The 41,712-nt window shown below is 33.8% G+C and carries 37 protein-coding genes (1 of these 37 cut by a window edge); 22 read left to right on the plus strand and 15 right to left on the minus strand.

Annotated elements, in window-relative coordinates:
• The 5 genes from NF27_RS09670 to NF27_RS09690 all read right to left on the minus strand — a co-directional run.
• Positions 1-66, minus strand: partial view of a sodium-dependent bicarbonate transport family permease gene (locus NF27_RS09670; RefSeq protein ID WP_039458920.1) — the 5' end (the start) only. 933 nt of this gene lie to the left of the window's left edge; the window shows 66 of its 999 coding nt (coding positions 1-66); it begins with the start codon at positions 64-66; its stop codon lies beyond the left edge, outside the window.
• Positions 67-369: 303 nt separating this feature from the next.
• On the minus strand, positions 370-1,452 hold the full coding sequence (rlmN, locus tag NF27_RS09675; protein ID WP_039458921.1) for a 23S rRNA (adenine(2503)-C(2))-methyltransferase RlmN: 1,083 nt from the start codon (positions 1,450-1,452) through the stop codon (positions 370-372).
• A 12-nt stretch (positions 1,453-1,464) separates the two neighbouring features.
• Positions 1,465-2,055 carry a ribosome hibernation-promoting factor, HPF/YfiA family gene (gene hpf / locus NF27_RS09680; RefSeq protein WP_039459034.1) on the minus strand — a complete coding sequence of 197 codons (591 nt, stop codon included), beginning with the start codon at positions 2,053-2,055 and terminating at the stop codon, positions 1,465-1,467.
• Between the two features lie 88 nt (positions 2,056-2,143).
• On the minus strand, positions 2,144-2,686 hold the full coding sequence (gene thpR, locus NF27_RS09685; RefSeq protein WP_039458924.1) for an RNA 2',3'-cyclic phosphodiesterase: 543 nt from the start codon (positions 2,684-2,686) through the stop codon (positions 2,144-2,146).
• Between the two features lie 168 nt (positions 2,687-2,854).
• Positions 2,855-3,502, minus strand: coding sequence for a DUF2659 family protein (locus tag NF27_RS09690; RefSeq protein WP_039458927.1), 648 nt, complete (start codon positions 3,500-3,502; stop codon positions 2,855-2,857).
• A gap of 237 nt (positions 3,503-3,739) precedes the next feature.
• On the opposite strand from NF27_RS09690, the gene NF27_RS09695 reads away from it, so the two are divergent.
• The 4 genes from NF27_RS09695 (at position 3,740) to NF27_RS09710 (ending at position 9,131) form a co-directional block, all read left to right on the plus strand.
• Positions 3,740-4,273 (plus strand): DedA family protein, encoded by a 534-nt coding sequence (locus NF27_RS09695; protein ID WP_239647841.1) that lies wholly within the window; start codon positions 3,740-3,742, stop codon positions 4,271-4,273.
• A gap of 93 nt (positions 4,274-4,366) precedes the next feature.
• Complete coding sequence (locus NF27_RS09700) at positions 4,367-5,242, plus strand: DMT family transporter (RefSeq protein WP_084212944.1); 876 nt, start codon at positions 4,367-4,369, stop codon at positions 5,240-5,242.
• A 174-nt stretch (positions 5,243-5,416) separates the two neighbouring features.
• Positions 5,417-8,143: a sodium:solute symporter family transporter gene (locus NF27_RS09705; RefSeq protein ID WP_039458936.1), complete on the plus strand. Its 2,727-nt coding sequence runs from the start codon at positions 5,417-5,419 to the stop codon at positions 8,141-8,143.
• Between the two features lie 145 nt (positions 8,144-8,288).
• Complete coding sequence (locus tag NF27_RS09710; protein ID WP_039458939.1) at positions 8,289-9,131, plus strand: DMT family transporter; 843 nt, start codon at positions 8,289-8,291, stop codon at positions 9,129-9,131.
• A 155-nt stretch (positions 9,132-9,286) separates the two neighbouring features.
• Here the strand turns inward: NF27_RS09710 and NF27_RS09715 are convergent, their stop codons facing one another.
• Entirely contained in the window at positions 9,287-11,044 is a 1,758-nt protein-coding gene (locus NF27_RS09715) for a hypothetical protein (protein ID WP_039458942.1), read from the minus strand.
• A 168-nt stretch (positions 11,045-11,212) separates the two neighbouring features.
• On the opposite strand from NF27_RS09715, the gene folE reads away from it, so the two are divergent.
• Positions 11,213-11,797: a GTP cyclohydrolase I gene (gene folE, locus NF27_RS09720; protein WP_053332764.1), complete on the plus strand. Its 585-nt coding sequence runs from the start codon at positions 11,213-11,215 to the stop codon at positions 11,795-11,797.
• A 12-nt stretch (positions 11,798-11,809) separates the two neighbouring features.
• Here folE and NF27_RS11460 read toward each other — a convergent pair whose 3' ends face one another.
• From NF27_RS11460 to mreD, 4 genes are all read right to left on the minus strand, one after another.
• On the minus strand, positions 11,810-14,527 hold the full coding sequence (locus NF27_RS11460; protein WP_152606903.1) for a hypothetical protein: 2,718 nt from the start codon (positions 14,525-14,527) through the stop codon (positions 11,810-11,812).
• Positions 14,528-14,816: 289 nt separating this feature from the next.
• Entirely contained in the window at positions 14,817-14,996 is a 180-nt protein-coding gene (locus NF27_RS09730) for a hypothetical protein (protein WP_039458944.1), read from the minus strand.
• A 90-nt stretch (positions 14,997-15,086) separates the two neighbouring features.
• Entirely contained in the window at positions 15,087-16,844 is a 1,758-nt protein-coding gene (gene mrdA / locus NF27_RS09735; RefSeq protein ID WP_039458947.1) for a penicillin-binding protein 2, read from the minus strand.
• Complete coding sequence (mreD, locus tag NF27_RS09740; protein WP_039458949.1) at positions 16,834-17,331, minus strand: rod shape-determining protein MreD; 498 nt, start codon at positions 17,329-17,331, stop codon at positions 16,834-16,836. The genes mrdA and mreD overlap by 11 nt, the downstream gene beginning before the upstream one ends.
• Positions 17,332-17,454: 123 nt before the next feature.
• Between mreD and lon the strand changes: the two genes are divergently transcribed.
• From lon to NF27_RS11465, 5 genes are all read left to right on the plus strand, one after another.
• Positions 17,455-19,851 (plus strand): endopeptidase La, encoded by a 2,397-nt coding sequence (gene lon, locus NF27_RS09745; protein WP_053332766.1) that lies wholly within the window; start codon positions 17,455-17,457, stop codon positions 19,849-19,851.
• On the plus strand, positions 19,852-20,466 hold the full coding sequence (gene nadD / locus NF27_RS09750) for a nicotinate (nicotinamide) nucleotide adenylyltransferase (protein WP_053332767.1): 615 nt from the start codon (positions 19,852-19,854) through the stop codon (positions 20,464-20,466).
• Positions 20,450-20,836, plus strand: coding sequence for a ribosome silencing factor (gene rsfS, locus NF27_RS09755; RefSeq protein ID WP_053332768.1), 387 nt, complete (start codon positions 20,450-20,452; stop codon positions 20,834-20,836). The genes nadD and rsfS overlap by 17 nt, the downstream gene beginning before the upstream one ends.
• Before the next feature lie 268 nt (positions 20,837-21,104).
• A complete protein-coding gene (locus NF27_RS09760; RefSeq protein WP_039458951.1) occupies positions 21,105-23,501 on the plus strand; it encodes a TrbL/VirB6 family protein in 2,397 nt (798 codons plus the stop codon).
• 109 nt (positions 23,502-23,610) lie between these two features.
• On the plus strand, positions 23,611-25,014 hold the full coding sequence (locus NF27_RS11465; protein WP_053332769.1) for an ankyrin repeat domain-containing protein: 1,404 nt from the start codon (positions 23,611-23,613) through the stop codon (positions 25,012-25,014).
• Between the two features lie 80 nt (positions 25,015-25,094).
• On the opposite strand, the gene rpmE is transcribed toward NF27_RS11465, so the two are convergent.
• A complete protein-coding gene (gene rpmE / locus NF27_RS11940; protein WP_075260611.1) occupies positions 25,095-25,370 on the minus strand; it encodes a 50S ribosomal protein L31 in 276 nt (91 codons plus the stop codon).
• A gap of 150 nt (positions 25,371-25,520) precedes the next feature.
• Here rpmE and ssb point away from each other — a divergent pair, with 150 nt between their 5' ends.
• Together ssb and NF27_RS09780 are read left to right on the plus strand one after the other, a co-directional pair.
• On the plus strand, positions 25,521-26,009 hold the full coding sequence (gene ssb, locus NF27_RS09775) for a single-stranded DNA-binding protein (protein WP_039459052.1): 489 nt from the start codon (positions 25,521-25,523) through the stop codon (positions 26,007-26,009).
• A gap of 40 nt (positions 26,010-26,049) precedes the next feature.
• Positions 26,050-26,532 carry an RNA pyrophosphohydrolase gene (locus NF27_RS09780; RefSeq protein ID WP_039458954.1) on the plus strand — a complete coding sequence of 161 codons (483 nt, stop codon included), beginning with the start codon at positions 26,050-26,052 and terminating at the stop codon, positions 26,530-26,532.
• Between the two features lie 37 nt (positions 26,533-26,569).
• On the opposite strand, the gene NF27_RS09785 is transcribed toward NF27_RS09780, so the two are convergent.
• Positions 26,570-26,908 (minus strand): CCDC90 family protein, encoded by a 339-nt coding sequence (locus NF27_RS09785; RefSeq protein WP_039458957.1) that lies wholly within the window; start codon positions 26,906-26,908, stop codon positions 26,570-26,572.
• A gap of 185 nt (positions 26,909-27,093) precedes the next feature.
• On the opposite strand from NF27_RS09785, the gene NF27_RS09790 reads away from it, so the two are divergent.
• Positions 27,094-29,004, plus strand: a complete 1,911-nt coding sequence (locus NF27_RS09790; protein ID WP_161791855.1) for a DUF3857 domain-containing protein — start codon at positions 27,094-27,096, stop codon at positions 29,002-29,004.
• Positions 29,005-29,167: 163 nt separating this feature from the next.
• Here the strand turns inward: NF27_RS09790 and NF27_RS09795 are convergent, their stop codons facing one another.
• Positions 29,168-29,551, minus strand: coding sequence for a hypothetical protein (locus NF27_RS09795; protein ID WP_039458958.1), 384 nt, complete (start codon positions 29,549-29,551; stop codon positions 29,168-29,170).
• 360 nt (positions 29,552-29,911) lie between these two features.
• Here NF27_RS09795 and NF27_RS09800 point away from each other — a divergent pair, with 360 nt between their 5' ends.
• The 6 genes from NF27_RS09800 (at position 29,912) to NF27_RS11480 (ending at position 37,578) form a co-directional block, all read left to right on the plus strand.
• Positions 29,912-32,353: a penicillin-binding protein 1A gene (locus NF27_RS09800; protein ID WP_053332770.1), complete on the plus strand. Its 2,442-nt coding sequence runs from the start codon at positions 29,912-29,914 to the stop codon at positions 32,351-32,353.
• A 2-nt stretch (positions 32,354-32,355) separates the two neighbouring features.
• Positions 32,356-32,613, plus strand: a complete 258-nt coding sequence (locus tag NF27_RS09805; protein WP_039458961.1) for a hypothetical protein — start codon at positions 32,356-32,358, stop codon at positions 32,611-32,613.
• A complete protein-coding gene (gene fliP / locus NF27_RS09810; protein ID WP_039458974.1) occupies positions 32,610-33,347 on the plus strand; it encodes a flagellar type III secretion system pore protein FliP in 738 nt (245 codons plus the stop codon). The genes NF27_RS09805 and fliP overlap by 4 nt, the downstream gene beginning before the upstream one ends.
• Positions 33,348-33,449: 102 nt before the next feature.
• Positions 33,450-35,579, plus strand: a complete 2,130-nt coding sequence (locus NF27_RS09815) for a hypothetical protein (protein ID WP_039458976.1) — start codon at positions 33,450-33,452, stop codon at positions 35,577-35,579.
• A 116-nt stretch (positions 35,580-35,695) separates the two neighbouring features.
• Positions 35,696-36,490, plus strand: a complete 795-nt coding sequence (locus tag NF27_RS11475; RefSeq protein ID WP_152606904.1) for a phosphatase PAP2 family protein — start codon at positions 35,696-35,698, stop codon at positions 36,488-36,490.
• A gap of 116 nt (positions 36,491-36,606) precedes the next feature.
• Positions 36,607-37,578, plus strand: coding sequence for an ankyrin repeat domain-containing protein (locus tag NF27_RS11480; RefSeq protein ID WP_053332772.1), 972 nt, complete (start codon positions 36,607-36,609; stop codon positions 37,576-37,578).
• Between the two features lie 354 nt (positions 37,579-37,932).
• Here the strand turns inward: NF27_RS11480 and ykgO are convergent, their stop codons facing one another.
• Positions 37,933-38,058 carry a type B 50S ribosomal protein L36 gene (ykgO, locus tag NF27_RS09830; RefSeq protein WP_038539371.1) on the minus strand — a complete coding sequence of 42 codons (126 nt, stop codon included), beginning with the start codon at positions 38,056-38,058 and terminating at the stop codon, positions 37,933-37,935.
• Between the two features lie 161 nt (positions 38,059-38,219).
• Entirely contained in the window at positions 38,220-38,354 is a 135-nt protein-coding gene (locus NF27_RS13200; protein ID WP_275574624.1) for a hypothetical protein, read from the minus strand.
• 242 nt (positions 38,355-38,596) lie between these two features.
• On the opposite strand from NF27_RS13200, the gene NF27_RS09835 reads away from it, so the two are divergent.
• The 3 genes from NF27_RS09835 to NF27_RS09845 all read left to right on the plus strand — a co-directional run.
• A complete protein-coding gene (locus tag NF27_RS09835) occupies positions 38,597-40,141 on the plus strand; it encodes a nucleic acid/nucleotide deaminase domain-containing protein (RefSeq protein ID WP_039458981.1) in 1,545 nt (514 codons plus the stop codon).
• Positions 40,142-40,242: 101 nt separating this feature from the next.
• Positions 40,243-41,118, plus strand: a complete 876-nt coding sequence (locus NF27_RS09840) for an ankyrin repeat domain-containing protein (protein ID WP_039458984.1) — start codon at positions 40,243-40,245, stop codon at positions 41,116-41,118.
• A gap of 200 nt (positions 41,119-41,318) precedes the next feature.
• On the plus strand, positions 41,319-41,712 hold a 394-nt coding region (locus NF27_RS09845; protein ID WP_039458986.1), incomplete at its 3' end, for an ankyrin repeat domain-containing protein.

The following is a 41,712-nucleotide window of genomic DNA, read 5'->3' on the forward strand; positions in this document are numbered from 1 at the left end:
TCCTAAAATAAAAAACATTAATGGTATTGATAAAAGGTTAGAAGATATGGTTTCAATAAAAATCATAACGCATTGTTTCCTAAAATTTTTTACTAAATAAGTTTGCTTCAGTATTAATTTGCTTCTGCTTTGTTATTCTTAAAGCCTGAAGCATAAATAAAGGAATAAAAAAGAAAAGTCCATAAGACAGAGCTTTATTACTTTGAATTAATAAGTGAATAAATACTAGCTACTCGGCTATATACATTCTCCTATGCAGCTTTATCCAACTTATATAACCAATTTTTTATAAAATTATTACCGGGTATGATAATCGGAATAAAAATAATTTCCATTTACTCACTCTTCATTATTATTCTTTATGCTATTTTAAGTGGCGGATTTCCTTAATTTTATACTTTCTGATTTTAATTGCCCGCATGCAGCTAAAATATCCTGTCCTCTCGGTCTTCTTATGGGGGACATATAACCTGCGTCTTCAACAATTCGGGCAAATTCTTGAATTGTCCTATTATCAGAACATTGATATTCCGTACCCGGCCACTTATTAAACGGAATTATGTTAATTTTCGCCGGAATCCCTTCAATTAAACGTACCAATTCTTTTGCATCTTGTTTACTATCGTTTACTCCTTTAAGCATGACATATTCAAATGTTACTTTCCTGAAACTGTTTTGAGTGGGCGCATATTTTCTACAAGCATTAAGTAAATCTTTTATAGGATACTTTTTATTGATAGGAACCAATGTATTTCTCAAATCATCTCTCACCGCATGTAAGGAAATTGCAAGGTTAACCCCAAGCTCGTCACCACATTTTTCAATTAGGGGAATAATTCCCGAAGTGGAAAGGGTGATTTTTCTTTTTGATATTCCAAGTCCGTCAGGATCCATAACGATCTTTAGTGCTTTTGCCACATTATCATAATTAAGTAACGGTTCACCCATTCCCATCATAACAATATTGGTAAGTTTTCTGTTTTCTTCTTTAAAATTCCAATCTGATAAAGAATCCTTAGCATGTAGAACCTGCGCAACAATTTCTCCTGCGGTTAAGTTTCTAACTAAATTTTGCGTTCCCGTATGGCAAAAGCTGCAATTTAATGTACATCCGACTTGTGAGGAAACACATAAAGTACCTCTGGTTTTTTCAGGAATAAAAACAGCTTCTATTTCATTAGTATCAGAAAATTTTAATAACCACTTTCTGGTTTCATCAAAAGAAATCAGTTCTTTAGAAACTTGTACCCGCTCTAAAGTGTATGACTCGGCAAGCTTCTCTCTTAAAGAAGCGGGGAGATTAGTCATATGATTAAAATCGGCAATACCTATGCGGTATATCCATTGCCAAATTTGCTTTGCACGAAAAGAAGACTCGCCAAGCTCTTTAATTGCTGCGGCGAGCTCTACTTTATCCAAACCGATTAAGTTTTTTTTTATATTTTCTGACATTTATAATAATTCTTAAGCTGAAACGTTAGTATCTACCCAGGAAATGTTCCCGTCGCTGCGATAGTATACCAGATTTAGCTTATTGGTTCCACTATTAATAAATAATAGAGCGGGAAGATTCATCAAGTCCATTCTCATAACTGCATCGCTCACACTTAAGCTTTGTATGCTGGTTGCTTTTTCAGCTATTATAACGGGAGCCTCGGAAGTTTCTTCGACCTCATCTTCCTCAGTAGAAGGAGAGATTATGTATTTAGTTGCTGCGAATTCCTTCTCAGGCCTTATATTATGGTGGTTCTTAATCTTTCTTTTATAGCGGCGCAGTTGTTTTTCCATTCTTCTTACTGCATCGTCAAAGCTTTGATAAGCGTCTGCTTCTAAGCCTTCGCCTTTAATTAATATTTTATTTCCTGTGCCTTCATTGACAATAATATCAGTCTTAAATAAATGATTTTTAAAGTGATGCCCTTCTTTTGCAATTGCAACATGAGCGCTTATTGCCGAATCAAAATATTTAGTTACATTCTCGGTAATACTTTTTTCTATATATTCCCGTAGAGAATCACCGATATCTAAATGTTTTCCTATAATTGATACTTGCATAAACAAACCCTTATTAAAAGTTAACATTCATTTTATAAATATAACTTTAATTTTAAAATGGCCAGCGTAAATTTCTATTTTATTTAGATTAAACGGTAAATAATTTTATATAGTCACTTTGCTTACTTTCAATCCTTAATGACCGGTATAAATGAATCTGATTCGATTGAAACTTTTTATTATTGATTGTCTTATAAGTAGTTAAAAGGTTGTTAAGTTCAATTTTATTAAATTTTGCTTTTGTGCGTGCAACTGTGATATGGGGTTTAAACGGTCTTTTATCAATATCAATCAAAGCATGCCGGAAGAGTATTTTATCAAGCTCATATTTAACTATATTTAAGTATGGATTTAACTCTACTTCCACCACAACTATATTAGGGCTCCAAAACACTGCTTTATTAAGGATAATATCAGAGTGAGTAAACCTCATAAGGTTTAAGGCTTCTTTTATAAGGATAATTTCCCGTTCATCCGATTTGCCTAAGAACTTAAGGGTAATATGCAAATTCGATGGTTTAACATACTTTATATTTTTTAAGTCATTATCATATAAGTCGGTAATTAAGTCAGTAATATGCTCAGGAATGGCTATTCCGATAAAAGCATTGCCGATTATTGGTACTGACATAACATTGTTGTTTTTATTACACTATAGTAAAATATATTAAAATAAGTTGAATTACGGTGCAAGGAAGAAGGCGCCCTTGCTTTGTTTTTACATAGGAAGCCGGGCTATTGCACTTTTATAAATAACTCTTAATTCATTATCAATAGATTTCTTATGCTTTCTATCCGGTTAGAGTGAAGTTAAAACCAACAGCTCCTCAGCTCTTCTTTTCATCATACTCGGCGCGTCAGCGCTTGTGATAACCGTGTTTAACATTTCCTTTGCTTTTTCCTTCTCTCCTAGTGAAAGATAAAGAACAGCTTGTTGTTCAATTGCAGAAGCTTTAAATATTGAATTATTTTTAATATAATTTTCATACTCCTCAATTCCTTGACGTGCATCAAGCTCTTTGGCGTTTAAACGCATTGAGATTTGCATTAATTGAGCAAACTCCCGAAAGAGAGGATCAAAATCCGTATTATCACCAATCATTTTATAAACTTGCCCTGCTTTGGTAAATTGCTGCTTTATAGATAAAAACGATGCATAGTTTAATCCGGCAAGCGCAGAATAAGAGATATCACCGGTTGCAAGCCTTTCCATAATATCGGCACCTTTTTGGAAATCTTTGGATTGCATCCTATACATTCCCATTAGGTACTCGCCTCCTAACGCATATATTTTATTTTCTTTAAAAGTTTTCCATCCGTAGTAACTGATACTACCGATCAAAAAAGCTACTATTAACATTATAAATACTTTGGCATATTTGAAGAAAAGACGCTCAACTCTTTCTTCTTTTATGTCTTGTATAGCTTCATCTAAAATATCAACCATTTATCTATTCCCTTATAGTACCGCAAATAACTTTAGAGCAGTTTTTAGCATATTTGTAAAGAGTTTTTGCAATCAACTTTATTTATTGATATGCTGCCCTTAAATTTATAGATTTTTTTAGATAAACAAGTATACTGACCTCAGTTACAAAAGGGCTGGTTTTTTATAATGATGTATGAAATTTTTCTGCAGTTGGTTGATCTTGTTAAAACCTTTGGATATTTAGGTATATTCATTATGACATTTATCGAGAGTACTTTTGCTCCGATCCCAAGTGAAGTAACTCTTATACCTGCGGGTTTTTTAGTCTCGCAAGGTGAAATGAACTTTTTTATAGTATTGTTCGCAAGTATACTCGGAACCATCGGAGGATCTTTATTTAATTATTGGATTGCTTCTCACTTCGGAAGAAGGCTTTTACTTAAATTCGGCAAGTATTTTTTTATTAATGAAGATAAACTTAAGTCTATCGAATTCTTCTTTGAAAGGCATGGGGCTATTTCAACCTTCAGCGGTAGGCTCCTTCCCGGCATCAAGCACTTTATCTCCTTTCCGGCAGGTCTTGGTCGGATGAATTTAAGGGTTTTTACTATTTATACATTAGCAGGCGGCTTTATTTGGAATTCCACATTACTTACATTAGGTTATTTAATTGGTGAAAACAAAGCCTTACTGAAACAATATATTAAGCAGATAAATATTGTTATCATTATAACTTTAACTTTAATAGCTTTGCTCTACTATTTTAAAAATAAGAAAAAAACTTCTTAAGATAACTTATTCATGATATGTTGTTAGGTAGGTATTGTTTTAAATACATTAAGCAATATATTAAATTTAATATAACTATAACAGATACTAATTATGACACGAAAGAATGCATTTGGCATATACTGGATGATATTTCACGGTATTACCCTCACCTTAATGTTTGCTTTAGGTAAAACGCTTAATCAAAAAATGGATGTAATGCAAATGATATTTACCTATCATCTTATTGCATTATTAATTACTTTTTTTTACACATTTACCACAGGATTTGAAAAGATTAAGACCTCTAGAATCAAAATACATTTTTTGAGGGGTAGCCTTAATGTATGCGGGTACATAACCTACTTTTACGGTTTGAAATTTACTACACTTGATAGCGCAACCTCTATCACTTACTTAATTCCTATTTTTCTTTCATATCTAGGCACAATATTTTTTAATGAAAAACTTAATAGAGAAAGAATCATCACTCTCATACTCGGCTTAACCGGTGTTTTGGTTATATTAAGACCGGGAGCACCGACTTTTGAGATAACAAGTTTATGGGTGTTTGTCAGTGTTATATTATGGTCGGCATCCGACCTTTTAACTAAAAACCTTGGAAGAACGGAAAATGCACTTAGCCAAGTATTTTATAATACTCTTTTCGGCAGTCTTTTAAGCGTGCCGTTTGCTGCATACGGTTGGCAAAATGTAATTGTTATTGATGATTTTTTTATTATCACCTTAATAAGCTTACTTTCTTTAGCAGCTACCACAAGTATATTCAGATCATTTCAAAATGCGGAGTTTTCCATTGTTATGCCGTTTGACTATTTAAGACTCCCCTTAAGTACTGTGCTCGGCTATCTTATGTTCGGTGAGATAATGGAGATTAATACTATTATCGGCTCGACTATAATTGTCTTTGCAAGCCTATATCTTATTTATTCTGAACGTAAGAAACCCGTATATACTATAACTCATTAATATTACATTTATTTTATATAATTCATTATAATACTATTGCACAATTATTTAAATTTAAGTATGTTCTTAATAAAATATAGGATTTTATAATAAACTTTAATATATCACTTATAAATCTTGGTATTTTAACCATTTAATGCTTATTATAATTTTAATATTAGTGGATTTTCTACCATGGAGTATTTAGCAAGATACTTTGATATTGATAAAGCAATAATACTAATTTTCTTAGTATTCACTCTAATAATCGGCATAATTGCCGGCAGAAAAACAAAAGATACAAATGATTATGCAATCGCCAATAAGTCATACGGCTCTCCTATACTTTTCCTCACCCTAACCGTGAGTTTGATCGGAGGAGGTTCTACGATAGGTGAAGCAGCCCAATTTTATAATGACGGCTTGGTATATCTGATCGCTTCAATCGGCACCCCTGTTTCAATATTACTTACTGCTTTATATATAACCCCAAAATTTGATCGTAGGTTTAACGGCAGAATCTCGGTTGCTGATATGATTGAATATTTTTACGGTTACACTCCAAGCAGATTTGCCGGAGTAATAGGATATTTTGTATGTTTAGGAATCTTAAGCATTCAATGCACCGTAATGGGATACCTAACTTTTATTTTTTTAGAAATAAGTTATTCGGCAAGCGTTTGTTTATCGGTAGGATTATTAATATTATATTCAACTTTCGGAGGAATTCGAGCAATAACCATTACTAATATATTTCAATTTGCAATGTTAATTGTAATGGTACCGCTGATTGCAAGTATATCAGTGACGGAAGCGGGCGGTTTAAACAGTATATTTAGTAATTTTAAAACTAACTCTCACATGCAAATTTTAAACCATCCGAAATTTTTTGATTATTTAGCATTATTTTTATTTTGGTCATTACCCTTCTCTGCCTTTTTCCCTCCCCAAATCCAGCGATATTTAATGGTAAGAAACCACAAACAAGCAACCAGAATAACCTTTTTATATTTATTTTTAAAAATTGCGGTTATTTTTATAGTGTTAAGCATAGCTTTTTCTGCCGTAAAACTATTTCCCGATGTAGAGCCTAAAGCAATTATACCTAAAATAATTGATGATTTAATGCCTCCTATAATTCGAGGCATCGCAATAGCGGGCATGCTGTCAGTCACTATGTCTACAGCTGATTCCGCCCTCAATACGGCAGGTATATTAATTACTCATAATACATTACCTGCAAATTGGTTTTACACGGATAAAATTAAATTATCCTTTTTAAGAATATTTACATTTATAACCGGCATTATCGCTATGTTTATTGCTTTACAAAATAGCAATATTATTAGTGTATTAGTTTTAAGTGAAATATTATCATTTTCTGCGCTTGGCATCCCCTTACTTTTAGGTATGCTGGATTTAAAAGTAAGTAACAAATCTTTTTGGGCATGTAATGTTTTTGCCGGGTGTGCTTATTTTATTTCTTATTATTATAATATACGAGAGTTTGCTATCCCAATTATTACATGTATGTCCGGCATTAGCGGATTTATGTTAGCTCATCTTATTGAAAACCGAAAAATAGTATTTATTGAAAGAAGATATATACAGCGAAAATCCGGTAAATTAGTCCTTATAAATACAATAAAAAATTTTTATACTTTATTACCTAACTTTAAAACCGCTTCATCATATTTAAAAACTAATCTTGATAAGTTTAGTACTAATTATCTTATGTTCGGTATATTCTGCTGTATAAATTACACTGTGCCATATTTCATGTGGACTTATCAAAAGCCTGAAAACTATCTGCTTATGCTTTTAATGCGGTTAATTGCAGGCATTCTATGCACAGGGTTACTCGTAAAAGATTATTGGCCTGAAAAAATAAAAAAATACTTTTCTATTTATTGGTATATTACCGTGCTTTATTGTTTACCGTTTATGACAACCATTATGTTTATGCTGATGGAAGCCCATATTGAATGGCTTATAAATTTAACTTTAGCAATTATGCTACTTACTATGCTGGTCGATTGGATCAGCTTCATAGTAATATTAATAACCGGCACTATTCTAGGGTATTTATTTTATAGAATTGCAATCGGAGTTCCGGATATCCCTACGGATTTTGATACGATATACCTTTTAATTTATGTTTGTGTCTTTTCCAGTTTAATCGGTTTGTTATTTGTAAGAAAAAAAGAAGTTGTTAATGAAGGAAAACTTGAGGCAATGAGGTTATTCGGAACATCAATAGCCCATGAAGTTAAAGATCCGTTAAGCTCACTTAATATGTGTATCCAACATATTGAAATGATCTTAAAAAAGTTAGCTGATAGCTCAAAATTAGAGCAGCTCGAAATTGATAATTATCATTCACAGCTAGTGGAATTAATAGAAATCCTAAAAAATACAAGTATTCAAGGTATTAAAATTATTGATAGCCTTCTTACATCCCTAAAAAGCAGCGTGATCGCTGATGATAGAGGAGAATACCTGATTAGCGAATGTATAAAACAATCAATTACGGAATATCACCAAGGTAATTTAAATCCGAATCATATTCAAATACTTTTGTCCAAAAATATAAAGTTTTATGGTTCTATGCAATATATGAAGCATCTCTTTTTTAACTTATTCAGATATGCATACAAACATAATACCCGTTCTTTAAATATTGATATACGCACGGAAGGTAATATTTTATATTTTAAGGACAATGGGCGCGGGATACTAAAAGAAGATTTACCTTTCATATTTGATAGGTTCTATTCTGATTCGAAAAGCGGCAACGGCATTGGACTCGCATTTTGCAAAATAGTAATGGAAGATATCGGCGGATCAATCAAATGTAATTCCGAAGTAGGAAAATTCACTGAGTTTGCACTTCATTTTCCTATTATAAATAAAAAACTTTAACACTAATTATTATATATCATTTAACTTATCAACCATTAACTTTTTTATAAATTAAGCCTATAGTTGCAGGTTGAAATTAAAAGTGCTAAAAGCACATTCTCAATAAGTAACATCTAAAAAAATTAAATTTTTACTACATGGTTATATGGATACTTTTACTTTTATACTAGTAATATCAGCAGCAATGCTGCATGCTACCTGGAATTTTTTTACTAAAAAAACAAAAGGAGATAGGCTAACTATGCTTTGGCTCGGTCAATTAGCAGTAGGATTTATTACTCTCCCCCTCACTTATTATCTTTCTGATTTCGAGGGTATAACAAAAGAATTTATTTTATATATAATATTAACTGGGGTTATTCATTCATGTTATTTAACGCTTCTCGGATGGTCTTATAAAGTCGGGGAAGTATCAATAGTTTACCCGGTGTCACGCGGCACGGGAATTATAGGAACCTCTCTACTTGCAATAACACTTGGTATTGATAAAATTTCTTTTGTAGGGTTTATCGGGATTTTAGTCTTAATTTCAGGCATATTATCTATAGCGATAAGTAAATCCGTTACCCGTAATGAAGTTATATTTTCCGCAAGTATGGTCGGGATCTCTATTTCTTTATACTCAGTGGTTGATAAGCTTGCAGTTCAATTCATACCTTCGCTTTTCTACGGCTCAATTATGTTTATTTCTACTGCCTTAATTCTTTCGCCGTTTATTATAATAAAGCGCAAACCGCAACTGCTTAATACTTTGAAGAGATATAAACTACCAAGCTTTATTATTAATGTTTCAATGTTCAGTACATATAGCATTATCCTATTTGCCTTTCGCAATAGCCCGGCCTCATATGTGGTAGCTCTTAGAGAAGTATCGATAATTATCGCTACGCTCCTCGGCACCTTCTTTTTAAAAGAAGAGATTACCAAAAACAAGGTCTGCGGAATATCTTTAATTATGCTTGGAGCAGCGGTTATTAAGTTTGCTTAATATAAAAAATTTTTATCCTTTATATTTTTATGATCCCATGGTTATACATTTTTCATATCCATATATAGTTTTTCCTATATAAAGATCATATCAATTGCTTGGCTTAGGTTATTACAAAATACGGCTCTAATAAACGTGTTATTAGAGCCGTTCTATTAATGCATTTTTATTTTTTGGCTTTCAGGTTGGTTTGAAACCAAGTTGCAGAAATAATTTTTAGCTCCGGTTGCTATTATCATATCAAACATTTCAATTGCGGAAGATATGCATATATTAGTAAAATCATTACCGTAATTCACCAGCTGATAGGCTGTGTGATTAGCTGCGCCTAAAGCCGCAAGTGCTGTTCCTAAAGCAAAATTGAGTTTATATCCTTCAGGCTTATTATCGGCAAAAGCATAGCTTATTACATATTTTAGCGCACCCCCGAGTGCGGCTCCGTACAATAAGCCTTCGCAAGCTACAAGATGAAGATAATATTTCGGATAATGGGCTATTACTTCTTTGAAAGTAGAGTATAATATACTATTAATTTCAGTATTTTCAGGGGTTTTAGAGTTCTTCTCCGGTGCTACCTTCTCGGTTGCGGGTTTATCTTTGTTATCTTCATTTCCATAGATATAGTTAGAAGTTTTACCTATAAGCCCAAAGCATAGGGTTGGAATTCCGCCTACTAATATAGTATTAACCAATGGCTTAACACCTAACCAATCACTTAAAGAATTTCCTTCTACCGAATTAGTTATATTATTACTAAACCCTGCAAAAGACATGCAAATAGTTGCACTGACAAATGCAGTTTCAGCTATTGCTGCTGCATCTTTAGAAAGGATATTATTATTTACCGCAGATTTTAATATATAAGAAGCGCCTAAGTGTGCAGCACTGCTTAAAATGAATGGGCTAAGATAAGTTGATGCACATAAGCTATATGTCGCAGAGGCAACAATTGCAGTTGCGGTAATAAAATCAACTGAAGATAAAAAAGTTCTTAAGCGGGGATCAGTAGGCATAAAATTATTCTCCGTTATATAATTTCTAAGTTTTTCAATATAAGTATTTTTACTCCAAATTAGTAATTCCTCTAATGCTTTACGATTACTATAATAAATTTCTAATCTGGCGACGGCTTCGGGCAAAAATGCAGGTAAAGGTAAAGCAGCGGCAATACTTTTAGCCATTGCATATATAACCCCTTTTACCATGCTGTCTTTAATAGTGCTGTAGATGTTACTTAAATTAGGTTGAGCGATTCTTACCGCATGCATGGAAAGATGTAAAATTAATCCCTTAATGAAGCAACCGTAAGGGGTGGCGTATTCACTTGTAAATTGAGTTGAAAATATTGATAGGACGGAAGGAAGTATTAAGTTATTTGTACTTAGATAAATGCTGTTAGGATTAAATTTTTTCTCAATATCTCGGTTTAAAGGATTGCAAATTTTATCTAAGGTTTTATAAACAATCGGAGTGATTACACCTGAAGTAAAAGCTGCGGAAAATTTTAATGCGCTATTGGATGTTAAATAAAAAATCGGCTTTTTTACCGTTAAGGGCGCATAGCTTAATAAGTTTGAAGCACTTTTTAATAAAACATCGTTTTCAATAAGTGCGGCAAAGTATGGGGTAAGTTGTGATGAAAGGCAGATCGGGTAAATAATCGGCCAAATCGGGTCTAAAGCAATCATAGCTGATTTATGAAATTGTTCTCCTATGTAATCCTTGCTTTTTAAATAACTTAAGCTCATATGGAGAGTAAGTTTAAATGCTTGAGCGCCGAGCAGGGGGTAAGTAAGAGCAGGTATATAATAACAAGTGGTTACAAGAAAAGCTGTAGATATACCCAGATCAATATCCAGATCAATATTTGATTTTTGATTTGGGGTAAGATAAGTGGAGATACGTGTGAACATATGTAGTCAGTTATAATTAATTGCTGTAATAGTTTTCCAAGAGCTTTATAAGATCCATTTGTGATTATATCCAGAATTATTATTAAAAATAAGTAAAATAATATTGCATTCGGTTCTAATATCTGTTCTTTATGTGTATATAAGAAATAATTAAATATAGTAAGATTTATGTCGAAAATTTTAGAAAAAGACCAGGCTATAAACCAAAAAGCTATAAATGCCATTAGAAGTTTAATAGAATGCATAGGTGATGACCCCGGTCGATCGGAGCTTAAAAAATCTCCTTACAAAATATTAGAAGTTTTACAAAGCTATTTTGCCGGTTATGCCGTTAATTCTGATGAAATATTAGCTGAAACTATTGAAGAGGTTGAGGGGTATGATGATATTATTATGCTTAAAGATATAAATTTTACTTCTTACTGTGAGCATCATTTCCTGCCCTTTAGTGGTAAATGTCATATAGGTTATATTCCGAATAAAAAAATTGCTGGGATCGGCAAATTTGTAGAAGTGCTTGAGGCATTTGCAGGCAGGTTGCAAATCCAGGAAAGACTAACCGTATTAATTGCCGAAGCTATATATAAGAATTTGCAGCCCAAGGGTGTAGGGGTAGTAATAGAGGCAAAGCATAACTGTTTATCATTTAAGCACCAAAGTTGTAATAATGCAGTGATGAGAACCGGCAAGATGCTTGGAGCTTTTCATGAAGACTACAATATAAGGAATGAATTCTTGAGTGCTTTGAAGTAAAAAAATTCTAAATTATATTGAGGAAGATGAGCTTTCGGTATTTATTGCTTCGAACAGAAATAATGTTGCATGGATCAGCGGAGCGGCGAATGGTACGGCATATTCTACCGTAGGTAAATAAGAAGTATCCTCATTCGGGTAAGGCATAGAATCATCTTCTTCAGGCGTAGGTGCCGGAGTGGGTAGTGGAGTAGGGGAAGGTATCCGTTGTAACTGTTCTTCCGTCGTGTTAGTTAAAACTGAGGAAGATTCTGCAATCTCTTCTTCTAATGTTCTCTGAACTTCGGTAAGTTCTTTCCTCAAGAGCTCCAATTGTTCTTCGAGTGAGGAAATATGACTATCGGTTTCAATTAATTCTTCATTTAACTTTACGTATTTAGCTCTAGCTTCGGTTACTCCTTCATTAATCTCTTGAGCGGCTTGAACTAGCTCATATATTTCTTCATTTAATACACTGCCTTCATCAATTAAATTTCTATGGGTTCTTTGTTCATTTTCTATAATTTCATTAAATGCTTCAATGATTAATGCCGGATTTTCAAAATTTACATTACTTAATTGCTCAATATTTTGGTTTATAATATTAATTACATCTTCTAAAGCTTGAACTTTTTTAACTTCATTCAGCTCAATTATTTTGTTTATTATTTTAACTAAAACGTTTTGCTTTAAACTATTATCTTCATCTACGATTTCAGCAAATTCTGCTAATGTTTCCCTATATATTTCTAATTTTTCTCGGTCATTTTCTATTAAATCATCCAGCTCTTCTAAGGATTCTATATCTCCTACCAATATGTTTTGTATTATACTTGTAAGAGAATCTATTTGAATTTGTAATTCATTATAGGCTACAAGATGGTTCTCTAATTCTAATTTTACGAGATTCAACCTTGCTAAGAAGATTTCTGTTTCTTTTATTGCTTTAAAATTATTATTTTTTAAAGCTTCTTTGGTTTTAGTGTTGTCTTTGATATTTTCTTGAGCAGCCTCTTCATCACTAATCACTTGCTTAACTATTTTTATTAATTTATTAATCTTCTCTTTCTTTTTATATAATGATTTAAGTTCATCTTCCTCCGCAGCTATTTTTTTAGCATTTGCTTCTTTTCTTCTTTTTTCATCTTCTATCTGTTTAGCTTTTTTCTTTTCTTTTTTTTCTCTCTCTTTTTCTTCTATTGCTTTTTGTTTTAATTCTTCATCTAATTTTTTTAGACTTTCTTTTTCCTGCTCTACTTCTTTAGCTTTTTTTCTCGCTTCCTTCTGCTTTTTTACGTTTGCTTCTATTTCTGCTTTTGTTGCTTCTTCCACTGCCCTTCTTTTTTCTTCTTCAGCTTTTTTTTCTGCCTCTATTGCTTTTTCTTTAGCTTTTAGCTTTTCTTGTTTTTCTTTCTCTTCTTTCTTTACCTCATTCGTCACAACTTCAGTATCTACTTCTTCCAAATCATCTTCCAAATCGCCGAGAGGGCTAATGGTAGGAGGGGTGTCATTGTTAAGTTCTACTTCCTCTTCCTCTTCCTCTTCCTCTTCCTCTTCCTCTTCCTCTTCCTCTTCCTCTTCTGCCAATTTAATGGTGATTTCTTTTTTAGGGATGATTTTTATTTTACCGCTGTCTCCGTCTTTCGGATTATCTTTATAATCCGAGTTACCGGATGTAAAGTAAGGATCTTTATCTAATAATTTAACGGTTAGTAGGATAAGCATATGCAAAGTTGAACATGCTAAATTATACCTTGTAACATCCGGCAAGTTAAACCGATCCGAAAACGACGGTTTTAAATAATCAAGCGCATGAGGCATGTTATTTTGAGTAGTCGTATCGTTCACGGTTTTCAAATAAGGTTTTAAATTTACGGAAGTATTTGAAAACAACGGAGTAGTTAAAGTGTACTTGAAAAAGAGATCAGTTCCATTGTGTTTTTTGTCTTTATCATAATTAGAGCGCTCAAAAATTCTATGAATATTCGGCAACTTAATATTATCTTCTGAGCCCTGTGCAAGGTTGCAAGGTTGCGGTGGAGCTAAAGGTATTATAATATTATCATTTAGTACTAAATGTTTAAATGTACTCGGAATAGGTGATTTTGCTTTATCTTGGCTCTCATGTTGTTCATATTGTTTATCTTTTGCAGAGTGCTGAGTTGCTAATGTAGAGGTCTGCTCTTCTTCATCAGCAGTTGAGTGATTATAATTTTCTGTTTCCTCTAATGCTTCTTGAGCTTCATCATCAAAAGAAGCTTCATCGGAAGCTTTAAATTTTTCATTATTATTTGAGTTATATCTCGGTTTATCACCCCCCCTATTGTTTTCGGGTATAGAGAAGTGGTGTATACCTTTCAACTCAATAGCCGGGATTCCATTAAAGATAAAGGCTTTATCAGGATTCTTAGGGGCTATTTTTTGAAATATCTTATAAGGATCATAGTTTTGCTTATGGTTAAGAGGATAATAAGCGGTTTCTGTTATTCTATTTAAATCTAAGTTAAAATATTGTGGAGTATAAACTACATTCTTATTAATCTCATCAAGCGTAATTTTTATGCCTGAATGCATAAAATCAAGCTCTACCTGATTAAGTGAGGGGGCTTCATATATTGAAGAAGAAAAAAAATGTTTTTTTTGAGTCGGTAGTATGTAAGCAGTAGCGAGTAATGCAGCATATTGCATATTCCGTCTTCTCCGACGGTGGCCAAGTGCACGAGAAAGATCAATATCCGATATAGGTTTCATGTTACTAGCCCTTGCCGACAATTTTAAACTTCACCTTAGTCAATTAAACAATTATTGAATGAATGATGAATTTAAAATTTAATCAGTTATTAAAAATACCATAGAACATAAACCTAGTGCTTGGTAAGTAAAAAAAGTTAATAATCACGAGGTGAATGCAAAGGCATTTTACTACATATATGGGTGATTTTCTAGATATTGTTGCGATAAAATGATGTAAAACTTAATAAAAAGCAAGATTTATTACTAGTTTGTTACAGAGATAAGTATGAAAGTTATATATTTAGGGTTAAGCAAGCTTAATACGGCCGTTTTCCTGCTTGGAATCTATCGCGCTCGGAAGGCATATAATTACACTTTTATTGGTTTCCATTTGAATCTTGGAAAGTGTGTAGAAATTGCTTTCAATGCTAAGATTAAATTCTTTTTTAAAATTAATTACTACTACTCTTTGTCTTGTATTTTTCATAAGTGTATAGTTTTATATTATTTACAAATAAAGTATGTAGTATCAATAGTTAACAAATGGTTAATAAAACAAGGTATAGATAAATTATTTTTACTCAGTTAGAGAATGAGCATATAAAAGAATTTCCTTAGCTATTGGAAGGGCACTTTGTGAGCCCCATGAGCCGTGCTCTACAATAACGGAAATTGCATATCTGGGATCTTCAAATGGAGCGAACCCTAAAAATAAACCATGGTCGGTATGGTGCTTCTTAGTAGTTTTTCTTGCGGAAATTACTTGAGCAGTTCCTGTTTTTCCGCATATTTGGAAATCAGGGTTGGATATCCTGTGCCTATAACCGTTCCCTCTGTTATCATTAAATACCATAAACATCCCTTTTCTGATGGTATCTAAGTTATGCGGAGAAAATTTTAGATTTGTCGGTTGGCCGGATTTTTGTAAAATAGTGGGAGATATATTTTTACCTGAAGCAATCCTTGCCGCCATTAATGCAAGTTGAATAGGGGTGGTTAATACAAACCCTTGACCTATTGAAGCATTTACCGTGTCGCCTATAGTCCATTTTTGACTGAATTTAAGAAATTTCCAATTGGGTTCCGGTATGTTACCCCTACTTTCGTAGGGAAGCTCAATATTGGTTTTGTCACCGAACCCTAACCCAAACGCTGTTTTTACAATATTTTTGATCCCCATTTTTTCCGCAACGACATAAAAATAGACGTTACAGGATTGCGCAATTGCCAGCCTAACATCAACATCACCATGGCCTGTTTCACGGTTACAATGAAATATTCTATTACCTACTTTATGCTTACCATTGCAAAATACCTTGAAATCAGGGGATATTCCATGTTCTAAAGCTGCAAGCGCGGTTACGATTTTGAAAGTGGAGCCGGGCGGATATAGAGCGGTAATTGCTTTATTTATAAGCGGAGTTTGCGGGTCATTGGCTATACTGTTCCATTCTGCTGTGGAAATCCCGCCGACAAAGCTATTAGGATCATAAGCCGGACTTGAATATAAGCAAAGCACCTCACCGGTTTTAATATCAATTAAGATTATCGAGCCGGTTTTATCGGATAATATTTCTGCTGCGTATTTCTGAATATTAATATCAATGGCAAGTTTAACCGATTCTCCTTCCATGGAAGGAGAATTCGAGATTTCTCTAACATGATTACCTAGGGCATCAACTTCGGCTTTTTTAATTCCCGGGTGCCCTCTAAGCCGTGCATCTAATATCTTTTCAACTCCGTTTTTGCCGACTAAAAAATCATTAAAGTTCGGAATAGATATTTTTTCCAGTTCCTTTTTGCTGGGGCTAGCGATATACCCTGTGATATGAGCGGTAATATTATGAAAATTATAATATCTCCTTTGCCCTTGATCAATAAGAATGCCGGGTAAATTAAAGCTATTGATTTCAAGTTTAGTTACATCCTCCCAGCTAAGCCTATCGCTTACCATGAAGGGCGAACTTCTTAAAAGTTTTTTAAGTCTTAATTTTATATCATTATCACTGATTTCAATTTTATTAGTAATAATTGTGTTAACTTCGGCAAGCATTTCCTTTATTTGGGTTATATCTCGGGTGGTAAAGGATAGCCTATAGCTAAGCATATTAGTTGCAAGATCAACGCCGTTTCTATCTCTGATTGTTCCTCTCAGGGGCGGAATAACTGATATCTTGATCCTGTTTTTATCAGACAAGGTTTTATATTTTATTGCGTCTATGATTTGCAGATAATAATAACGACAAAATAAGAAAGAAAATAAAGCGGTTTTTATTGAGCCGAGTATAATAGCTCTTCTGGTGAAAACCTGATTTTTTTGAAAATTATCGCGCATTATATTTTCGTCTGAAATAAAACATTTTAGTTAGGGCAAAATGTGCCGGTGGGTAAAAAGTAATGGTTAAGCAAAGTTCCAATAATAATCTGACGCTAAACAAGGATGTTTTATAAAATATACTTAATATAATAATTTTTAATGCGTATACTATAAAAATTAACACGGTAAAAGCTGCCCAGGTTATTCCAAATTTTTGTTCTTCTAAAGCCTTCATATTTTTACTCATTAAAAAACTTAAGATAATAAGCTGCAATGAAGTAAGGCCGATTAGACTGCTTTCCAGGTAATCATTAAGTAACCCGCAAAATATTAAAAATATCTTGGATAGCTTTTCTCCTTCGCTGAGCTCAAAGAAAAAAACTATAAGAAATAATAAATTAGGGTAAAGAATATCAAGTGTGTAATGCATAGGTATATGATTGAGTACTACAACGAGCATAATCAAAAAGTAGATAAATATTTTTTTTAAAAGATGTGAAATCATAGGAGATAAAAAATGTTTGTTGTGATATATATAAGATAGCAAAGAAAATTTAAAGTATAAACCTTGTGAAATTCAAAAAGCAACTTATATATACTTAATATAAAGCAATAAAAAAAGTAAGCTATGACTTCTATTGATATTTATCCGGTTTTACCTTTAAGAGATTTAGTAATGTTTCCTAATATGATAGTTCCTCTATTCGTCGGGAGAGAAAAATCTGTTAAAGCCCTTGAAGAAGCCTCTGTACTTAATAAGAATAAAATCTTGTTACTGGCGCAAAAAGATGCAAATAGGGACGACCCGAAAACTTCCGACCTTTATAAAGTAGGAGTTATTGCTAACGTTTTGCAGGTTCTTAAGCTGCAAGACTCGACAGTTAAAATATTAGTCGAAGGAGTAAAGCGGGTTAAGGTAATTAAGTTTCTAGGCGATGATAATATTATCCGAGCTCATGTGAAAGACATGAATGATAGGCCTCTAAGTAATGAAAACAAAGAGGTAAGCGTTCTTCAGCGTTCAATTACCGATCAGTTTGAAAGTTATACTAAGTTAAATCGTAGAACAAACCCTGAGGTTGCAGCGAGCTTAAGCCAAATTCAGGACATCCATAAATTTTGTGATGCAATCAGTGCACATTTAATAATTAAAGCAGATAAGAAACAAGAAATACTCGAGCTCACGGATGTTTCAGCTAAGCTTGAGAAGTTACTGTTAATTTTAGATTCCGAGATAGAACTCCTTAATACCGAAACCAGGATTAGGAGCAGGGTGAGAACTCAGATAGAAAAAAATCAGAAAGATTACTACCTTAACGAACAGCTGAAAGCTATTCATAAAGAGTTAGGTGAAGAAGATTTTAAAGAAGAGATCGGTATTCTTACCGAAAAACTTAAGAAGCTGAAGTTGAGTAAAGAAGCTAAAGAAAGAGTCGATTCAGAGCTTAGAAAGCTTAAAACCATGAATCCGATGTCTTCGGAGACTACGGTGATCAGAAATTATCTGGAGTGGATTATTGATCTTCCATGGGGCAAATACTCTCCTATCAAAAAAGATTTAAAAAATGCTGAAAAAGTTCTTGAAGATGAGCATTACGGCTTAGAAAAAATAAAAGAAAGAATCTTGGAATATTTAGCGGTTAACCTAAGAACAAATGATCTGAAAAGCCCGATTGTTTGCTTAGTGGGTCCTCCAGGTGTAGGTAAAACCTCACTTGCTAAGTCGATAGCTAATGCGACAGGAAGAAATTTTGTGAAAATTTCCTTAGGCGGCCTTAGAGATGAAGCCGAAATAAAAGGGCATAGAAGAACTTATATAGGAGCAATGCCGGGTAAAATTATTCAAGCTATGAAAAAAGCTAAAACCAATAATCCGTTAATACTTCTTGATGAGATTGATAAGTTGGGCTTTGATCACCGCGGCGACCCATCTTCAGCTTTACTTGAGGTGCTGGATCCTGAACAAAACCACTTATTTAACGATCATTATATCGAGCTTGATTATGATCTCTCAAAGGTGATGTTTGTAGCCACTGCCAATAGCACGGATATTCCTCGTCCGCTTATGGATAGGATGGAAGTGATTAGATTATCAGGATACACTGAAGATGAGAAAGTTCAAATTGCTAAAAATTATTTAATTCCTAAGCAGTATAAAGCTCACGGGATCAAACCGGGAGAAGTTGAAATTCCTGAAGAAGTTATAAGAGAGGTTATTTATTCTTATACTCGCGAGGCAGGGGTTAGAAGCTTGGATAGGGAGATTGCTAAAATTTCTCGTAAAGCGATAAGAGAAATAATGCTCAAAAAAATTGATACTATAAAAATTACTTTAGAAAATATAAATAATTTTCTCGGTGTCAAAAAATTCTTAGGTAACGAGCTTGAGAAAGAAGATATGGTTGGTGTAACTACCGGCCTGGCTTATACCGAAGTAGGTGGAGATATACTTTCCATAGAAGCGGTATTGATGTATGGTAAGGGTGATATTAAGATCACCGGTAAATTGGGTGATGTTATGAAAGAGTCGGCGCAAGCCGCGCTTAGCTATGTAAGATCAAGAGCTGTTGAGCTTGGTATAAACCCGGGCTTATTTAAGCGCAGGGATATTCATATACACGTTCCTGAAGGGGCAACTCCTAAAGACGGACCTTCGGCAGGTATTGCGCTTTATACCTCTCTTGTTTCAGCGCTAACCGGTATTCCGGTTAGAAAAACAGTGGCGATGACCGGAGAAATAACCTTAAGAGGTAGGGTGCTCGCAATCGGAGGGCTAAAAGAAAAATTACTTGCAGCTTTAAGGGCGGGAGTTAAGACTGTTATGATTCCGAAAGAAAATACTAAGGATCTTGAGGAAATCCCAGCGAATGTTAAAGATAATTTAGAAATCATTCCGGTAGAAAATGCAGATGAGGTTTTAAAAATTGCTTTAACTAAAATTCCTGAGCCCATTGAATGGGATGAGGATGTAGAAAGATCGGAGGAATATGGTAAACGCCTTAATGCGCAAACTTTCGCTCACTAAATGAGTAGATTTAGGTTATTACCTGTTTCAGGAAATGCAAAAATAAGGGTGGGGATTTTAGGAGGAACTTTTAATCCCGCACATGAAGGGCATAGGTATATAAGCTTAGAAGCAATTAAGCATTTAAATTTAGATTATGTGGTTTGGTTGGTTTCTCCTCAAAACCCTTTAAAAAGTGAAGACGTTAAGGGTTCATTAAATACCAGAGTTGAAATAGCTGAAAATACAAAGCATTCAAATAAAATTATAGTCAGTGATATTGAGAAATATTTTAAAAATAACTTTACGGCAAATTCAATTAACAGAATAAAAAAGATGCACAGGAACGTAGAGTTTGTTTGGCTGATGGGTGCGGATAATATGATGCAAATTCATAAATGGTATCAGTGGAAGCAAATATTTAGGCAATCTTATGTAGCGGTTTTTGACCGTTTCAGTTTTGGGATTAAGGTTAATAAGTCAAAAGCTGCTAATATTTTTCCATCGCATAAAATGCTTAATTATGGTAATGTTACTAACTTTAAAAATAAAAATTGGTGTTTTTTTAAAATTCGGCAAAATCCGATTTCATCTACCCAAATAAGGAGCAAGTTAAAATATGAAAAATCAAAATAAAATCAGAGAATTAGGAAATAAAGAGAGAGCAATAGATATAAAAGATTTAGTGCTAAGTTGTTTAGATAGAGATAAAGCGGAAGACGTCACTTTAATTGATTTAGAAGGTAAAGCGGATTTCGCACACTTTATGGTAGTTGCAAGCGGACGCTCGACCAGGCATGTTAACTCATTAGCTGAAAAAATACTGGCGGACATAAAGAACGAAGGTTTCGGAGGAGTAGGTGTCGAGGGGATGAAAGAAGGTAATTGGGTTTTAATTGATGCATTAGATGTAGTAATTCATATATTTATCCCTGAGGTGAGGGAAAATTATAACATAGAAAAAATGTGGAATTTTACCTTACCGGTAGAAAGAACCGAAGCCTAATCATATTGTATTGAATAGAAAGCTTTTAGCTTAAGTTGTTTAGATATAATAAATAAGGCTTTAAAAGCTAATTTATTAATAGCTTAATATTGTATCGTTATATATCTGTTTTAATGTATAAATTATTCTATTTTATATAAATTTATCTTGTCAAATTTTATAGCTTTGCTATTGAATCGTAGTTTGAAAACGCCGGTAGTGTTAAATGCTTATGCATAAAAAGATTAAGCTTAATAAAACCCGCCATAATTTATGAAAATTATTACCAATGACCCAAATTAAATATGGTACTAAATTACTGTTAGTATTTTTTTTCCTGTTGATAGTTGCTAATGAAGCTTTAGCTTTTAATAGCTTGGAAGAATTTGAGTCTTATCAGGATAACGGGACGTTTGCATGCCTTCGCTTAAATAAAATATCAGGCCATGATGAAACCCAAGTTTTATTCGACAGCTTTCAAAAATCCAAAAAAGAAAAAGGAGAAGAGCATACTAGGGTACATACGCCCTTAAATGCTTCTATGTTTTCTTATGTTACAAATTTTGCCAGACAAGCAGTAGGGGCCATAGACTCGGTGATCGGCGCTATTCCTATGATGCATCGTTTTACTTTGGGCAATATATGTACTAATGCCTATATTGTAAGGCCTCATGAATATATAAATAGAATGAATGGGTGGATAGACTCTAAAATGCAGCCGAGCGGGGGTTACAGGAATCAGCATCCGCTTGCTTTAACTGCAACTGATATACCTTTTTACTATTCATGTGATCCTGAATGGGATCCTCTTCATAATTCCAAAATATACCGTAGTGAAGCGGAACGGCATTTTAGAGGTAAAGTATGGGGATATATGGGGGCTGCTTCTCCGTTTTGTGCGGGTATTGCTAAAAATTATGCGCTTAAAGAAATGGTAGGGCAGGTTAGAATTGAATATGCTGATTCGTATTCTCCAAGGAACGGTAATTCTTCTTTAAGTGCAAGAGAAGGAAAGTTTTTAAAAGCTGGGGAATCGGTAGAGTTAAGATCAGTAATATTTCATGCTTACAATTATTTTAATACTTCGCTTGGGAAGATGCAATTATGTGTTGCGACTCCGGAGACGGTAATTCCGATTAAAGTCGGATGCGCCTCAATTGCACCACCCGTAGAGAGAGCTGTGGAACCGCCGTTTTTAGAGCAAATTAAAAGTACAAGATGCTACCACTTAATTAGCGGTAGAGAAGATTTACAGTCTTTAGGAAAGGCTTTGCCTATTACTGATCAGCGTTCTCGAAACGGGTTAGCTATGAAATTATTTCTTGAGAGTGAATTTCATGTTACGAGCACGGTAGTAGGATGTGTAAAAGATATGATACTAAAAGTATTCTTAGGCGCTAATCAAAGTAATAAAAGAGGTCTGCTTACTATTTTGCATGAAAACTTTAGAGGGTTGGTGTTTGCGGTCTTGGTGCTATATGTTTCATTAGTCGGAATTAAAATAATGAGCTCAATCCAAGTACCGAACCAAGGTGAATTCTTAATGTACATAATAAAATTTACATTGGTACTTGTTTTTACCGGCTCCGGCACTTGGTATTATTATCAACAAGGTGAGGCTAAAGGGCTTTTTCCGGCCATAGTTTCCGGAACGGAAGAATTATCTTTAATATTTTTTAAAGTACAGGTTGATAAAGATCCGGTTGGGTTGTGTAATTATTGGTTTGAAGGAAAAGAGCTTTTAGGGCAAAGAGATATTAGTGTTTCTTCATTTGCAGGTAAGATTGAACCTACTGCTGGGTCACATCGTGTAAAGTTAACCTTTTGGGACTTTGTTGATTGTAAGCTTGCTAATTATTTAAATTTTGGTTCCTGTCATTATTCTATGAGTGGAATGATTAGTATGTGGATCGGTGCTGCTGCGCTATTTGTCAGCGGAGATGGGTTTTTGCTGACGATTATCTCTGTTCTATATGTTTTTTTGCTTTTATTAATAATTTTTAGGTTTACTTCAGTATTCATTCATTCGTTATTTATAGTAGCGGTACTGATATTGATATCTCCTATAATGCTTTGTTTCTCTTTATTTAACCCTACTAAAAATATTTTTCAATCCTGGTTTAGAATGATTATAGGTTATATTATTGCTCCTGCAGTATTATTCATATTACTTTCTTTTATGCTAACCGTGCTCGATTCGATTTATTTCGGGGAACTTACTACTAAGAGTGCTGAGATCAAAGAGCATAATATTCCTATAACTCAAGCATGTAAAGATATCGATTCAATATTTTGCACAACAATCGGTATGGTTGCAAAAGACCCATGCTCAGCAAATATCGGAGTTTTTGCAGAGAATTATATTGAGCCTGTTGATCTTGGTGCTTTAGGTGAATTTAAGCGCTTAAAGCCTTTGGCTATTAAATCATACTTCCATCCTGCATTAAAATTATTATTATTCGTAACTATCTTTTATTTTTTCATCGGGGGGGCAATTCAGCTTATTGTAGTCCTAACCGGTGTTTACGGTGTAGCAGATACGAGTAGGGGGTCAATTAATATTCTTAGCCCCGTCAGAAGCTTAGTAGGAATGGCAGCCGGCAATGCTTCACATATGCTTGGAATGAGTGTAGGAAAGATTGTCGGAGGTGGAGATCAGAATGATAATAAAGTGCCGAGAAGATAAGATCTAAAGATATAAGAAGTTTAACTAATTTACGGATTTTAGTAATAAAATTGTAGCAACCTTATGATATAATGAAGAATATAGTTATATTAACAAAGGTTTGGAATAAATGAAAAGCTTGGATTCTTTTATTGAGAAGAAATTTAATCAACAGGATATTATAAAGCCTGCATCTAAAGTTGGAGTGCCTATTGATAAAGATGGAAATTGTACGGCGCTTTCTATTTTATATGCTGCTCATGAAATAAAGCATGTGGGGAGGGAAGATAAGGACTTTGTAGCTAAGTTAAATCGGAATATAGTTTCCCCAAATGACAATTTCTTTAAGCGGGTTATGCTATATCAAACACATTTTGGTTATTTCAAACCCACTCCTAACCTTGGAAAAATTAAAGTTGCAACGAAACTATGGAAAGAAACCCCATTTAGAAATTTAATCCCGTATTATTTTGAAAAAAATAAATTTTTGCGGTTAGATTTATATAATAAAACAGGTGATTGCCATGTTATTGTTGTGCAGGTATTAAAGGGTGCTGATGGGGAATGTAAGTATAAATTGTTTGATCCGAATGTAGGAGAATCAAAAGAACTTACGGATATTGAATTAAAACAGGGGTTAAATTATTTATTAAAAGATTTTTACCGTAGGCAATACAACTTTGTAGAGATTAGAGATGGAGAGCAGATGATCATGATTAATAAACTCCTTACAAATAAAGGAAAGTATTTAGATGAAAAAAAACTGTTGCACCTTGCTCGGAATGCTGAGCAGTTTGAATACTTATGGGGCTTAGGCGCTAATGAAGTGAACTATGTATCGGATCTTGGTAATAAAAAAACAAGCTTACACTATGCTTTAGAATTTAATCACAATAAAACTTTTGAATTATTAATGGAAAAAGGTGCAGAAGTTGATGTGGTGGATTGGTGTGGTAATTCTTGTTTATACTTGGCGGCAGAGCAGGGAAATAAATATTGTTTGGAATTACTTATTGAAAGAGGGGCAAATACTGAGATAAAAAATGAACAAGGTAAAACAGCTCTTGATATTGCTCAAGAGAAAGGAAATAAAGCAATTATAGAAATTCTAACTCGAGTTAAATTATTTAAAGTTATTAAGGAAGAAGATAGAGATGGCATTAGCGAAGCCTTAGAACAAGGGGCTAAGATAATTATATCAAGTAGAAAAGGTTGGGAAGCTTTATTTAATACTGTAAAGTTAAACGGGATAAGTGATGCAATGGAATTATTTGAAAATAGTCTGGGATTTTCACTTACTTCTCCGCTTATGTTTATAACATATACTGCATTACCTATTGCAACTTTTTATATCCCTGTTGAGGGATTAATATTAATATCCTTACAAGCCTTTTGTTTAAGTTGGTTATTGCAGGACTATGCACCTGCAAGCATTAAAAGTTCCATATTTGATTCACCAAGTAAGCTAAGAAGCTTTACTGATATAGTAAAAGATAGTCGGGAAGAAAGTAAACAATGCATTAACCTAAGCTGAGCACTATAAAAGTAAAAGAGCAGCCTTAAACAATTAAAGCTGCTCTTTTTAATGGAAATTATTATGAACCGGTTTTTAGTTTATTTTAAAAAACTTAGGCCTTTAAATTTATCGTTAAATTTAGCTACTTCACTTGCCTTAGCATTTATGTAGTTAGCTTCTCTTGTCCAAGCCGGGTGAGTTTTTTTATCAACATCAAGCTTAAGTACATTGTTATGGTAAGTAGAACGGGTTTCATACACTTCACCATCAGTCATTTCTACTTTAATAATTCTATAATTAGGATGTAAAGTCGGTTTGTTTTCACCCTTGTTCGGAGTGGTTGAAGATTTCGCGTCAGATTTCTTAATTGCCATATTACTAGTCGATACAAATTTATTTACTAAAAAATTATAAAGTAAAAAATCAAGGCAAACAAGTAATATTTTCACCCAAACAAATAAATAGTTTGACTTTATTTTCGGCTTGGGTCTAATAAATATATTAATAAAAATACAATGAAAGTTATGGCCGGAAGTCTAAATAAAGTTATTTTAATCGGAAACGTCGGGAAAGATCCCGAAGTAAGAACTACGCAAGACGGCAGGGAAATAGTAAGCTTTAGCTTAGCCACTTCTGAAAGCTGGCGTGATAAATCCTCAGGAGAAAGAAAGGAGAAAACCGAATGGCATAGAGTGGTTATCTTTGCTCCACCCCTGGTTAATATCATAAAAAATTATGTGCATAAGGGTTCTAAGGTTTATCTAGAAGGTGCGTTGCAGACTAGAAAATGGACTGACCAAAGTGGTCAGGAGAAATTTGCTACCGAAATTGTCCTGCAAAATTTTAATAGCGTAGTTGTATTGCTTGATAGCCGTAGCCAAAGCGGGGGTTCAGGCTCCGATTATGATCATAATGATTTTGAATCTCATTCCAAATCACCTGCCGGTATAGCGCACAAACAGGGCTCTTCACATGATGCAGGCGAAATTTTGGATGATGATATTCCGTTTTAATTTCAGCAACTAATTTATTAGTTTTACTTAAGGATTTTCTATGGAAAAAAATAGTACATTCCGTTATGGGGTTGGCATAATGCTGATTAACAATGAAAATAAAGTTTTTGTCGGCCAAAGAGTAAAGGAAAGCAGTGAAGCTTGGCAAATGCCTCAAGGCGGTATTGATGAAGGAGAAAATCCCGATCAGGCTTTGATGAGAGAGGTGCTTGAGGAAATAGGGACTGATAATATAGAGATTATAGCCGGTTCAAGCGATTGGTATCAATATAATATTCCTGAGCAATTTATCCCCCTCTGGTGGGGCGGAAAATATATCGGTCAAAAGCAAAAATGGTATTTAGCTAAATTTTTGGGTAATGACAGCGAAATAAATATTAATACCGAAATACCTGAATTCATAAACTGGAAATGGGTAGATGTTGAAGAGCTCCCCGAGCTGATTGTTTCGTTTAAAAAGAAACTTTATCAAGATTTAGTCGAGGAATTCAAGCCGATTATAGATAAGCTTTCAGGCAGCTAACGCTATTTTTACGGCAATTTCATAAAAATAGCTGTTATCAAGCCGATGATGGTGATGAAAAAGGTATCATCCATTTTAGCATATTAAGTTGGGAGCCGGTAATTTCCGCTTTTAAGTTTTGCTCTACTTGTAAAATTTTTGAATCAAGTTTTCCTTCGGAGTTCTTTAATGCTCTCTCTAACCTGTCAATTTTATTATTAACTGTAAGTTCCATAAGAGAGATTTGTTCCCAAGTAGCTAACTTGGAAATGTTATATTCTCTACTTTCGAGTAAGGATTTTACAATAACTTCAGCCTGAGATTCATAAAATCCACCGCCTTTTAATTCCTTAATATATTTATAAGTGTCAAAAGCCTGGAGATAGTGGTCACTCATTTGTTTTTTCCGTTTCTGGCATTTAATTAATTACTATTCTGAAAATAATTAATTTCTCAAGCTTGGATGAATCAATTGAGAATATAATATTTTTAAGTTGCATTATTTGAAAAAATAATAACTATTAGGTAATCCGGTTTTTAAGTTATGTGCTATAGAGCACTTTAGTTCATATGAGGAGCAATATGAAAAGTAAATGTATTTCATTTCTTAACTTTTTTTCACCAGTAATATGCATGGTTATTCTTTTAAGTAATGCGGCGGAAGCAAGGTGGGCGACTTATGACGATGCGTCAATTGAGATTAATAAATATAATGTAATTGAAACTGTTAATAAAGACGGCACGAACGAAAGCATAATTGAAGAAGAGAAAACTATACTAAAAGAACATGGACGCGATTATGCCGCAAATTATGTGATTAAATATAATGGTGATAGCTCTAAGGTTACCATATTAGAAGCAAAAACGATTTATCAGGGGAAAGAGTATAAAGTAGATCAGGATATGATCGAAGATAAGCCTCTGGCAAGTTCACATCAGGGATTTGATCAACAAAGACAAATTCTAATAGCTTATCCGAAAGCTGAAATCGGAGCAAAAATTTATATAAAATATAAAATCAGTGAAAATAAAGTGCCTTTAGCTAATACTTACTTCAGTAGAGCTATCTTCGGTTTGCAAGGGTATGAAAAAGAATCTAATATAGAAATTAGGTCTGAACTTCCTTTGAAGTATTATGCTAATGACCCGAATAAAGCTTTAAAAATTACTCAGCTTAAAGAAAACAATCTCTCGGTAATTAAAATAAAGTTAATAAAACCGTTATATACTGAAACTATCGGTGAACCTACTGAGAACACTATAATAAATAATAAGTATATCACTTCTGTATCAATTTCGAGTTTAGATACCTGGGAGGAAGTCGGAACCCGCTTCGGAAAAGATTATTCCAGAGTAATTACCCGGCCTTTACCTAAAGCTTTTGAAGAGATCGTAAGTGAAGTAAAAAAAAGTAATTTAACTGAAAAAGAGCAGATTGAAAGAGTGATTTCCTTACTGAATGATAAGGTGAGATATATGGGAGATTGGCGTACGGTAAATGGGCGTATGATACCTAGAGACTTAGATAAAGTAGCAACAAGCCAGTTAGGAGATTGTAAGGATTTCTCGGCAAGCACTGCCGCAATTCTGAATAAACTGGGTTTTAAAGCAAGGGTAACATTAGTTATGAGAGGGATTATGCGGCAATCATATGATGAGCCGTTACCTAATATTTATAGTTTTAACCATGCAATGCTTAAAGTGATCGGGAAGAGCAGGGAAGTATACTGGATTGACCCAACCAACTTTCAAAGTATGGCTGACGGAATATTCCCTGATATTGCAGGTAAGAAAGTTCTGGTTCTGGATACGAAAGAACCAAGTTATGAAACTATACCTGAAATTGATCCTAACCATTCGCAGATGATTAAAAATAATATAATGGAGCTTAAAAGCGATGGTGCTATATTTGATACTGGAAGTTTGACCATTAAAGGTGAAGAGCGTTTGCAGTTTAGCGGGATGGGTTTATACTTTTCGAAAAAAGCAATAGAGGACTTTTTATTTAGAGCGATTAGTAAAAACCATTTAACCGATGAAGAAAAGAAAAGCATAGAAGTTCCCGATCTAACCAAAAGAGAGGTAAGGGATATAACTGTTAAATATAGCTATGAACATAAAAACAGTACTTTTAAAACTAATCTAGGTCAGGCTTTGACACTCTCTTCGGAATGGCTTAGGAGCTTTACCAATGTAGCTCATGATCAGATCGGAGATATAATGGTCGGGCCGCCGATAACTTTAAAACGTTCTACTGTGTTAAAAGATATGAAAGTAAAAAATATACAAAGCTTAAATTATGAAATAAAGAGCCCTTGGTTATATTTTAAAAGAGAATGTAAAAATAAAGGCAAAGATATTGAGATCTTTGATACGGTTAAAATACTAAAAACCTTTATTACCGGTGAGCAGTTAAATTCTGAAGAATATAAGAATTTAAAGCAAGGTATAGAAAGAAATATACAAAAAGCAGCGCTGATATTTACGGAATGATTATAAAAGTAAATAGTGCAAGCTTGTTATCAGATTATTTGAAGTTTTATTAAGGAGCCTGCCTATTGCAAGTAGTTTAAACATAAAAAAAGTAGAGAGTTTATATGTTAGTTTCAATCTTATAAAATTACTCTACTTTTAAACTATTTAACAATTACAGAATTTATTTGTTAAGCTTAGATGCTGGTTCATTTATACCAATCACCTCGCAGTGCTTATTATGCATGAGCTCATTTAAATGTTCATATCTGGATTTATAAGCGTCAAGCTCAACTCTTTCGGCCTTAGAAAGGTCTACAAAAGCAATGGCAGGTAAGAAAATTATACTTCCTGCTATTGCAGCAACATTGCCTGCGTTAGAGCCTGCTCTTTCTTTATGTAGTTTACTAGTATGATTTTCAATTGCTTTCATTTCAAAATAAAGCTGATTGCATGTCATATTGTAGTCACGATCTTGAATTACTTGCACCGGGTGCGCTGCTCTACCACGACAGCCGCTTAATATAGAAGCAACTACGCACGCTATTAATATATATTTTTTACTCATTACTATTCATTCCTTATGGATAAAATTTTAGAAAATCATATCATATGATATATTTTTGTCAAAAGTTAATCTAATATTAATGTTTTATTAAGTTTATTAGTAAATATTTGTAAATAAAATAATAAATATATGATAATCTGTCGACAAAATGCTGGCACATTACTTAATATATAATTTATGAGATAATTGGAGCTGAGGCTGTCTTTAGTTTTCCGATATAAAGTAAGAGAAGGATGATTTAGAGAAGTTGTTAAAGAAATATCCCATTCAAATTAATAGCTTTTACATACGAATTAAGTTATAACCAACCGTAATATAAGTATGTTTTTTAGTAAATCTGTAAGGATAGTGATAATTTAAATGTTGAAGAAGCTAAGAAGGGCATTATATATATGGAGTTCTCTGATAATTGGTGGTGCAATTATCGGGCTTATAGTCTTATTACAAATTATTCTGTATTTCGGAAAAGACTTGCCGGATTATAGGCAGCTGGAAGAATATGACCCTCCTGCTATTACAAGATTATATACCCAAAAAGGATATATCCTTGATGAAGCGGCAACCGAAAATAGGATATATACTAAGTATAATGAAATTCCGGAATTAATTGTTAATGCATTTATTGCTGCGGAAGACAGAAATTTCTTTAAGCACGAAGGCTTAGATCCTGTCGGAATTGCAAGGGCTGCAATAGTTAATATAGTAAATGTCGGAAAGCACAAAAACCCGGTGGGGGGTTCTACAATTACTCAACAGGTAGTAAAGAATTTTTTGCTTACCAATGAGAGAACTTTATCAAGAAAAATAAAAGAAGCTATTCTTGCGTATAGGATTTCTAAAGTATATTCCAAAGAAAAAATAATGGAACTTTATTTAAACCAAATTTATTTAGGGAATAATTCATACGGTATTGCTTCCGCTGCATTAAATTATTTCAATAAAGAACTGGATGAGCTGAATGCTGAAGAAGCTGCGCTTTTAGCAGCATTACCTAAAGCTCCTTCATATGTAAACCCCATAAAAAGCCCAAGGCGCGCAAGAGAGCGCCGAAATTGGGTGCTAAGCAGAATGTATGAAGAGGGCTATATAACTGATGAGGAGTTAAGTAGAGCAACTAAGAGCTTAATTAGCCTTAAAAAACGGAGAGAAACCGATTTCTTTCGTGCCGATTATTATTCAGAAACCGTTAGGCAGGAATTGATTACCAAGTTTGGAGAAGATGCGGTTTATAAAGATGGTTTACAGGTGTTTACCAATGTTAATGAGGAAATGCAGTCTATTGCCGAAAAGACCTTGAAAGAAGGTTTGCTGAGGTATGATAAGAAGCATGGGTATAGAGGAGCTTTGGGTAGCATTAATATTGAAAACCCTAGTTGGCAGGAAGACCTGAAAAATTTTCCTAAGCCCCTTGATATCGGGGCTTTCAAGCTTGCAGCAGTTTTACGAGTTGATAACTCAAGTGTAGATATTGCTTTAGAGGGAGGGGAAAAAGGAGTAATTAATTTTGAGCATCTATCATGGGCTCGGATGAGCTTGAAAGAACAAATGGTCGGGGCGCCGATTAAATCAGCTCATGAGGTATTGAAAAAAGGAAATGTAATATTGGTAAGCCGAATTTTAGAGGCTGAAAATAATTATGCATTGGAACAAATCCCTGAGGTTAACGGAGCTATTGTAGTTTTAGAACCTAACTCAGGAAAAGTTTTAGCTGAGGTCGGCGGTTACAGCTATAAAAAAAGTAATTTTAATAGGGTAACTCAAGCCGATCGACAACCCGGCTCAACTTTTAAAGCATTTTTATATATGGTTGCATTGGAAAACGGTTATGATCCGAGATCTATAGTATATGATCTTCCCATAGAATTAAGCCAAGGTGCGGGTATGCCGCCTTGGAGACCTAAAAATATGCGAGGCGACTATTTGGGAGCAATTACGCTTAGAAAGTCTTTAGAAAAATCGAGGAACCTTTCTACTGTATGGCTAATTACTAAAATCGGCTTGAATCCTGTAATCGAGATGTCCGAGCGGCTTGGTATATATAAAGATCCTCCGAGAAATTATTCTATGGCTTTAGGGTCCTTTGAGACTAAAGTATTAAGTCTTGCTAATGCTTTTAATATTATTGCGAGCGGAGGTAAAAGAGTTGAGCCAAACTTTATTGATCGGGTTTATGACCGAAAAGGTAAATTGATATATTCCTCAGATAAAAGAAAAGCTGCAAATGTCGATGAACTTAATACCTCATCCCCGCCTGAGTTATTTTACGAATATGATCAGCTCATTGATGAAAATATTAATTATCAAATGATATCAATTCTTGAAGGAGTAGTGCAGCGGGGCACAGCAGTTGCTGCTAAACAGCTGAAGCGAACTTTGGCAGGGAAAACCGGTACGACTAATAACAGCTTTGATACTTGGTTTGTCGGGTTTAATCCAGATATAGTGGTTGGGGTCTATGTCGGTTTTGATGCCCCCCGAACTTTAGGGCAAAAGGAGAGTGGTTCTTCACTTGCTTTACCGATCTTTATTGATTTTATAAAAGAAGGTTTAAAAAATACCGAGGATAGGAAATTTACCGTCCCCGAAGGGATTGAGCTGGTAGAGATAGATGCCGCAACCGGAGCTTTGGCGACTGAGGAAACTAATCCTCGTGATATTATAAAGGAGGCTATCAGAAAGACTCAGCTTGAAGGAAAGGCAAAGTCAATTGATGAAATACTAGACGTTATTGAAGGCGGTGAAGGGAGTTCCGCTACACCTAAAGCCCATGATCTTAACGAAGATTTCGGAGGGATATACTAAGAATGGAACCGGTAAACTTATTGAAATCATTTTTAGCACTTACCTTCGTGCTGGCTATCATCGGATTAATATATTTTTTATTTAAAAAATATATGCTGCAAAGGATTATTGCCGCTAAAAATTCTAAATTTAGCATAGAAGAGATTTTATATATTGACCAAAAACGTAAGCTCTTATCCGTAAAAAGAGAAAATAAAACCTATATCCTGCTCTTAAGTAATACGGATCAATTAATTGAAATTATAGATAGTAAACTATGAATAAACTAAGCATTCTCTTTACGATTTTACTTTTTATTGCCCCTCAAGCTTTGGCACAATCGGTAAATATAGATTTAAGCGGTGATAACCCAACAGGTGGTGCGCTCTCTTCAAAAGTAGTACAGATAATCGGGCTTATAACTATTCTAAGCCTTGCGCCTTCAATATTCATGATGGTGACTTCTTTCGTAAGGGTGGTGGTAGTTTTTTCATTACTTAGAACTGCAATAGGTTTGCAGCAAACTCCGCCCAACATGGTGCTAACCAGCTTAGCTATTTTTTTAACTTTCTTCATTATGGCGCCTACTTTCGAGAAATCCTATGAATACGGGATTAAGCCTTTAATTAATGAAGAAATTACTGAGGATGTTGCACTACTGATTATTGCAAAACCTTTTCATGAATTTATGGCCGAAAATACCAGAGATAAGGATTTATCACTTTTTCTCGATATTTCAAAAATTAAGGTAGAGAAGAAGGAAGATCTTCCATATCATATTTTAATTCCGGCTTTTATGCTTAGTGAGCTGAAGCGTGCCTTTGAAATAGGATTTCTTATCTTTCTGCCGTTTTTAATTATTGATTTAGTCGTCTCCTCAGTGCTTATGGCAATGGGGATGATGATGCTTCCTCCCGTGCTGATATCCATGCCGTTTAAGCTTATTTTCTTTGTATTGATCGACGGGTGGTATGTGCTTTGCGGCAGCTTAGTTAAAAGCTATGGAATAGCTTAAATCACATAATTCTCTATTATTGTCGCTTACGTTAACCCTTTGTTAATAAATAGTATTTATAATTATATTTAATAAAGAAATACTTATTATAAGGGGATAAGGATGAAGGGCGGGATTGAAGAGTTAAAGAATGAGCTAAGCTCAAAAGCTAATACTAATAACAAAAACCAAGGCGTACAAGATATTAATGTGACTATAGGTTTGGAAAATGGGATTTTAAATTTAGAAAGTATTAAAAATGCGCTTAAGTTTGCTCAAGCGGCAATGGAAGGGGTGGATGATCTGGATGTCGCAGAATCAATTGAGCAAATTAATGTAAAATTCAATGCAAACGGTAAATCATTTGAAGCGAAAATTGGTAAAGGTAATAATGGTGAAGGTATTAACACCAGCTTTATGAGTTATCAACCGGGCGATATAGATAAGATGAGCCTTAAAGATATACAGCAGCTTTTTTCTTTTACTACTAACCAACCTATAAAAGATATTAAGGGTATTAAGTTTGAGAATGATATAGCAGAATATTTTAAATATACTCCGATTCAAGATGAGTTTATAAATGCTGGGCAGGAAGGTATAGTATCTTCAAGAGAAGCAACAAATACGGAAAAAGTAAACCAAAGAATTGATAATACAAATAATGTAATATTTGCACCGATCACAGGCAGCATACAAATGAGCAACATACGTGCAGCTTTTAAAGCTGCCTCAATTGATGTGGGAGATAATGAAGCAAACAACAAAGTTAATATTAACTTTTACGACCCTGTTCAGAAAAAAGGCTTTTTGGTAGAGCTTGAATCTATAAATGATAAAAGTATCTCAGAAGTGTTGAAAGAAATCAAATCGAGCTTAGGGCAATTAAATAATAATAGTTTTTTAGAAAATATAAAATTTAAACCTCTAGAAAAACTTCCGGAAGGCATTCAAATTGAACAAGATATATTAAGATTATTTTCTGAAGTAAAGCAACAGCAAGCGGAAGAAGCAGATGTTAAGATAAGTGATAATATTCCTATAAATGCTGGAATTAATAAGGTGGATGTGTCCGGAGCGGAAGCTGTAGCCATGGGCGTTGAGTCAGGTGAAATAAATAGGGAAGGCGTGAAACTTAATGGTATTAATGCAGAAAAGATTAATGTTAATGAGAGTGCTAATCTAACCAACAAATCAACACAGCAACAAGACCTTAATCAAATAGAAACATTACTGCCTGAAAACTTAATACAAGAAGAAAGTATTAAATCCGCCGTATTAGAGGCATTACGTTTAATAAAAAACAATAAAAATATGAATAGTGATAAATTTAACGTTAAATTTTACACTTTTGATGAAAAGCAAAGCTTTAATGTTGAATTTCAGTTTAATAACCTCAAAGAAATAGAAGATCTGTTAGAGACAAGTAATGCTGATGCAGGTATAACAGGCGAAGAGCTATCAAGACTTATTCAAAATACCAGTTTTAAAGCTCTAGAGCCTCTACCTGAAGGGTTAAAAATTAGTAAAAAGGTAATTATTGAACAGGAAGGAGAAGCTCTAGTTCATTCCATAGAGCAGCAAGGAAAAGCTGATTCTTCTAAAGATAGCGCTGTTGTTGCTAAATTTACTCCTAGTAAAGAAGATGTAGAAAAGTTTTTTGAGCCCCCTCAAACTAATCCTACCCTTTTTAGCAGAATTAAATCCTATATTTCTGAAAACCCGATAAAAGCCTCTGCAATCGGAGTGGCTGCTACAATCGTTGGGGTCGGGGCATTAGCTGCAACTGTGGCGACAGGGGGCTTGTTTGCCGTGGGAGCCGGTTTGGCGGGTGCCGCAATAGGTGCGGGTGCTTACGGAATTGTGAAATATAATCAGTATAAGGATAATGAAAATATAATTATAGGTAAACCAGAAAATTTTAACCATAATAGTGATCCATTTAAAGTAAAGGATGCAAAAATACCTGAGCAAAGCCAAGCAACCGAAATTAAAGCGAATATGGAGCCGAGTAAAAATGCGGAGCATAATAATAACGTTCAGACATTGAAAGAAAAGTATAAAGAAGAAAAAGGATGGATACATGATGATACGATACTTTCAGAAACTTCTAAAGGAGGCTTGGAAACTACTCATAGCACAAGCATAGTTGAAAAGTTGCACCTGGCGCCGAAAACAAGACCGGAACTTAAAGAACCTGGAACCCATGCAGTTCAGGTTAAAAAAGGCAACCAAACCTCAGGTCATAGCATATAAATTATAATTGGTATCATAACTTTAAAAAGCTTAATGTTATTGCATGAACTTTTGCTTGACTAGCGGGGAGTATAATTTATAAGTTTATATTATTTGTCCCTCAATAACACTTTATTATGAATGTATCTGATGTTTTTTTCAGGATATTGGCTGATTTATCGCACTTTAACGTCATAGCGTTGGTCTCAATCTCAGGGTTTGTGTTAATTAACAGGAATGCTTTTGGAAGCGCGCTTTTTATCACTATTTTTACCATGGCGCTTAATGCTTATCTTAAATCCATCTGGCAAGTGCCGCTTAACCCTGAGCTTAATAAAGAAGGGTGGGCTTTTCCGAGCGGGCACACGCAATCAAGTTGCGTCTTTTGGTTTTTTTTAAGCTTAATGCTCGAGAAGCGTTGGATGATAATATGTATTCCTGTTGTTTTGCTTGGAGTGGTATCCGGGATCGTTCATTTCGGTTACCATGAGTGGTATGAAATTTTAGCGGCAATCGGTTTTGCAGGATTAGAGATAATATTCTTCTTTTATTTGCTTAAAATATGGGATTATTATCAAATCGGGTTTTATCATCTGGGTTTTTTGCTATCTATAGTTATAGTGCTGTTTCTATCGTTATTACTACTCCCGAACAAGCAAGGATACTTTTGGCTGTGGAACGGCCTAGGCGGTATGCTCGGCATCTCTATAGGGTGGATGCTCTTAGAAAGAATTTTTGAAAATTATGAAATTAAGCATAAGCTGGTAATGTCAGGTATATTGCTTGCATTATTCGGGGGGATATACTTCGGGTTTCATTTTGATGAAACCAAAATTGTTTATAATTCGATTATAACCTTTATCATAGGGTTAGTAATTAGCATTGGTCTTCCACTGATTGATAGAAGAATATCTAAGTATTATAAGATGTAATTATTTGTTAATGAATTAGTCTGATATTCTATTAAAACTTAATTATAAGCTCATTGTATTTCCAATTTATTATCCTATACTTGTGGTTTAATAATATTAAATAAATACATTTTTATATGAGATATTCTAAAGATTTTACTTTTACAAATTTTGTAGAAACAAATAATTTAGAAAAAATAAAAATTGCATTGGGAAGAGAGCTGGAGCTCAGGGAGTTCATAGATAGAAAAGGGAATAGCTTAGTTTCGGTGGCAATTGAAAAAGGTGATTTAAAGCTATTAGAGTTTCTTATAAGTAAAGAAGCTGATTTAAATGTTGTAAATGCAGATGGGAAAACTCCTTTAATGATTGCTGCTTCCAAAAGGTCGGAAGAAATTTTAAGGATGCTTTTAGAAAATGGGGCAGAGATTGATAAGAGAAATGATCGCAATTCCGACCGATATAAATGGACTGCCTTAATGTATGCGGTGAATATAGGATATAGCAAGGGAGTCAAAATTTTAATCGAAAACGGAGCCGATGTTAATAAGAAGGATAATGACGGATGGACAGCATTAATGCTGGCTGCAAGCTCAAATGATAAGGAAATGGTTAAGCATTTACTGACTCACCCTAAAATTGAAATTAATAATCAAGATTTAAAAGGAAAGACAGCATTAATACATGCTGCGGAAAACGGAGCTTTAGATGTGGTAGATTTACTTCTTAATAATAGAGTTGACATAAATAAAGTTGATAATAGTAACAAAACAGCACTGCACTATATGGTATCAGGTACATATTTTATTAATAAAGAACAGCAGCATAATTTAATATTGAACTTTATTAAACAAGGTGCAGACCTCTACAAAAAACCTGAACATGGTTTGAGTATATATGATAGTGCTAATTCGGAAATTAGAAATTTTATTGAAGAAAGTTTTCCTCACGAGGTTGAACCCTCTACAGAACTTCTGGAAGAGAATATTAAAAAAAGTAGGAAGTTTTTACCTAAGGAAAAGTTTTTACCCAGAAGTAACACTACCGGAAAACCCGTTACTTGGGCTGGTAGAACAGCTTATAAAAGCGAAGAGGGCAGGGGATTTTAAAAAAACTAACCTCGACTTATAGTATAGTGAGTTATAAATCTCGCAATACAAGCTTTTTAACCTGCTTACTTTATAAAAAATAAGATTAATTTTTGAAAAAAACCGCCGGAGCAGCTGAAATTTTATTTAAAAAATATTTAAAAAATTTAACTTGATTTACTTATATGTTGTTTAAGAGCCTTGATTTATCATGTATATATAAAGTGAGCAGTTTATTAATTACTTATAGGTAATATTTTATGGATAAAAGTTATAATCAACTATTATATTTTAATTTTAAGTTAATAGGTAGTAAACAAAAAAAGCTTCTCATAATAAAAAGCTTTTTAGAAATCTTCAATAAGTAATTAAAAGTTAAGCCTGCTTAGCTTTAAATTTTGGATTTGCTTTATTAATAACAAGAACTCTACCCTTTCTTTTAACTATCTTACAATTTTTATCTCTTGTTTTAGCAGATTTTAATGATGACAAAATTTTCATAAGTATTATTTACTAAGTTTTATAATCTAATATATGCAAAAGTTACTCAATAAGCAAGGTATTTCTCAGTAAAGTTAATGTATAAATGTTAAATATTTTTTATATTGAAATTTACCTATGTTGTTATTCTAACCTCAGTTCGGCATAAGGGTATGGTTAAGTCATTGAGTTTTAGGAGAGTTGCGGTTTTTAAAGCAATAAGCGATTAAACCTGAGATGATATTTACAAAGGCATTTATCGAGCTTCTATACCTTTTTGAATATTTTGCTTTATCCTTATCTTGCTTTTTTCTCATTATATATCTTGCTGATAGATAGGTTATGAAATACTTTAATAATAAATTAGATATAAGATAATATTTATTATTAAGTTTTGGGTTATTTAGTAATTATTTGATCTTTTATTCGTTTAGTCTTGTAATATCGCTATGGTTATCTGCATGGGTGTATATTTATAGTGTTTCTCATATGCAAATAATTAAATTTGCTTTCAAGATTCTGGTAAGGGTTAAAAGTATTAAATGTGTAGGAGTTTAAAATGCATGGAGATAGAAATAGAGACGGAGATCATGCGAAGAATAGAGCTCGTGAAGGAGATAGAGCTCGTGAAGGAGATAGAGTCCGTGAAAGGGAAAGAGCTCGTGAAGGAGATAGAACCCGTGAAGGAGACAGGACTCGTGAAGTAGAAAGAGCTCGTGAGGGAGATAGGACTCGTGAAGGAGACAGAGCTCGTGAAGTAGAAAGAGCTCGTGAAGTAGAAAGAGCTCGTGAAGTAGATAGAACCCGTGAAGGAGAGAGAGCCCGTGAAGGAGATAGAACCCGTGAAAGAGATAGAGCCCGTGAAGGAGATAGAACCCGTGAAGGAGATAGAACCCGTGAAGGAGATAGAACCCGTGAAGGAGACAGGAGCTATGCAAGAAATAGAGGAGGGAGAGGAATTATAAGTTCAAGCTCAAGTGCTCCTTTAGAAGATGACCCAATAAATAAAAGAAGGCTTGATTCCTTAGCAGGGCTGATGAGGGGAACTGATATTTGTGGTGCCGCTTGTTTTTATCAAGGTAATTTATTGATATCAACAAATAATACTGAAGAATCCGAGTTTATAAAGGATATGCTTAATTATCTATCAACAGTAGCACAGCGAGCTAAGGATTATTACGAAGGCATTCATGAAGCTGAAAATATTGATGAATTTTTATCACAAAATTCAATACAAATTGAGGAGGAAGCAGATGTTGTATTAGAGAGATATCAGAGAGTTATGCAAGGTAAGAATAGAAGCTATTACTTAGATTTAAGGCGCTATATTAAAAAAGTCACAGATTCAGTTATTAAAAATTACTTACCTCTAGTGGAAGAATTACGTAAAGCTGAAGAAGGTGCTTTCCCTCAAGAAATATTAGACATACTGGAGAGAAAAAATTATCATTTTATCGGCGGGAAAGATGGAGTGCACGCTGAGTTAAAAATTGTAGAATATATTTTAACTACTCATAATCTTAATGAAAAAATAAACCCTTTTTATATTGGGGTGTCAAAGCGATGCTGTGATAATTGTTCTAATTTAATAGAAGCTGTTAATGAGATAATCTTTGAGAAACACGAGTATATATTAGTTGAAGTAAGAGGAACCCATGGCTTTCCTTTTAGAGCAGGAGTACCTGACTTCATGTTAAGAGAAAACGAATTAATTGGCGAGGAGATAAGAAAGCAGATTGAAGAAAGATTTCTATATAAAATTAATAAGGAAAGTAGCCGCGTAAGAACATTACAAGAAGCCTTCGAGAGAAACCCTGGTACTAGGGAGGTTACCGGAGCTGCTCAGCTACATAGAAAATCAAATTCTCCTCCTCCGAGAACTTATGGGGTACCAAAATTATTTAATTTAAACGAAGCAATTAGTGATGATAAACAAAATAATAAAGGCAAGCAAAAAGCTATGGATGAAGAAGAAGGAAGCGGTATAAAAAGAGGTAGACAAGAATTTGAAAGCGATGATAAAAAAGATGAAGGATCTTGGAGTAAAAGAGCTAGAACCGAAGAGTCGGAGAGAAAAGATTCAAGTCGTAGCCCTAGCCCATAATTTATTATATAAAAATTTAATAAATCTTATATTGAATAAGAAAATAAACATAATATTATTTAAAATTAAATAAGTACAATTTATATAGAAAAGGTAATAAAATGCAAAGCAAAGAAAGCAAAGATATAGATTATACTACTAATTTTTTAATGGCTGTCAGGTTTGGCAAAATTGATAGAGCAAGAGAATTATTGTCGCAAGGCGCTGATATAAATGCAAAAAAGAAAACAGGAGAATCTGCTTTACATATTGCTATAGAGTATAGGGATATTGAAATGGCGAAGTTATTATTAAAGCAGCCTTTAATAAATATCAATTTTAAAGATTGGGATGAGCAAACCCCTTTACAAAATGCCTTATATAATGGTTACGATGAAATTGCTCAATTAATATTAGAACATAATCCTGATGTTAAAACAGCCGATATAAAAGGTAATACGGTTATACATTTATGTTTAATAGGGAGTAAAATAAATCTAATTCCTTTACTTGTGGAGAGAGGAGCTGATATTAATGCATGCAATAAAGACGGATTTACTGCTTTACACTTGGCAGCAAATGGTGGGCATGTAGAGGGTTATAAGCTATTACTTGAGCAGGGTGCTAATCCTAATATTACTATAGAAGGATATACGGCGAAGAAACTATACCAGACTTCATGTCCTGAAAAAATAAAAGAATTTGAAGCTGCTGAAAGGGAGGTTGAAGCAAAAAGAAGTGGATATAAAATCGAAGAGAAAGTAGAAGCTGTAGAGAGCTCTAGAAAACGTAGTTTTAGACAAGTTGTACAAGATTCTAGAAACCCTGGAGTTGAAAAAGGATCGGATGACTCGTCACCTGAAAAGCCTTCTGTAAACTCTCAAAGAGATATAGGAGAAAAATTGGTGGGTTCCGTAGCTAAAAAACCAAGATTCAGTGACTTTAGAAATCCAGCTGATAATAGAGAACAGCAGAAATCAATGGGCAGAGGGTCTTAAAAGAATTACTGCTATAAATGCATTACCGAGTGGAGGAGTGTTTAGGTTTTATATATGCTAGGCTTAAAATCGCCTTTTGTGGTTATAAATGTTATAAAAAAATAAAGACTCTTTTTTAAATCAATAAGAACAGTTTTTTATGTTAAACATAATATTATTTAAGATTAAATAAGTACATTTTATATAGAAAAGGTAATAAAATGCAAAGCAAAGATATAGATTATACTACTGAGTTTCTAATTGCTGTTGAGCAGGGTAAGATAGATAAAGCTAGAGAATTATTATCACAAGGTGCTGATGTAAATGCAACGGAAATGTTAGGAGATACAGCTTTACATCTAGCTATAATGTATAGAGACGTTAAAATGGTTAAGCTTTTATTAGCTCAGCCTTCTATAAATATTAATACTAAAGATTGTGATAGGCAGACCCCTTTACAAAATGCCTTATATAATGGTTACGATGAAATTGCTCAATTAATATTAGAACATAATCCTGATGTTAAAACAGCCGATATAAAAGGTAATACGGTTATACATTTATGTTTAATAGGGAGTAAAATAAATTTAATTCCTTTACTTGTGGAGAGAGGAG

This window comes from Candidatus Jidaibacter acanthamoeba (assembly GCF_000815465.1).
Taxonomy (GTDB): Bacteria; Pseudomonadota; Alphaproteobacteria; order Rickettsiales; family Midichloriaceae; genus Jidaibacter; species Jidaibacter acanthamoebae.

Coding starts and splice junctions, on each gene's coding strand:
- NF27_RS09710 (WP_039458939.1), top strand. CDS start 8,289: ATGGATACTTTTACTTTTATACTAGTAATATCAGCAGCAATGCTGCAT.
- NF27_RS09840 (WP_039458984.1), top strand. CDS start 40,243: ATGCAAAGCAAAGAAAGCAAAGATATAGATTATACTACTAATTTTTTA.
- NF27_RS09705 (WP_039458936.1), top strand. CDS start 5,417: ATGGAGTATTTAGCAAGATACTTTGATATTGATAAAGCAATAATACTA.
- mrdA (WP_039458947.1), bottom strand. CDS start 16,844: ATGCGCGATAATTTTCAAAAAAATCAGGTTTTCACCAGAAGAGCTATT.
- NF27_RS09700 (WP_084212944.1), top strand. CDS start 4,367: ATGACACGAAAGAATGCATTTGGCATATACTGGATGATATTTCACGGT.
- NF27_RS09730 (WP_039458944.1), bottom strand. CDS start 14,996: ATGAAAAATACAAGACAAAGAGTAGTAGTAATTAATTTTAAAAAAGAA.
- NF27_RS09800 (WP_053332770.1), top strand. CDS start 29,912: ATGTTGAAGAAGCTAAGAAGGGCATTATATATATGGAGTTCTCTGATA.
- lon (WP_053332766.1), top strand. CDS start 17,455: ATGACTTCTATTGATATTTATCCGGTTTTACCTTTAAGAGATTTAGTA.
- rpmE (WP_075260611.1), bottom strand. CDS start 25,370: ATGGCAATTAAGAAATCTGACGCGAAATCTTCAACCACTCCGAACAAG.
- NF27_RS09805 (WP_039458961.1), top strand. CDS start 32,356: ATGGAACCGGTAAACTTATTGAAATCATTTTTAGCACTTACCTTCGTG.
- mreD (WP_039458949.1), bottom strand. CDS start 17,331: ATGATTTCACATCTTTTAAAAAAAATATTTATCTACTTTTTGATTATG.
- NF27_RS09790 (WP_161791855.1), top strand. CDS start 27,094: ATGAAAAGTAAATGTATTTCATTTCTTAACTTTTTTTCACCAGTAATA.
- NF27_RS09815 (WP_039458976.1), top strand. CDS start 33,450: ATGAAGGGCGGGATTGAAGAGTTAAAGAATGAGCTAAGCTCAAAAGCT.
- thpR (WP_039458924.1), bottom strand. CDS start 2,686: ATGTCAGTACCAATAATCGGCAATGCTTTTATCGGAATAGCCATTCCT.
- NF27_RS09785 (WP_039458957.1), bottom strand. CDS start 26,908: ATGAGTGACCACTATCTCCAGGCTTTTGACACTTATAAATATATTAAG.
- rlmN (WP_039458921.1), bottom strand. CDS start 1,452: ATGTCAGAAAATATAAAAAAAAACTTAATCGGTTTGGATAAAGTAGAG.
- fliP (WP_039458974.1), top strand. CDS start 32,610: ATGAATAAACTAAGCATTCTCTTTACGATTTTACTTTTTATTGCCCCT.
- folE (WP_053332764.1), top strand. CDS start 11,213: ATGTCGAAAATTTTAGAAAAAGACCAGGCTATAAACCAAAAAGCTATA.
- NF27_RS11475 (WP_152606904.1), top strand. CDS start 35,696: ATGAATGTATCTGATGTTTTTTTCAGGATATTGGCTGATTTATCGCAC.
- ykgO (WP_038539371.1), bottom strand. CDS start 38,058: ATGAAAATTTTGTCATCATTAAAATCTGCTAAAACAAGAGATAAAAAT.
- NF27_RS11465 (WP_053332769.1), top strand. CDS start 23,611: ATGAAAAGCTTGGATTCTTTTATTGAGAAGAAATTTAATCAACAGGAT.
- NF27_RS09795 (WP_039458958.1), bottom strand. CDS start 29,551: ATGAGTAAAAAATATATATTAATAGCGTGCGTAGTTGCTTCTATATTA.
- NF27_RS09715 (WP_039458942.1), bottom strand. CDS start 11,044: ATGTTCACACGTATCTCCACTTATCTTACCCCAAATCAAAAATCAAAT.
- ssb (WP_039459052.1), top strand. CDS start 25,521: ATGGCCGGAAGTCTAAATAAAGTTATTTTAATCGGAAACGTCGGGAAA.
- NF27_RS09835 (WP_039458981.1), top strand. CDS start 38,597: ATGCATGGAGATAGAAATAGAGACGGAGATCATGCGAAGAATAGAGCT.
- NF27_RS11460 (WP_152606903.1), bottom strand. CDS start 14,527: ATGAAACCTATATCGGATATTGATCTTTCTCGTGCACTTGGCCACCGT.
- hpf (WP_039459034.1), bottom strand. CDS start 2,055: ATGCAAGTATCAATTATAGGAAAACATTTAGATATCGGTGATTCTCTA.
- NF27_RS09695 (WP_239647841.1), top strand. CDS start 3,740: ATGACATTTATCGAGAGTACTTTTGCTCCGATCCCAAGTGAAGTAACT.
- nadD (WP_053332767.1), top strand. CDS start 19,852: ATGAGTAGATTTAGGTTATTACCTGTTTCAGGAAATGCAAAAATAAGG.
- NF27_RS13200 (WP_275574624.1), bottom strand. CDS start 38,354: ATGAGAAAAAAGCAAGATAAGGATAAAGCAAAATATTCAAAAAGGTAT.
- NF27_RS09760 (WP_039458951.1), top strand. CDS start 21,105: ATGACCCAAATTAAATATGGTACTAAATTACTGTTAGTATTTTTTTTC.
- NF27_RS09780 (WP_039458954.1), top strand. CDS start 26,050: ATGGAAAAAAATAGTACATTCCGTTATGGGGTTGGCATAATGCTGATT.
- rsfS (WP_053332768.1), top strand. CDS start 20,450: ATGAAAAATCAAAATAAAATCAGAGAATTAGGAAATAAAGAGAGAGCA.
- NF27_RS11480 (WP_053332772.1), top strand. CDS start 36,607: ATGAGATATTCTAAAGATTTTACTTTTACAAATTTTGTAGAAACAAAT.
- NF27_RS09690 (WP_039458927.1), bottom strand. CDS start 3,502: ATGGTTGATATTTTAGATGAAGCTATACAAGACATAAAAGAAGAAAGA.